Annotated in this window: 53 protein-coding genes, 2 tRNA genes and 2 pseudogenes (1 of these 57 only partly in view); 33 read left to right on the top strand and 24 right to left on the bottom strand. The window is 71.6% G+C overall.

All coding sequences use genetic code 11. The features are described from left to right. The 4 genes and pseudogenes from E4P43_RS00280 to nrfD all read left to right on the top strand — a co-directional run. On the top strand, positions 1-893 hold the 3' portion of the coding sequence (locus E4P43_RS00280) for a hypothetical protein (protein WP_135143417.1). Its footprint begins 457 nt before the window's first position; only the last 893 of its 1,350 coding nucleotides appear in the window; its start codon lies off the left edge, out of view; the stop codon is at positions 891-893. Positions 894-966: 73 nt separating this feature from the next. After that, positions 967-4,269, top strand: a pseudogene (gene fdh / locus E4P43_RS00270) (formate dehydrogenase). A 25-nt stretch (positions 4,270-4,294) separates the two neighbouring features. Beyond that, positions 4,295-5,362, top strand: coding sequence for a 4Fe-4S dicluster domain-containing protein (locus tag E4P43_RS00265; RefSeq protein ID WP_135143414.1), 1,068 nt, complete (start codon positions 4,295-4,297; stop codon positions 5,360-5,362). Position 5,363: 1 nt separating this feature from the next. After that, positions 5,364-6,407, top strand: coding sequence for an NrfD/PsrC family molybdoenzyme membrane anchor subunit (nrfD, locus tag E4P43_RS00260; protein ID WP_135143413.1), 1,044 nt, complete (start codon positions 5,364-5,366; stop codon positions 6,405-6,407). A gap of 38 nt (positions 6,408-6,445) precedes the next feature. On the opposite strand, the gene E4P43_RS00255 is transcribed toward nrfD, so the two are convergent. Both E4P43_RS00255 and E4P43_RS00250 read right to left on the bottom strand, forming a co-directional pair. Then, complete coding sequence (locus tag E4P43_RS00255) at positions 6,446-7,240, bottom strand: hypothetical protein (protein WP_135143412.1); 795 nt, start codon at positions 7,238-7,240, stop codon at positions 6,446-6,448. A gap of 579 nt (positions 7,241-7,819) precedes the next feature. Next, positions 7,820-9,121, bottom strand: a complete 1,302-nt coding sequence (locus E4P43_RS00250; RefSeq protein ID WP_167759005.1) for an O-antigen polysaccharide polymerase Wzy — start codon at positions 9,119-9,121, stop codon at positions 7,820-7,822. Between the two features lie 212 nt (positions 9,122-9,333). On the opposite strand from E4P43_RS00250, the gene E4P43_RS00245 reads away from it, so the two are divergent. Together E4P43_RS00245 and E4P43_RS19705 are read left to right on the top strand one after the other, a co-directional pair. Then, the gene (locus E4P43_RS00245) at positions 9,334-10,428 is read left to right on the top strand and encodes a glycosyltransferase (protein ID WP_135143410.1); all 1,095 of its coding nucleotides are present in this window, start codon (positions 9,334-9,336) and stop codon (positions 10,426-10,428) included. A gap of 428 nt (positions 10,429-10,856) precedes the next feature. Further along, positions 10,857-11,612, top strand: coding sequence for a glycosyltransferase family 4 protein (locus tag E4P43_RS19705; protein WP_167759004.1), 756 nt, complete (start codon positions 10,857-10,859; stop codon positions 11,610-11,612). Here E4P43_RS19705 and E4P43_RS00235 read toward each other — a convergent pair. Further along, on the bottom strand, positions 11,557-12,645 hold the full coding sequence (locus E4P43_RS00235; RefSeq protein ID WP_245158836.1) for a hypothetical protein: 1,089 nt from the start codon (positions 12,643-12,645) through the stop codon (positions 11,557-11,559). The two genes, E4P43_RS19705 and E4P43_RS00235, sit on opposite strands and share 56 nt — an antisense overlap. 200 nt (positions 12,646-12,845) lie before the next feature. Continuing rightward, positions 12,846-13,598, bottom strand: coding sequence for a glycosyltransferase family 4 protein (locus E4P43_RS19700; protein WP_167759002.1), 753 nt, complete (start codon positions 13,596-13,598; stop codon positions 12,846-12,848). A 626-nt stretch (positions 13,599-14,224) separates the two neighbouring features. On the opposite strand from E4P43_RS19700, the gene E4P43_RS00225 reads away from it, so the two are divergent. Continuing rightward, a complete protein-coding gene (locus E4P43_RS00225) occupies positions 14,225-15,349 on the top strand; it encodes a glycosyltransferase (protein ID WP_348522038.1) in 1,125 nt (374 codons plus the stop codon). A gap of 113 nt (positions 15,350-15,462) precedes the next feature. On the opposite strand, the gene gmd is transcribed toward E4P43_RS00225, so the two are convergent. Beyond that, entirely contained in the window at positions 15,463-16,476 is a 1,014-nt protein-coding gene (gene gmd / locus E4P43_RS00220; protein WP_135143405.1) for a GDP-mannose 4,6-dehydratase, read from the bottom strand. Positions 16,477-16,565: 89 nt separating this feature from the next. On the opposite strand from gmd, the gene E4P43_RS00215 reads away from it, so the two are divergent. After that, a complete protein-coding gene (locus E4P43_RS00215; RefSeq protein ID WP_209313659.1) occupies positions 16,566-17,525 on the top strand; it encodes a GDP-L-fucose synthase in 960 nt (319 codons plus the stop codon). Positions 17,526-17,528: 3 nt separating this feature from the next. Here E4P43_RS00215 and E4P43_RS00210 read toward each other — a convergent pair whose 3' ends face one another. Next, positions 17,529-18,773 (bottom strand): glycosyltransferase family 4 protein, encoded by a 1,245-nt coding sequence (locus E4P43_RS00210; RefSeq protein ID WP_135143403.1) that lies wholly within the window; start codon positions 18,771-18,773, stop codon positions 17,529-17,531. Between the two features lie 59 nt (positions 18,774-18,832). Between E4P43_RS00210 and E4P43_RS00205 the strand changes: the two genes are divergently transcribed. The 8 genes from E4P43_RS00205 (at position 18,833) to E4P43_RS00170 (ending at position 27,003) form a co-directional block, all read left to right on the top strand. After that, positions 18,833-19,387 (top strand): acetyltransferase, encoded by a 555-nt coding sequence (locus tag E4P43_RS00205; protein ID WP_135143402.1) that lies wholly within the window; start codon positions 18,833-18,835, stop codon positions 19,385-19,387. 122 nt (positions 19,388-19,509) lie between these two features. Further along, entirely contained in the window at positions 19,510-20,886 is a 1,377-nt protein-coding gene (locus tag E4P43_RS00200; RefSeq protein ID WP_135143401.1) for a polysaccharide biosynthesis tyrosine autokinase, read from the top strand. A gap of 136 nt (positions 20,887-21,022) precedes the next feature. Next, positions 21,023-22,606: a sugar transferase gene (locus E4P43_RS00195; protein WP_245158835.1), complete on the top strand. Its 1,584-nt coding sequence runs from the start codon at positions 21,023-21,025 to the stop codon at positions 22,604-22,606. Between the two features lie 15 nt (positions 22,607-22,621). Further along, positions 22,622-23,245, top strand: coding sequence for a hypothetical protein (locus E4P43_RS00190; protein WP_135143400.1), 624 nt, complete (start codon positions 22,622-22,624; stop codon positions 23,243-23,245). A 171-nt stretch (positions 23,246-23,416) separates the two neighbouring features. Then, entirely contained in the window at positions 23,417-24,736 is a 1,320-nt protein-coding gene (locus E4P43_RS00185; protein WP_135143399.1) for a UDP-glucose/GDP-mannose dehydrogenase family protein, read from the top strand. A 60-nt stretch (positions 24,737-24,796) separates the two neighbouring features. Beyond that, positions 24,797-25,018 carry a hypothetical protein gene (locus E4P43_RS00180; RefSeq protein ID WP_135143398.1) on the top strand — a complete coding sequence of 74 codons (222 nt, stop codon included), beginning with the start codon at positions 24,797-24,799 and terminating at the stop codon, positions 25,016-25,018. A gap of 147 nt (positions 25,019-25,165) precedes the next feature. Then, complete coding sequence (rfbB, locus tag E4P43_RS00175; RefSeq protein ID WP_135143397.1) at positions 25,166-26,161, top strand: dTDP-glucose 4,6-dehydratase; 996 nt, start codon at positions 25,166-25,168, stop codon at positions 26,159-26,161. Further along, a complete protein-coding gene (locus E4P43_RS00170; RefSeq protein WP_209313658.1) occupies positions 26,158-27,003 on the top strand; it encodes an NAD(P)-dependent oxidoreductase in 846 nt (281 codons plus the stop codon). The genes rfbB and E4P43_RS00170 overlap by 4 nt, the downstream gene beginning before the upstream one ends. A 367-nt stretch (positions 27,004-27,370) precedes the next feature. Here E4P43_RS00170 and E4P43_RS00165 read toward each other — a convergent pair whose 3' ends face one another. Then, complete coding sequence (locus E4P43_RS00165) at positions 27,371-28,447, bottom strand: LCP family protein (protein ID WP_245158834.1); 1,077 nt, start codon at positions 28,445-28,447, stop codon at positions 27,371-27,373. Between the two features lie 191 nt (positions 28,448-28,638). Further along, the gene (locus tag E4P43_RS00160) at positions 28,639-28,839 is read right to left on the bottom strand and encodes a hypothetical protein (protein ID WP_135143395.1); all 201 of its coding nucleotides are present in this window, start codon (positions 28,837-28,839) and stop codon (positions 28,639-28,641) included. Between the two features lie 193 nt (positions 28,840-29,032). Here E4P43_RS00160 and E4P43_RS00155 point away from each other — a divergent pair, with 193 nt between their 5' ends. After that, a complete protein-coding gene (locus tag E4P43_RS00155; protein WP_135143394.1) occupies positions 29,033-29,917 on the top strand; it encodes a hypothetical protein in 885 nt (294 codons plus the stop codon). Between the two features lie 116 nt (positions 29,918-30,033). After that, a complete protein-coding gene (locus tag E4P43_RS00150) occupies positions 30,034-30,405 on the top strand; it encodes a hypothetical protein (protein WP_135143393.1) in 372 nt (123 codons plus the stop codon). A 107-nt stretch (positions 30,406-30,512) separates the two neighbouring features. Here the strand turns inward: E4P43_RS00150 and E4P43_RS00145 are convergent, their stop codons facing one another. Beyond that, complete coding sequence (locus E4P43_RS00145) at positions 30,513-32,078, bottom strand: sugar transferase (RefSeq protein WP_135143392.1); 1,566 nt, start codon at positions 32,076-32,078, stop codon at positions 30,513-30,515. Positions 32,079-32,227: 149 nt separating this feature from the next. After that, positions 32,228-33,160, bottom strand: coding sequence for a hypothetical protein (locus E4P43_RS00140; protein WP_135143391.1), 933 nt, complete (start codon positions 33,158-33,160; stop codon positions 32,228-32,230). A 184-nt stretch (positions 33,161-33,344) separates the two neighbouring features. On the opposite strand from E4P43_RS00140, the gene E4P43_RS00135 reads away from it, so the two are divergent. The 3 genes from E4P43_RS00135 (at position 33,345) to E4P43_RS00125 (ending at position 36,350) form a co-directional block, all read left to right on the top strand. After that, a complete protein-coding gene (locus E4P43_RS00135) occupies positions 33,345-34,418 on the top strand; it encodes a glycosyltransferase family 4 protein (protein ID WP_167759001.1) in 1,074 nt (357 codons plus the stop codon). A gap of 103 nt (positions 34,419-34,521) precedes the next feature. After that, positions 34,522-35,271 carry a polysaccharide deacetylase family protein gene (locus tag E4P43_RS00130; protein ID WP_209313657.1) on the top strand — a complete coding sequence of 250 codons (750 nt, stop codon included), beginning with the start codon at positions 34,522-34,524 and terminating at the stop codon, positions 35,269-35,271. Then, positions 35,268-36,350, top strand: coding sequence for a glycosyltransferase (locus E4P43_RS00125; RefSeq protein WP_135143389.1), 1,083 nt, complete (start codon positions 35,268-35,270; stop codon positions 36,348-36,350). Before E4P43_RS00130 ends, E4P43_RS00125 begins: the two co-directional genes overlap by 4 nt. On the opposite strand, the gene E4P43_RS00120 is transcribed toward E4P43_RS00125, so the two are convergent. Both E4P43_RS00120 and E4P43_RS00115 read right to left on the bottom strand, forming a co-directional pair. Continuing rightward, the gene (locus tag E4P43_RS00120; protein WP_135143388.1) at positions 36,329-37,111 is read right to left on the bottom strand and encodes a hypothetical protein; all 783 of its coding nucleotides are present in this window, start codon (positions 37,109-37,111) and stop codon (positions 36,329-36,331) included. The two genes, E4P43_RS00125 and E4P43_RS00120, sit on opposite strands and share 22 nt — an antisense overlap. Before the next feature lie 64 nt (positions 37,112-37,175). Beyond that, on the bottom strand, positions 37,176-38,270 hold the full coding sequence (locus E4P43_RS00115; RefSeq protein ID WP_135143387.1) for a hypothetical protein: 1,095 nt from the start codon (positions 38,268-38,270) through the stop codon (positions 37,176-37,178). 132 nt (positions 38,271-38,402) lie between these two features. Between E4P43_RS00115 and E4P43_RS00110 the strand changes: the two genes are divergently transcribed. The 3 genes from E4P43_RS00110 to E4P43_RS00100 are packed head-to-tail and all read left to right on the top strand — an operon-like array spanning position 38,403 to position 41,501. Next, on the top strand, positions 38,403-39,758 hold the full coding sequence (locus tag E4P43_RS00110; RefSeq protein WP_135143386.1) for an O-antigen ligase family protein: 1,356 nt from the start codon (positions 38,403-38,405) through the stop codon (positions 39,756-39,758). Next, entirely contained in the window at positions 39,748-40,374 is a 627-nt protein-coding gene (locus E4P43_RS00105; RefSeq protein ID WP_167759000.1) for a Wzz/FepE/Etk N-terminal domain-containing protein, read from the top strand. The genes E4P43_RS00110 and E4P43_RS00105 overlap by 11 nt, the downstream gene beginning before the upstream one ends. Next, entirely contained in the window at positions 40,371-41,501 is a 1,131-nt protein-coding gene (locus E4P43_RS00100; protein WP_135143384.1) for a GNAT family N-acetyltransferase, read from the top strand. Before E4P43_RS00105 ends, E4P43_RS00100 begins: the two co-directional genes overlap by 4 nt. 3 nt (positions 41,502-41,504) lie before the next feature. On the opposite strand, the gene E4P43_RS00095 is transcribed toward E4P43_RS00100, so the two are convergent. After that, entirely contained in the window at positions 41,505-42,758 is a 1,254-nt protein-coding gene (locus tag E4P43_RS00095) for a hypothetical protein (protein ID WP_135143383.1), read from the bottom strand. Positions 42,759-42,880: 122 nt separating this feature from the next. Here E4P43_RS00095 and E4P43_RS00090 point away from each other — a divergent pair, with 122 nt between their 5' ends. Continuing rightward, complete coding sequence (locus E4P43_RS00090) at positions 42,881-44,023, top strand: GNAT family N-acetyltransferase (protein ID WP_135143382.1); 1,143 nt, start codon at positions 42,881-42,883, stop codon at positions 44,021-44,023. Positions 44,024-44,029: 6 nt separating this feature from the next. On the opposite strand, the gene E4P43_RS00085 is transcribed toward E4P43_RS00090, so the two are convergent. The 3 genes from E4P43_RS00085 to E4P43_RS00075 form a co-directional block, all read right to left on the bottom strand. Continuing rightward, on the bottom strand, positions 44,030-44,230 hold the full coding sequence (locus E4P43_RS00085; RefSeq protein ID WP_135143381.1) for a hypothetical protein: 201 nt from the start codon (positions 44,228-44,230) through the stop codon (positions 44,030-44,032). 207 nt (positions 44,231-44,437) lie between these two features. Further along, positions 44,438-45,487 carry a PHP domain-containing protein gene (locus E4P43_RS00080; RefSeq protein ID WP_135143524.1) on the bottom strand — a complete coding sequence of 350 codons (1,050 nt, stop codon included), beginning with the start codon at positions 45,485-45,487 and terminating at the stop codon, positions 44,438-44,440. Then, positions 45,484-46,032, bottom strand: coding sequence for a DoxX family protein (locus E4P43_RS00075; RefSeq protein ID WP_135143380.1), 549 nt, complete (start codon positions 46,030-46,032; stop codon positions 45,484-45,486). Before E4P43_RS00075 ends, E4P43_RS00080 begins: the two co-directional genes overlap by 4 nt. 126 nt (positions 46,033-46,158) lie before the next feature. On the opposite strand from E4P43_RS00075, the gene E4P43_RS00070 reads away from it, so the two are divergent. Both E4P43_RS00070 and E4P43_RS00065 read left to right on the top strand, forming a co-directional pair. Further along, on the top strand, positions 46,159-46,491 hold the full coding sequence (locus E4P43_RS00070) for a hypothetical protein (protein ID WP_135143379.1): 333 nt from the start codon (positions 46,159-46,161) through the stop codon (positions 46,489-46,491). Next, positions 46,488-46,943: a VanZ family protein gene (locus E4P43_RS00065; protein ID WP_135143378.1), complete on the top strand. Its 456-nt coding sequence runs from the start codon at positions 46,488-46,490 to the stop codon at positions 46,941-46,943. Before E4P43_RS00070 ends, E4P43_RS00065 begins: the two co-directional genes overlap by 4 nt. Here the strand turns inward: E4P43_RS00065 and E4P43_RS00060 are convergent. The 3 genes from E4P43_RS00060 to E4P43_RS00050 all read right to left on the bottom strand — a co-directional run bounded on the left by E4P43_RS00060 (position 46,922) and on the right by E4P43_RS00050 (position 49,252). Then, positions 46,922-48,358 carry a phosphatase PAP2 family protein gene (locus E4P43_RS00060; RefSeq protein WP_135143377.1) on the bottom strand — a complete coding sequence of 479 codons (1,437 nt, stop codon included), beginning with the start codon at positions 48,356-48,358 and terminating at the stop codon, positions 46,922-46,924. The two genes, E4P43_RS00065 and E4P43_RS00060, sit on opposite strands and share 22 nt — an antisense overlap. A gap of 90 nt (positions 48,359-48,448) precedes the next feature. Further along, on the bottom strand, positions 48,449-48,655 hold the full coding sequence (locus E4P43_RS00055; protein ID WP_135143376.1) for a hypothetical protein: 207 nt from the start codon (positions 48,653-48,655) through the stop codon (positions 48,449-48,451). Positions 48,656-48,721: 66 nt separating this feature from the next. Beyond that, positions 48,722-49,252: a CGNR zinc finger domain-containing protein gene (locus E4P43_RS00050; protein ID WP_135143375.1), complete on the bottom strand. Its 531-nt coding sequence runs from the start codon at positions 49,250-49,252 to the stop codon at positions 48,722-48,724. A 102-nt stretch (positions 49,253-49,354) separates the two neighbouring features. Here E4P43_RS00050 and E4P43_RS00045 point away from each other — a divergent pair, with 102 nt between their 5' ends. The 3 genes from E4P43_RS00045 to E4P43_RS00035 all read left to right on the top strand — a co-directional run bounded on the left by E4P43_RS00045 (position 49,355) and on the right by E4P43_RS00035 (position 50,845). After that, a complete protein-coding gene (locus E4P43_RS00045; protein ID WP_135143374.1) occupies positions 49,355-50,554 on the top strand; it encodes an MFS transporter in 1,200 nt (399 codons plus the stop codon). 109 nt (positions 50,555-50,663) lie between these two features. Then, a tRNA-Ser gene (locus tag E4P43_RS00040) sits at positions 50,664-50,752 on the top strand. A gap of 20 nt (positions 50,753-50,772) precedes the next feature. Beyond that, positions 50,773-50,845: transfer RNA gene (locus E4P43_RS00035), tRNA-Arg, on the top strand. A 74-nt stretch (positions 50,846-50,919) separates the two neighbouring features. Here the strand turns inward: E4P43_RS00035 and E4P43_RS00030 are convergent. The 5 genes and pseudogenes from E4P43_RS00030 to E4P43_RS00020 form a co-directional block, all read right to left on the bottom strand. Next, entirely contained in the window at positions 50,920-51,345 is a 426-nt protein-coding gene (locus tag E4P43_RS00030; RefSeq protein ID WP_135143373.1) for a hypothetical protein, read from the bottom strand. Positions 51,346-51,568: 223 nt separating this feature from the next. Continuing rightward, a complete protein-coding gene (locus E4P43_RS20310; protein WP_245158856.1) occupies positions 51,569-51,724 on the bottom strand; it encodes a hypothetical protein in 156 nt (51 codons plus the stop codon). Between the two features lie 94 nt (positions 51,725-51,818). Then, positions 51,819-52,559 (bottom strand): annotated as a pseudogene (locus E4P43_RS00025) (amino acid permease); the annotation flags it as partial. Further along, a complete protein-coding gene (locus tag E4P43_RS20710) occupies positions 52,508-52,993 on the bottom strand; it encodes an amino acid permease (protein WP_280790914.1) in 486 nt (161 codons plus the stop codon). The gene E4P43_RS20710 and the pseudogene E4P43_RS00025, both read right to left, overlap by 52 nt. Positions 52,994-53,047: 54 nt before the next feature. After that, positions 53,048-54,328: an alpha-hydroxy-acid oxidizing protein gene (locus E4P43_RS00020; RefSeq protein WP_135143372.1), complete on the bottom strand. Its 1,281-nt coding sequence runs from the start codon at positions 54,326-54,328 to the stop codon at positions 53,048-53,050. A gap of 272 nt (positions 54,329-54,600) precedes the next feature. On the opposite strand from E4P43_RS00020, the gene E4P43_RS00015 reads away from it, so the two are divergent. The 3 genes from E4P43_RS00015 to E4P43_RS00005 all read left to right on the top strand — a co-directional run bounded on the left by E4P43_RS00015 (position 54,601) and on the right by E4P43_RS00005 (position 56,977). Further along, positions 54,601-55,596, top strand: coding sequence for a hypothetical protein (locus E4P43_RS00015; RefSeq protein ID WP_135143371.1), 996 nt, complete (start codon positions 54,601-54,603; stop codon positions 55,594-55,596). Positions 55,597-55,726: 130 nt separating this feature from the next. Next, on the top strand, positions 55,727-56,137 hold the full coding sequence (locus E4P43_RS00010) for a MarR family transcriptional regulator (RefSeq protein ID WP_245158833.1): 411 nt from the start codon (positions 55,727-55,729) through the stop codon (positions 56,135-56,137). A 93-nt stretch (positions 56,138-56,230) separates the two neighbouring features. Then, the gene (locus E4P43_RS00005) at positions 56,231-56,977 is read left to right on the top strand and encodes a glycosyltransferase (RefSeq protein ID WP_245158832.1); all 747 of its coding nucleotides are present in this window, start codon (positions 56,231-56,233) and stop codon (positions 56,975-56,977) included. Positions 56,978-57,087: the final 110 nt, after the last annotated feature.

Here is a 57,087-nt window from a genome sequence, read left to right as displayed (position 1 = left end):
CGCTGCTGGCGGTGCGGCGGCAGCGCCCGGTGCCGGCGGGCGTGCTCGTCGGCCTGGCCGTGGCGTTCCGGCCCAGCAGCGCCGCGGCCGCCACCGCTGTGCTGGTGGTCGTCCTCCTCGTCCCGTGGTGGACGCTGCGCCGGGTCCTGGCCCTGGGCGCCGCCGCCGCGGCGGTGTCGCTGGCCCTCTTCGCCGTCCCGCTCGCCACGTTCGGGCCGGGGCTTATCACGGCGGCGACCGAGCCCTTCCAGCTCGAGCGCACGGTGCGGCTGCTCGTCGCCGGCCCTGCCGGGGTGCCCGGCGCGGTCGGGCTGGCCGTCGTCGCCGGGGCCGCCGCCGTCCGCTGGGCCCGGCGCGGGCGGCCCGTGCCGGCCGGGGACGCGCGGGTGTGGGTCCTGGCCCTGGTGACGTCGGTCGTCGCGCAGCTGGCCGCCTTCCTGCTGCTGCCCGTGGACGCCGGCTACCTGATGCCCGCGGTCGCGATGACCTGGCTGCTGGGCGGGCTGCTGCTGGTGCGCGCCGAGCTGGCGGTGCTCGTGGGAGCGGCGGTGGCGGGCAGCCTCCTGCCCGGGCTGCTGGTGCCGTCGGTGGTCGAGGTGGGCGCCGACCGGCGGGCGACGCTGGTGGAGACCGCGGCCATGGTGGCGGCCATCGAGGAGCTGCCGCCGGGCGCGCTGGTCGTCACCCGCGGAAGGCTGCCCCAGCTGCTGGCGCTGGCCGGTGCCGAGGTGCCCCCGGGCATGGACCCGGCGGGCACCGCGGCACGGGTGACGCTCCCCGGCGGGCAGCAGGTGAGCTACGCCTACCGGGCCGCCGACGAGGGCCGGCGCGACGTGTACCGGCTGCCCGGTGTGGCCGGGGCGCCGGCGCACCTCCCGGTCCTGCCCCTCTGAGGGCAGGTAATTCCGGACGGTCCTGACACGCAAGGGGACCGCCAGCGCGCCACCGCGGCGAACGAGTGGCAGAGTGCCAGGGGTGAAGACCTGGCTCGATAGCTGGCCGGTGTACCGCCAGCTGACCGGCTCGGACCCGCTGGGGCGTGGCAAGGCCGCCCGCAGCAAGGGCACCGAGTCCGTCGTCTCGCGCACCGCCACCGCTGACCGCGTCGTCAAGAGCGTCTGCCCCTACTGCGCCGTGGGATGCGGCCAGAAGGTGTACGTCCAGGACGAGAAGATCACGCAGATCGAGGGCGACCCCGACTCGCCGATCAGCCGCGGGCGCCTGTGCCCCAAGGGCAGCGCCAGCAAGCAGCTGGTCACCAGCCCCACGCGCGTCACCACGGTCAAGTACCGCCGTCCCTTCGGGACGGACTGGGAGGACCTGGACCTCGACACGGCGATGGAGATGATCGCCGACCGCGTCCTGGAGGCCCGGCGCAAGGGCTGGCAGGAGGAGGACGGCGGCAAGCGGGTCAACCGCACGATGGGCCTCGCCAGCCTCGGCGGCGCGACGCTGGACAACGAGGAGAACTACCTGATGAAGAAGCTGTACAGCGCCCTGGGCGCTGTGCAGATCGAGAACCAGGCCCGCATATAGCACTCTGCGACGGTGCCCGGTCTGGGTGCCTCGTTCGGTCGTGGCGGTGCCACGAACTTCCTGGAAGACCTCGCGAACTCCGACTGCATCGTCATCGAGGGTTCGAACATGGCCGAGTGCCACCCCGTGGGCTTCCAGTGGGTCGGTGAGGCCAAGGCGCGCGGCGCCAAGATCATCCACATCGACCCGCGTTTCACGCGGACCAGCGCGATCGCCGACCTGCACGTGCCCCTGCGCATCGGCACGGACATCGCGTTCCTCGGTGGGCTGATCAACTACGTGCTGAGCAACGAGCTGTACTTCAAGGAGTACGTCGCGGCCTACACGAACGCCGCCGCGCTCGTCAGCGAGGAGTACGTCGACTCCGAGGACCTCGACGGCCTGTTCTCCGGCTTCGACGCCGAGAACCGGCAGTACGACGAGGCCAGCTGGCAGTACGAGCCGGAGGAGCCGCCGAACTCCGGTTCCGACCAGCCCGGCGAGGCCGCGGAGCAGAAGCGGACCGACCAGCACCCCGACGTCAAGAAGTCCGACCGTGCGCAGGCCGCCGGCAGCGGCGGGCCGCCGATAGCGGCCAAGCCCAAGCGGGACGAGACGCTGCAGCACCCGCGGTCGGTGTTCCAGATCCTCAAGCGGCACTTCGCCCGCTACACCCCGGAGATGGTGTCCGAGGTCTGCGGTGTCGAGCCGGAGGTGTTCGAGCAGGTCGCGAAGTGGGTGACCGAGAACAGCAAGCGCGACCGGACGACGGCGTGGGTCTACTCGGTGGGCTGGACGCAGCACAGCGTCGGCGCGCAGTACATCCGCACCTGCTCGATCCTGCAGACGCTGCTGGGCAACATCGGCCGCCCCGGCGGCGGGATCATGGCGCTGCGCGGGCACGCCAGCATCCAGGGCTCCACCGACGTCCCCACGCTGTTCAACCTGCTGCCCGGCTACCTGCCGATGCCGCACGCGATGCAGCACACGACGCTGGAGGAGTACGTCGCCGACGCCGAGGGCAAGGCCGGCTTCTGGGGCAACAAGAAGTCGTACATGGTCAGCCTGCTCAAGGCCTGGTGGGGCGAGAAGGCGACGGCGGAGAACGACTTCTGCTTCGACTACCTGCCCAAGATCAACGGCGACCACAGCTCGTACCGGACGATCGCCGACATGATCAAGGGGAAGGTCTCCGGCTACTTCCTGGTCGGCGAGAACCCCACGGTCGGCCACCCGAACAGCCGGATGAACCGGTTCGGCCTGGCCAACCTCGACTGGCTGGTCGTGCGCGACCTGCAGATGATCGAGTCGGCGACCTTCTGGAAGGAGGGCCCGGAGATCGAGACGGGGGAGATGTCCCCCGACACGATCGGCACCGAGGTCTTCTTCATGCCGGCCGCCACGCACGTGGAGAAGGAAGGCACCTTCACGCAGACCCAGCGGGTGCTGCAGTGGCGGCACAAGGCGGTCGAGCCGCCGAACGACGCCCGCAGCGACCTGTGGTTCTACTTCCACCTGGGCCGCATCCTGCGCGAGCGCCTGGCCGGCTCCACCGACCCGCGGGACCGCCCGCTGCTCGACCTCACCTGGGACTACCCGGTGGAGGGCGAGACGGCCGACCCGAGCGCCGACGCCGTGCTGCGCGAGATCAACGGCTTCGGCCCCGACGGCGCGCTGCTGAACTCCTACATGCAGATGAAGGAGGACGGCTCGACCAGCGGTGGCTGCTGGATCTACTGCGGCGTCTACGCCGACGGTGTGAACCAGGCCGACCGGCGCAAGCCCGGCAAGGAGCAGGGCCCGGTGGCCTCCGAGTGGGGCTGGGCGTGGCCGCTCAACCGCCGGATGCTCTACAACCGCGCCTCGGCCGACCCCGACGGCAAGCCGTGGAGCGAGCGCAAGAAGTACGTGTACTGGGACGAGGAAGCCGGCGAGTGGACCGGTCTCGACGTGCCCGACTTCGAGAAGAAGAAGCGCCCGGACTACGTGCCGCCGGAGGGGGCGAAGGCGCAGGACGCGCTGGCCGGCAACGACCCGTTCGTCATGCAGGGCGACGGCAAGGCGTGGCTGTTCGCGCCGGCCGGCGTCGTCGACGGTCCGCTGCCGACGCACTACGAGCCGGCGGAGTCCGTCGTCGAGAACGGTCTGTACAAGCAGCAGGCCAACCCGACGCTGGAGATGATCGAGGGCCCGTGGAACCGGGCGAACCCCGCGCGCAGCGAGGTCTACCCGTTCCAGGTGACCACCTACCGGCTCACCGAGCACCACACCGCGGGCGGCATGAGCCGCACGCTGCCCTACCTCGCCGAGCTCCAGCCGGAGTTCTTCGTGGAGGTCAGCCCGGAGCTCGCCCAGCTGCGGGGCCTGTCCAACGGCGAGTACGCGACGCTGGTCAGCGCGCGCACCGCCGTCGAGGCGAAGGTGCTGGTCACCGAGCGGGTCCGGCCGATCAAGCTGCGCGACGGCACCGTCGTGCACCAGATCGGCATGCCCTACCACTGGTCCTACAGCGGCATCTCGACCGGCGACGCCGCCAACGACCTGCTGGGCATCGTCATGGACCCCAACACCCACATCCAGGAGTCGAAGGTCAGCTCCTGCGACATCCTGCCGGGACGCCGTCCGCGCGGGTCGGAGCTGCTCGAGTTCGTCGAGGGCTTCCGCCGCCGGGCCGGTGTCCAGTCCGGGAAGGTCGGCACCAACGGCCGCGACCCCGTCGCCGCCGAGGCCGGAGAGGGCTCGACCATCTCATGACGCACCAGAAGAGGAGGGCCGCCGCGTGACCTCGGTCAGCTCGGCCAGTCCGGGCCTCAGCGGCATCCGAGACGTCAAGAACCGGCTGTTCGGGCCGCTGCCCGACGTCGCCGAGGAGGCCGGGTATGAGCCCGACCACCCGAAGCGGGTCGGCTTCTTCACCGACACCTCGGTCTGCATCGGCTGCAAGGCCTGCGAGGTGGCGTGCAAGGAGTGGAACACGCTCCCGATGGACGACTCGCACGGCAAGCGGGACGCCCTCGGCCTGTCCGGCATGTCCTACGACAACACCGGGCAGCTCGGCGCGAACTCGTGGCGGCACGTGGCCTTCATCGAGCAGTCCCGTGCGGTCGACCTGCCGATGCCGACCTTCGGCCGGCCCGGCGACGACCGGCACGACCACGGGCCGTCCCCCGCGACGGCGGGCGACGACGTCAGCCTGGCCAACGCGCAGCAGAGCGTGCTCAACGCCGAGGCGCTGAGCGAGTTCGACCCGCAGACCGGCCAGACCGGCGCGGACAAGCAGATCCGCTGGCTGATGAGCTCCGACGTGTGCAAGCACTGCACGCACGCCGGCTGCCTCGACGTCTGCCCGACCGGTGCGCTGTTCCGCACCGAGTTCGGCACCGTCGTCGTGCAGGGCGACATCTGCAACGGCTGCGGCTACTGCGTGGCGGCCTGCCCCTACGGCGTCATCGACCAGCGCAAGGACGACGGCCGGGTCTTCAAGTGCACGATGTGCTACGACCGGCTGACCGACGGGCTGATGCCGGCGTGCGCCACGGCGTGCCCGACGCAGTCGATCCAGTTCGGTGACCTCGACGAGCTGCAGGAGCGCGCCGACGCACGGCTGGCGACGCTCAAGGCGCAGGGCGTGGAGACCGCGCGGCTCTACGGGCGCGACGAGAACGACGGCGTCGGCGGCGACGGCGCCTTCTTCCTGCTGCTCGACGAGCCGGAGGTCTACGGCCTGCCGCCGGACCCGATCGTCACCACCCGCGACCTGCCGGCCATGTGGAAGGCGGCCGGCAAGGCCGCGGTGATGATGGTCGGGGTCGCGGTCACCGCCGTGCTCGGCTCGCGGAGGCGCTGACATGACCGGCGGCATCACCAGCCCGGGCGCCGGCTGGCGCCAGGCCGACCGCGGCCCGGCGACGCAGCACACCACCAAGAAGCGGCGGAAGCGCGGCGGTGGCCGCAGCCGCGGCGAGATCGCCATGGTCGACGACGTCGAGTTCACCTCGTACTACGGCCGACAGATCGTCAAGACGCCGGTGTGGAAGTCGCCGGACGTGCCGCTCTACCTGTTCCTCGGCGGGGCGGCGGGGTCCTCGTCGATCCTCGCCGCCATCGCCGACCTGACCGACCGGCCGAACCTGACCAGGGTCGGCCGGTACACCGCCGGCGCCGGCTCGATCCTCTCGGTCGTCGCGCTGGTGCACGACCTGGGCCGCCCCGAGCGGTTCCTGCACATGCTGCGGGTGCTCAAGCCGACGTCGCCGCTGTCGGTCGGCACCTACATCCTCTCGCCGTTCAGCGCGGCGGCCGGGGCGACCGCGGCCGTCGAGCTCCTCGGCTGGTTCCCGCGGCTCAAGCGGTTCGGCGGCGTGGTCTCGGCGATCTTCGGTGGCCCGCTGGCGACCTACACCGGCGTGCTGCTGGCCAACACCGCCGTGCCGTCGTGGCACGCGGCGCACACCCAGCTGCCCTACGTCTTCGGTGGCTCGGCGATGGCTGCCGGCGGCGGGATCTCGATGGTCTTCGTGCCGGTCGACGAGGGAGGGCCGGCCCGCAAGATGGCGGTCGCCGGGGCCGCGATCGAGCTGGCCGCGATGCACAAGGTCGAGACCGACCACGGCATCGTCAGCGAGCCGTTCCACGAGGGGCGACCGGGCAAGCTCATCCAGGCGGCCAAGACGGCGACCGCCGTGGGCGCCGGGCTGACCGTGGTCGCTGGGCGCACCCGGCTGGGCGCCATTGCGTCAGGGACGCTTCTCGCGGCCGGGTCGCTGCTCACCCGGTTCGGCGTCTTCGAGGCCGGCATCGCCAGCACGAAGGACCCGAAGTACGTCGTCGTCCCGCAGCGCGAGCGGCTCGAGGCCGGCACGAACGAGCACGCCTCCACGGTCACCCGCTGACCGGTCCGGCGCCTGCGGGCGCCGGACCGGCGGGTCGGTCAGATGAGTGCGCTGTCGACTCTCTGCTGCCAGGCGAGCTCGTCGATGACAGCGCGCTTCTCGACGTCGTCGAAGCGCACCTTCTTCCAGCGGCCCTCCGAGGCTGATGCACCGTAGGCGCCGCTGCGGTGCCACTCGCCCTTGCGGGTCAGGAACCAGGACCGGCCGTGGTAGTCCGCGCCCTCGAAGGCCCAGCCGGAGAGGCGAGTGACGCCGGTGCGGCGCTTCTCGGGGTCGCGCGCGTAGGGCAGGAGGTAGAGGCAGACATCGGTGAACTCGGCGGCGTTCAGGCCGCGGAGGACATGGACGGCGGAGCGGATCTCCTGCTCCGTGCGCTTCTCGTCGCGGGCGTAGAGGACCCAGACGGCGTCCTCGTCGGCGAGCTCGAGCAGCTCGGTGCGCTGCCGCTGGCGCTCGGCCTCGGCTGCGGCCTTCTCCTCTTCCCGGCGGCGCTCCTCGGCGAGGGCTGCCGCGCGGGAGCGCATGCGGGCGTTGGCCAGGTCGCGGTCGCAGACGCGCCAGCCCTGCCAGAGGGCCGAGTGGTCAGCGCAGACGGCGCGGGTGCACTCGGTGCACTCGCCGATGGCGGGGTCGCCGCAGCGGCAGAGCGCCGCCTCGTCGTCCGCGCGCGTCTGGATGTAGATGGTGCTGCAGCGCTTGGTCTCCGCCGGCTCCGCCGCCGGAACGGCCGGGCCGCCGACGAGTTCGCCGACACGGACGACGGCGTCGCAGCGCCAGTAACCGGGAAGGATCTGCGTGCGCTCGCCCGTCGCCCCACAGGTGGGACAAGGCATGGCCGAAGGGTAGGAGTGGCCGGGGGCGCGCCAACCCCGCGTCCGGCACGTGTCGCTCACGATCCGGCTCGTCCGTCACAGCCGTCCCGGGAGTGCCAGCCGAGTTGCGAGCCAGCCGAAGGACGGCTGCGTGACGGGCGGGCGGAACCGGCCCGGGGCGGCTGGGACGATGAGCCGGTGAAGCCGGCTCGACGCAAGCGGACCAGCGCCGTCCTAGGTGAGGGCCGGTGCACTCTCTGCGGCAGCAAGCTGATGCTGACGACGAGCCGAAAGGTCAGGACCTGGTCGGCCTGGGTGAATCCGCTGTGGAGCCCCGACGTGCAGGTGCACGAGGTGTGCTCGACCTGCGGCGCCCGCCGGGAGATTCACGCGGACGCCACCCGCTAGCGCACGTCAGACGACGCAGGGCGCCTCTCCCGAAGGAGAGGCTAGGCGCCCTGGGTCGTAATGGCGCGGCGGCGGATCGCCGTTGGTCACGCCTGCCGAACCGGCTCCGGCTCGGGCTGACGTTGAGGCCGATGTCTAGGTGGTGCTCCCCGCTCGGCTGGTGCGCCAGGACCTCGGGGTTCTCGAAGGCGTTCACCGAAGCGAGACGACCGCTCGCGCGTTCTGGCCTTCATCCACCAACCCCGGACTGCCCCGCAGCAGCAGTAGAACCCAACCGAGGACTACCGGTAGAAGCACCGCAAGAAAGATGGCGAGACTGTATGCCACGACGCCACGAATGATGATGGGTAGCCCAGCCAAAAGGACGGCATAAACTACTTTGGTGCGCCACTCCGACGAGGCCTTCTGGTGACGCCAGAGGCGCGTGAAGACATACCCTAACCCTAAGCCTGCTGCGCCGACTCCCGGCCACCCCGAGTCAAAGTATGCCTCTCCGACCAAAGAGTACGCAGGACCAGCGGAGTTTGACCCAAGCCCGAGCAGGTACCCGTTAAGAACAACATCGACGGTCTCAGGCTTGTCGGGCCAAACTAAGCGCGGTACTGGGGCGCCCAACGTGCTAGTTACCGTTGATAGCGGCCGGTGAGGTATGACCTCGGGAACAATCGACAGCTCTACGGCAAGGGCGTCGACCATCTCGGTATCGTTACCGGTGACCGTCCGCACGAAGATGCTGCCGGGCTCCCGCACGCCGTAGCTAACCGACGACCAGAACGTCTCTCCCGGCGCGTTCGCATCTCGGATCAGCCCGAAAGCGGCGGCAAGTGCGCAACCGCCGACGAGGAGTGTGATTCGGGGCGCCCGCCGCCGGGACATCAGGGCCGACGTCACGACGGGTGCCAGTAGCGCCAAGAGCAGCGAACTCCTCTGTCCGCTGACAAGTAGAATGACGGAGTAGACCGCCCCGATTGCCCACCCCGTACGACTGAGCCACACCCTGCTCGCAGACTGACCTAAAGCGATTAGCGTACAAGCGGACCCGATGAGCATCAGCGGAAGCAAGTACACATACGCCGTTCGACCGGCTCCGGCTGAGCCGCTGCTTGCGCCCTCGCCAGTCAGAGTGCCTGGTAGGACGATGAACGCAACAACGCTAGCAATGCCAGCGGCCCATATGAACGAAGAGGTCTGCTTGCTCGTGCGCGCTGCGCGGTTAGCGGCTCGACCGAGCTTCCTGCGTCGACCAATCACCGCGCCGAAATTTGCGGCCAGTGTAAACAGCCAGCCTAATGTCAGTGCCTCGGTGTACGTTCCAGCGATATCAAATCGATCGTAGAATGCGTAGCCAACGCTGTCCGTGTATATGAGAGCCCATGGGTGTGCCACGAAAAGGATGAATGCAGCGCCATTGATCCACCAGATCGGTTCCGTCAAGTCAGCTTCGGCGGTGAGAGTATGCATGCCGGAGAAACCAGAGATAGTTGCGAAGATCAAGAGCACCATCGTCGCATTTGCGGACCAACCAACGGCGGCCAATGCTAAGCAAGCCGCGCTTGTCGCGAGGAGAGTGCAACCTGACAAACGCACGCGCCGCGGCGGCCGGGCGCCAGGAGAGTCGTTTCGGCCGCCGAGTTCCATACGCTCCTCCAACGCTCTCCGCTAGGCTGGGCAGGACAGTTTAGCAGGATCATATCGAGGGGGTTGCATTGCGGCTGGTCTGGTTCACGAACCTCGCCGCTCCATACCGCTTCCCGCTATGGCAAGCGCTCGGCGAGCGGCTAGATCTTACCATTGCGCTTCTGGCCCAGAACGAACACAACCGACATTGGGCGGAGAGTTCGAAGGAGCTCCAGGGCGTACGATTGGACTTCCTGCACACCCTCGGCTTGCGCCGTGGTGAGGCTACGCACTACTTCCCGGTTTCGAGTATGGCGCCACACCTTCGAGGGGCCGATGCTGTCATTCTGCCCAGCTGGGAGCATCCGATCTCCTGGGCACTGATGCGCGCAGCCAAGCGAAACGGTGCGCGCGTCTATGGCTTCAATGAGTCTACATTGATGACGCAAAAGTATAACGCCAGGCCGGTGTCGGCCGCTCGCGCCCGCTTCTTCAGGGCGCTTGATGGAGTCTTCACCGTAGGCCAGCGTTCGACTGAGGCGATGCGCTTTCAGGGTATCGAGGACGACCGGATCCACGAGGTGAAGAACTGCATTGATAACGCGGCTTGGCGGGAGTCCGTGGAACAGGAGCGAATGAAGCTCGCGCACCCGGCCAGTGCAGCGGGTCATGTGTTCCTGTTCTGTGGACAACTCGTCGACCGGAAAAGGCCGCAGTCAGTACTGCGCGCTTTTCGCGAAGTCGCCTCCACCGACGACAAACTTGTAATTGCGGGCGACGGGCCATTGTCTGGCAGTTTACAAGCAGCTATCGAAGCGCTCAGTCTGAAAGGGCGCGTGGAGATGCTGGGACACGTCCCTCAGCATCGTCTTGCCTCCCTATACGCATTGGGTCAGACGCTGGTCTTGCCCTCTAGGGAGGAAGTATGGGGCTTTGTGGCGACGGAGGCCCTCGCGGCCGGACTGCACGCAGTGATTGATGAACGCGTGGGCTGCTATTCGGAGTACGCGAACATGGCTGGTGTGTATGGCGTCGGGAAGCACATGCTCACCCTTCAAACTGCGATGCAGAAGAGTCGGGATTCCTGGGCGGGACCGATCGCCTTCCCGGAAATCTTTGCTTGGGGTCCAAACGACGCCGCCGCCGCGATTCATCGAGCTCTTGCTAGGGGTAACGTCCAATGACCGGGTCGGCGGAGATTTCTATGTCGAGCCCCTACCCAGAGGGCGCATTCCTGGCGCTCGCGAACCAATGGCATGCTAAAGGACATCTAAGTCGCATGATCTTGCAGGCGCGCCCGCAACAGCGCTTGGCATCGGCGGCGGGGCCGTTGCGTCGGCTGAGCGCTATTGATCGGCTTGCCCGCGGATGGCCAATACTGGAAGCCGCTCACCTCATCGCACCAGAGCTTGAGATTGGCCGACTGATCGTGGGACGGGTTCCGAGCGCCCATCTTCGTGCGCGGTACATGTACGTATCGGCAGCACGATTCGATCGCAAAGCCCGAGTGCATATCCCGGAGCGGGCCAAGTGGCACCTGGGAATGCCCGCTGCTTCCGTAGAGACGTTCCGCGAGGCGCGATCGCGCGGAATAAGAACAATCCTTCATGCTGTGAACGCTCATCCCCTCGCGCAGAATGACCTGCTGTTGCGGTTCTATGAGAGGCGCGAGGTTGAGCAAGAGCTTGTCCCGACCCGAGTGGTCGATCGCATCCTGGAGGAGGTTGAGTACAGCTCAGTCGTACTCGCACCATCCCGCCTAGTAGCTGCCCAATTCAGTCTCCACCACAAGGCTGCGATAGCGATCGAGCACTACGGTGTCGCGCTTCATACTATGAGGCCCGATGCTCTTAGCAAGCCAGACGGGCCTCTAACTGCACTGTATGTTGGCCAGATCAGCCGTCGAAAGGGGTTGCCCTTCCTTCTGGAGGCTGTGAGGGGATTGAAGCTCGAACTGAAACTAGCCGGCCCTCTTGTGGCGCCAGATCTCATCAAGAAGTTGCCTGACAACGTTCGTTACCTTGGCACTGTCCCGCAAGGTCAAGTGCGCAGCCTCATGTCAAGCGCGGACGTGTTCGTCCTTCCGACAATCGAGGACGCTTGTGCACTGGTGACCTTTGAGGCAGCTGCGGCCGGTGTGCCAGTCATCACCACTCAAAACAACGGTGCCGTCGAAATTATGCCGATCGGGTCGTTCACGAGCGTGGAAGCGGGCAACGTCCTCGCATTACGAGCAGCTATCGGCGAAGTCAGGCGTGAGGACATTGCCCTCCGCCAAGCCCGAGGGAGGGCCATACGCCAGGAGTCCCAGGTCAGGGACTGGCCCGCTTACGCGGACGCTGTCCTTCGTCGCCTGACCGGACACTGACGGGATCTCGGAGCACGTGACGCCTAGTCGCCTCTGAAGCAAGGAAGAGCAGCATGGCTGTTGTCAGGTAGCCACAGGCGGCACCCCACACGCCGACTGTCGCTGCCCCTCCTGCCGTGATCGCGAGTCCAAGCAGGATGGCGGCTAGCGACGCATAGATCAATCGCTGCGGCACGACGCTCACGATAACGAGGGAGTTATTCAACTGCGTCAAGCCGGACACCCCAGCTACGAGCATTACCGCGGCGAGGGCTGGCCATGAGGCTTGGTAAGCCTCGCCGAGGAGAAGAACTACCAACCAAGGGGAGGCGAAGGCTCCGACGGCTAGCAAGGCCAAGTATGCGTACATCCCCAACCGTGCGCGGTTCCAAAGCTGCAATTGATCCTCAAGAGCGCGTGCTGCGAGCCGCGGTGTTATGAGTTGCAAGGCGACATTAGTCACGAGCTGTAGGGGAGACGCGTACCGAGTCGGAGCGCTATATAAGCCAGCCACTTGGACGCCGCCAGCCAGGCTCACAAGCAGCGCATCAGCAGCTTGAAGGTTGGCAACGCCAGCTAGGCCCCACAATCGCATGCCGCCCCTCCAGAAGGTGCGCCACGAATGCAAACGCATGTCAACGTAGCGAACCGAGAACATGAATCCCAGGCCGTAGCCAAGAAAGCCTGCTAGGGCGAGAACGGACATAGCTTCATCCGGCCCAAAGCCAAGCGTGACAAAGGCGAGCACGGTACCCGCGCGGCGTGCCAATATTGATACCGCAGCGCCGTACACGCCTCCTCGTCCGAGGATCAGCCCTGCCGTTAGGTCGCCAAAATTCTCCCCGGCCAAGTACAGTCCGATGGCAATTCCGTACCAAGACGGTAGGTCGATGATAAGTGACCAGATGATCCACCCCAGCAGGCAGGTGGTCATGCTCGTTGCGAGGCGTATCGCGACAATCCATCCCGCAGCCCGTGCGGCCTCAGCTTCGGCTTGTAATCTCATAGCCCGAACACCGAAACCGAAGTCGGTGAGGTTCAGGGACAGCAACAAGACGCTTGAATACGCTGCGTACGAACCGTAGAGGGCCGGTTCCAGGCTACGGGCCAGCATGCCGAGAACTAGCAGCTGACAAAGTCCCGCGAGTGCACGGCTGCCTAGCAGAGCAATAAACTGTGCGCGCCCCCTCCTCCACACGCTAACGCCACTCTGGCCAGGGGCGCGACTACGTAGGGACAACAAACGTCGAGCCACTAGCGCGTGCCATGGCTCGTGCTGCGTCGTTTGGCGAGAACCGTTAACACATCTCGCCGAACCTTCCCCGCAAAGCGTTCCCAGGTGAACTCGCGCGCCCGGGAGGCGGCAGCCGCACCCATGCCCTGTCGCGTCGCCTCGTCGGCCAACAACTGAACAATCTTTGCTGCGACTCCGCCAACATCGCGAGCGTCAAGTACAAAGCCCTCCACGCCGTCTCTGACCGGGCCGTCTGGCCCGTATGCCTGTCGCGACATGACTACGGGCAGTCCGCACGCCATGGCCTCTAGGGGCGTCTGAGCGAACCCTTCAGCGAGTGACAAAAAGGCGAAAACGTCCGCCTGATGATAGTGCGCGGCGAGATGTTCGCGCGCGACCGCGTCATGCCAGACAACGTAGGGGGGCAACTGGCTGAGGATGTCGCCGTGAGCGCTCCCTACTAGCTTCAAGATCACATCCGGTTGAGCTTGCCGAACGAGGTCCATCGCGTTGATGAGGTAGGCGAGGCCTTTGCGTTGCGTAATCTGTCCAACGAACAGGACCTGCGGTGGGTGCTCGGCTACCCGACTAGGTCTAGGGCGGAAGGCGAAGAGCTCCGTATCAACGCCGAGCGGAGCGAGTAGTAGTCGAGTGCTATCGACTCCGTTTTCCACGAAGCTGTGAGCATGGGCATTGGACAGCGCGATAATGATATCGGCCTGGTCGAGTTCGCGATCCAAGGATTCGGCGACGGCCTCAGCCTTGAGGTCCACCAAGGAGTCGCTGAGGCTAGGGAAAGCCGCGGCCTCGCGGGCTAAGAGGTCACTGAGGGACCGCTGGTGCATGATCGGGGCATCAAGGACTGTCAACACTCCTAGGGCTCTGGCCCTGCGCAAGGAGCGGATGCAAGCGGTGCTTCGCACGACAAGCGCATCAACGTCTTGATTGAGGCATCGCGAGACAGCTCTGTCGAATGCCACGTTCCGCCTCGACAGCAGGACCTCCCGCAGAGAGGTGAGTCCTAGCCTGCGTGCCAGCAGGTAACCAAGCTCCAGCGCGGTGGCGCGTCTGCGGACTCGTTGCCCCGGCCGAGTGAGGGCTGGCGTCCGTCGCCTCAATCCTTCGCGTATTCCTTTGCCCAGCATGCGGGCCCCTGGGCCTTGTTCACCGGCGCGTGCCGTCCACCCGAGCGGCGTGATGTACGTGACTCGGTCGCCAGATGAGTCCAAGTGCTCTGCGAGGCGCAGGAGTTCCGGTATGGAACCGGGATTGGCGATCACCCAGTGCATCTTTCGACCCCATTCCTATCGTCACCAGTCTCGATGCCAGACCGTGCGTTGCCCCGGCCCGGTTTCGCTATAGGTTCCGGGACTAGGCAAGAGGAGGTTAGCCTGAGCGAGTGCGAGTACTACATGTGGTCACCTTCGTTGGCCGAGGCAATCCTTTCGGCGGACCCGTTGCGGTCATGGAGGAGCAAGTCGCGAAACTCTCCGATCGCGGCTTCACCCTAACGGTGGCAGCCATGTCGGATGGGCTTGTGTCGGCGCCTGCAGTGGCGCGGGGGGCGGAAGCAGTCATCATGGGGCGCCCAGTCCCTGGATCGGCTGGCTGGTTCAGTGGGATGCTGGCGCCTCGTACCCTTATGAGAACTATCCGTTCGTTGCCGGCGCAAGACGTTGTCCACGTTCATCTGGCGCGGGACCTATTCAGCATGCTCGTGGCGCTTGCGTGTCGCGCACGTCGGGTTCCGTATGTGGTCCAGCCCCACGGGATGCTTGTTCCGAAGAGTGGATTGCTGGCCCGCATCTACGACGCGCTCCTTACAGGTCCGGTTCTGCGCGGTGCTCGGCGAGTGTTCTACCTAACGGAAAGAGAGCGAACGGAGCTAGCGCCGATAAAGTGGGAGCTGTCGGACCGTAATCTGGTGCCGCTTAGTAATGGTGTGGTGCAGCATTCGCCACCCCTTTCCAGTCGTCGCCCGTATGCGACGTTCGCTTCTCGTCTCAATGCCCGTAAGCGACCGCTCCTGTTCCTCAAGGCTTCCCAGGTAGCGGAGCGACCGCGGGGCGTTCGATTTCTTATCTGCGGGCCCGATGGTGGCGAACTGGCGGCGTTGCGGCGTGAACTCGAGAACGTGCCGCGGGAGCGTCGTCCTCTGCTGGTCGGTGGTCAGGAGCGGCCGCGAGTCTTGAATTTGCTCGCGCTGAGCAAAGTGCTGGTCCTCCCGTCCCTCAATGAGCCCTTTCCGATGATCGCCCTGGAGGCGCTGAGCGTCGGTACGCCGGTTGTGCTGTGCGAATCTTGTGGTATAGCGGATGACGTTGCCGCGTACGGTGCGGGTCTTATTCTTGCGGATGAGGCGTCCGCGGGTGACGTCGCTGCTGCAGTCGCTGCCATCTGCGGTGACGAGAATACTTGGATGCGCATGCATCGAGCCGCGGCTCAACTGGTTCGCGAAAAGTATGGCATCGATACGGTGGTGAGCACCTTGGCGGGCACTTATCGGACAGTTGTAGACGAGTAGCTCGTTGTTAGACTGTTGGACTGGCCACTGCGGGAGCGGAACGGGTGAGCAGCTAGACGTGCGTGAATCTCCGCAGTAGGTAGGAAGGTGGCTCGGGCACCCGAGGCGATCGACTATTTGTCGATGCGCACGTGACGGCCCGATCGTTCGTCTTCCAGAAGCTGAATGTCGGCGTCGACCATAATGCGAACGAGGTCGGGCGTCCGCACCTTGGGCTCCCAGCCCAGTTCTTGCTTGGCCTTGGTGTAGTCACCAATGAGAGCGTCGACCTCGGTGGGGCGTTCGTAGCGCGCGTCGTAGTCGACGTACTTCTCCCACTCGAGACCGGCATGCTCGAAGGCCATGCGGACGAAATCCTTGACGGAATACGCCGTGTTCGTGGCGAGTACGTAGTCGGCGGGCTCTGGCGCCTGCAGCATGCGCCACATGCCGTCCACGTACTCCGGGGCGTAGCCCCAGTCGCGCACGGCGTCGAGGTTGCCCATGTACAGCTTGTCCTGAAGGCCGGCCTGGATTCGAGCCACGGCGCGGGTCACCTTGCGAGTGACGAAGGTGTTGCCGCGGCGGGGCGACTCGTGGTTGAAGAGGATTCCATTGACGGCGAAGAGGTCGTACGCCTCCCGGTAGTTGCGCGTCACCCAGTACGCGTAGACCTTCGCGGCGCCGTAAGGGCTGCGCGGATAGAAGGGGGTGTCCTCGTTCTGTGGCGGGGGAGTAGCACCGAACATTTCTGAGGAGGAAGCCTGGTAAATCTTCGTGCGCACGCGGGCGGCTCGTACCGCCTCCAGCAGGCGCATCGCGGCGAGGCCCGTAACGTCGCCGGTGAAGACGGGCTGGTCGAACGACACGCGCACGTGCGACTGCGCGCCGAGGTTGTAGACCTCGTCCGGGTTGACGTCGCGGAGCAGGTTGATCAGGGTGACACCGTCGTTCAGATCGCCGAAGTGCAGGAACAGGCGTCGGTCGACTACGTGCGGATCCTGATAGATCGCGTCGAGGCGCTCGGTATTGAAGGACGAGGAGCGGCGCACGATCCCGTGGACCTCGTAGCCCTTGCTCAGCAGGAGCTCGGCAAGGTATGAGCCGTCCTGGCCGGTGATACCCGTGATGAGTGCTGACTTCGCCATAACCGGTTCCCCGTTCGATGTGGTCCGTACGCTGCAGAAGCTCCGCGTAGCCTAGGGCCCAATCAACACGGGGAGGATCGACTGTGACTGTGACGACCCTCGACAGGGGTGCACGTACCTACGTGGCCGGCCACGGCGGTCTCGTCGGTGGAGCGATCCTCCGGCATCTTCAGGACCTCGGGTTCACCGACTTGGTCACGCGGACGTCGCGGGAGCTAGACCTCCGTGACGCGGTCGCAGTGGAGACGTTCTTCGCCGAGCAGAAGCCGGCCACCGTTGTCGTTGCGGCCGCGAAGGTGGGCGGGATCCTCGCCAACAGCACCTACCCGGCAGACTTCCTCTCGCACAACCTGCGCATTCAGGTCAACGTGCTCGACGCCGCGGCCCACCACGGCGCCACCAAACTGCTCTTCCTCGGCTCAAGCTGCATCTACCCGAAGTTCGCCCCGCAGCCGATCCGTGAGGACTCGCTGCTGACCGGGCTGCTGGAGCCGACGAACGACGCCTATGCGATCGCCAAGATCGCCGGCGTCCTCCACGTGCAGGCCCTCCGGCGCCAGCACGGCGTCCACTACATCTCCGCAATGCCGACCAACCTCTACGGCCCGGGTGACAACTTTCACGCGACCGGATCGCACGTCCTCCCCGCACTCATCCGCAGGTTTGACGAAGCAGCGCGGTCGGGGGCTCCGTCGGTGACGGTGTGGGGGACAGGCACCCCGCGTCGGGAGTTCCTGCATGTCGATGACCTGGCCCGGGCGTGCGTGCACCTGCTGGAGCACTACGACCAGCCGGAGCCGATCAACATCGGCGTCGGGGAGGACCTTTCGATCCGGGAGATCGCCGAACTGGTCGCTGAGACCGTCGGCTTCCAAGGTGACCTCGAGTTCGACACCACCAAGCCCGATGGCACGCCGCGGAAGCTGCTCGACGTCAGCAAGATCAAGGGCTTGGGGTGGCAACCGCAGATCGGTCTGCGGGAGGGGCTCGCCGACACCTACCAGTGGTACCGCTCGCAGATGGATGCAGGATCCCTGCAGCGCACCTGAGGCTCAGCGAGCGGTAACGCGGACCCAGGCCTCGTAGCTCGTCAATGACGCCGTCCCGGTGAGGTGCTCGGCTGCGTATGCCTGGCCGTTCGCCGACATCGCCTCGGCGGTCGCCGGGTCGGCGGCGAGCTTCTCGATCGCGTCGAGGATTCCCGCGGCGTCGCCCGCCGTGACGCGCACGCCGGCCTGCGACGCGGCGATGAGCGCCGCGGCGCCGCTGCGCTCATGGGTGGCGGCCACCACGGGGCGGCCGGCGGTGAAGTAGGTCGTCAGCTTGCTCGGAACCGACATCTCCACGACGCCCGGCTTCTCGTGCAGCAGCAGGCAGTCGGCGGCGGCGAGCGCGGCTTCGAAGTCGCCCTCGGGTAGGGAATCCATCATCGAGATTCGGGAGGCACCGGCGGACCGGGTCTGTAGTGCGTCCCGCTGCGATCCGTTGCCCATCAAGACGACTCGAACGTTGCTACCGCGCTTCTCCGCTAGGCGCCCGACGTCCACGAGCCCTTCGAGACCTTGCTTGGCGCCCATGTTCCCGGCGTGCAGCGCGACAAAGTCATTGGGCTCCCAGCCCAGCTTGCGGCGCCGCTGATCACGATCCGCGCCGCCAGCGACCGTCACGTGAGCCCAGTTCGGGATGACGCGGATCCGGTCCTCGGCCACGCCGCTGGCGATCAACCGCTGGCGAAACACCTGGTGGATGACCGCGACGCCGTTCATCCGGCGCAGCAGAAGGCGCTCCAGCCAGCCGGTAACCAGGGCGAGTCTTCCCCCGCTCAGGCCTATCTCCGCCAGCGCAGCCCCGTAGAGGTCCTGCACCACTGCGCCCGTCCGGAAACCACGGAAAGGACGCAGGAGGAGCGCCGGCAGCAAGCTGAGGAGCGCCGGGCTGACGACGACCACGACGTCCGATCGCCGGCGGACGAGCCTCGCTGCCGCGCGCATGGCGAACACGATCTCCATCCACACCCGGGACAGGCCGCCCGGGTTGCGCGGCACTGGGTGAGGCACACGGATTAGCCGCACGCCGTGGTCATCGGTCGGCGGCTGGGGCCGCTCGTAGCCGGGGTGCAGGCGCCACTCCGGATAGTGCGGGTGACCGGTGATCACCGTCACGTCGTGCCCGGAGATGGCCAGGTGTCGGGCGAGGCCGGTCGTGTACGGCGCGATACCGGTCGTCTCTGGTGCGTAGTTCAGCCCGATAATCGAGACCCGCAAAGGGACACCGGTCGATTCGGCCGACGTGGCCATACATACTCCTCAGGCTGTACGGCTCCGGGTGGAGGGCGCGTAGACCGTATCCTCAGCCGGTGTCACAACCCACCGTGATCGACCTCTCAGTCGCGCCCGGTGCGGGGGAGAGCTGGGACGCCCCGGCCTGGAAGGTTTATGTCTGGGGCTTGGCGGAGCTGCTGTTCGTCAGCAGCTCGTGGCAGGTAAGTTCCCGGCTCCGCCGCGCTGTCCTGGTCGCGTTCGGTGCGCGCATCGGCCAAGGTGTCATTCTGCGGCCCCGCCTGCGCGTGCGCTTCCCGTGGAAACTCACCATCGGGGATCGCAGCTGGATCGGGGAGGACGTCTGGCTGCACAACCAGGACCAGGTGCGCATCGGATCGGACGCCGTCGTCTCGCAGGGCACCTTCGTCACGACCGGCTCCCACGCGCATCGACGCGACATGGCCCTCATCACCAAGCCGGTGGTCATCGAGGACGGCGCCTGGGTGACTGCGCGCTGCATCGTGCTCGGCGGTAGCCGCATCGGGGTGTCCGCACTGGTGACGCCAGGAACCGTCGTCAGCGGGGACGTGCCCGCTGCAATGGTCTTCGGCACGCCAGAGGGGGCCGTACTGCGCCCCCGGTTCCCGTGACCCGATCGAGGCACGGTGGCTATCCGCCGCGTCACGACGGTGAACTTCTCCTCTAAGGTCTCGCGGAGTCGAGGGCATCGGGGTCGGGCCTCTGCGCAACCCTCGACGGAAACGGGGACGGCGTGGAACTGAGAGAGGTCCTGGCCGCACTGCGCGCCGGGTGGTGGCTGCCCCTGGTCGGGTTAGTCGTCGGCGGTGCGGCGGCGCTCGGCGTCAGCCTTCTGCAGACGCCGCTCTATACGTCGTCCACGCAACTCTTCGTCTCGACCCGGGACACCGCCTCGACGTCCGAGGCGTTCCAAGGTAGTCAGTTCTCCCAGCAGCGCGTCACCTCCTACGCGCGGCTGATCACCGGGGAGGAGCTGGCCCAGCGGGTCATCGACCGGCTCGGTCTTGAGGATTCAGCCGAGCATCTGCGCGACCGCATTAGCGCTACCGCGGTCACCGGCACCGTGCTCATCGACGTGACAGTCACGGATGAGTCGCCCGAGCGGGCGCAGCGCATCGCCGATGCGGTCGGTGCGGAGTTTACCGAGTTCGCGGCGGAACTCGAGACGCCGGACGGTGCGGAGATCTCCCCCATCAAGGTCACCGTCACCGACGGGGCCGAAGCCGCGAGTGCGCCCGGTTCCCCGCAGACGACGCGCAACGTCGCGCTGGGACTGCTCGTCGGACTGTTGGTGGGAGCGGGCCTGGCCGTCCTGCGCGCGAGGCTCGACCGCACGGTCAAGGATCCGGATGAGGTCGTGCAGCTGACGGGTGTGCCGGTCATCGGCACCGTGCTGCGCGACGATGCCTTGGAGAAGCGGCACGTCGTCGACCGGAACAGCAACACCCGAACGGCCGAGGATTACCGACAGCTGCGCACGAACCTCCAGTTCCTCAACGTGGACGAGCCGCCCAAGGTCATCATGGTGACCAGCGCGCTTCCGTCTGAGGGTAAGACCACCGCCGTGGTGAATCTCGGTCTGGCTCTCGCCGACGCCGGCCGGACTGTGACCATCGTGGAAGCAGACCTCCGCAAGCCCAAGGTCACCCGGTACCTGGGTATCGTGGCCGGCGTTGGCCTCACGAACGTCCTCGCCGGCACGGCGGAGGTGGAGGAAGTCGTCCAGCAGTACGGCCCCGCCGGCTTGTCGATCATCGCCTCCGGGCCAACGCCGCCCAATCCCGGCGAGCTCCTGGCCTCCAGCAACATGTACGCCTTGCTGGAAAAGCTCCGAGACGGGAACGACTTCGTGCTCGTCGACGCGCCACCTCTCCTGCCCGTTGCTGACTCCACCGGCCTGGCGGTCTTCATGGACGGGGTGCTGCTCTCCGTCCGCTACGGCAGCACCCGCAAGGAGCAGCTCCAGCAGGCTGCAGCCTCACTGGCCCAGGTGGGCGCTAAAACTCTGGGCGTCATTCTCAACATCGTGCCGTCGCGGGCCGAACTGGCCAGCGCGTACGGCTACGGCTACGGCTACGAAGAAGGCGGCGACAAGCCCCGGGGCTCGTGAGCCCACCGGTTCGCGGCCAGCCGACGCTCGGTCGACTGCATTTCGCCATGATTTGGGCGACTATCGAGCGTTGCGACGCATCACTGCGGGGCCACGGTCTACCGATCACCGGGAATCGTCGCTACCGTCTCGGCAGTTGAACGATGAAGTTCCCGTCGCCGCCAACGCGGCAGGGATCGTTCGCGGTTTCGAGGCGCACGGGGGTGCCGCTATTTCCATGCTCGACGTCCATGACGGTCGAGACCGGGCCGACGCACGCACTATCGGTCGCGGCTGGTCCTCCTACGCGTCGCGGTTCCGCGGCGAGGGCACGGAGGCGCGCCGGGCATGGCGCGGCGCCTACGTCCGCCGCATCGTCGTCGGCGACGTGGCCTGCGCGGCGGTGGCCGGTGCGGCGGGGTACCTCGTGCGGTTCGGCCATCAGGAAGCCGCCGCCGCTTCCCTGTGGGCGGCTTTCCTGCTCCCCGTCATCTGGGTCGGTTCCATGCTGGTGGCCCGCAGCTACGAGGAGCGCTTCCTCTGGGTGGGTGCCGAGGAGTTCCGCCGCGTCTTCTTCGCGGCGATGATGCTGCTCGCCACGCTGGGGACCGTCTCGTGGGCCTTCAAGCTCGACGTCGCCCGCGGCTTCGTCGTCGTCGCGGTTCCCCTCGCGGCGGCGCTGACCTTGGCGCATCGCTACACGCAGCGGCAGCTGTTGCACCGGGCGCGTGGCCGCGGCGAGCACCTGCAGACCACGATCCTCGTCGGTCACCGCGGCGCCGTGGCAGCTCTCGACGAACAGTTGAACCGCGAGGCCTTCCACGGCTACCGGGTCATCGGCTGCTGCCTCCCTGCCGACCAGGTGAGTCCGAACGCCGACGCCTTCAACGGCCTGCCCGTACTGGGTGGTCTGGATGAGGTCGCCAGTGTGGTGAAGCGTTACGAGGTTGACACCGTCGCCGTTCTGCCGTGCCCCGAGCTCGACGGGCCGGCGCTGCGCCGGCTCGGCTGGGACTTGGAGAAGACCCGCTCCGAGCTCCTCCTGGCGCCGGCGATCACCGAGATCGTCGGGACGCGAGTGCGTATCCGCCCTGTCTGCGGGCTGCCGCTCATGCACATGGAGCGCCCCGAGCTGACCGGTATCCGCCGCATCACCAAGGATCTCTTCGACAAGACTGCGGCCACGCTGGGCGTGCTGTTCCTGTTGCCGGTGCTCCTTGGAATCGCCTGCTCGGTCAAGGTCACCAGCGCTGGGCCGGTGTTCTTCCGGCAGCAGCGGGTGGGCCGCGATGGTCAGACCTTCTCGATGCTGAAGTTCCGCAGCATGGTGACCGGCGCCGACCGCATGGTCGAGGAGCTGGCCACCGCCAGCGATGGCAACGGTGTTCTGTTCAAGAAGAAGGATGACCCGCGCGTAACCAGGGTCGGGAAGTTCCTCCGTCGCTACTCGCTGGACGAGCTGCCGCAGCTGCTCAACGTCATCCGCGGCGACATGTCCCTCGTCGGGCCCCGTCCGCCGCTGCCCACCGAGGTCGAGCGGTACGGCTTCGACATGCACCGCCGGTTCCTGGTCAAGCCGGGCCTCACCGGCCTGTGGCAGGTCAGCGGCCGCTCGGACCTCTCCTGGGACGACTCGGTGCGCATCGACGTGCGGTATGTCGAGAACTGGTCACTGATGTTCGACTTCATGATCCTGTGGAAGACGGTCGGGGCAGTTCTCCGCGGCTCAGGGGCGTACTGACCGCACAATGTGCCAATGAGCAACTCCGGTGGTCCGCCTCCGGCCTTCACCGTCCTGCTGGTGTGCACCGGGAACATCTGCCGCTCCGCGCTGGCCGAGCGGCTGGGCAGCGCCTATCTCCACGAGCGCCTCGGCGACCTGGTCGCCGACGTCCGGCTGACGAGTGCCGGGACGCAGGCCGTCGTCGGATCCGAGATGCATCCGCTGAGCGCCCTCGTCCTCAACGGCTTCGGCGCGGAGCCCGGCGCCTTCCGAGCGCAGCAGCTGATTGAGAGGCATCCGGCGGAGGCGGACCTAATCTTGACGATGACGCGGACGCATCGTCGGGACGTGCTGGCGATGGCTCCCCGCGGGCTGAGCCGGACCTTCACGCTACGGGAGGCGGCAGGCCTTCTCGACCTGGTGCCGCCGGACGCGGACCTTGCGGGAGACACGTTCCGCGAGCGCGCTCGACACCTGGTCGCCGCACTCGCGACGGCCCGGTCACGGCGTGGGGCCGGCGCGGAGGACGACGTCCGGGACCCGATCGGCAAGTCGGCAGAGGTGCACGAGGAGGTCGGGGAGCTGATCGCCGGAGCCCTCCTCCCGCTGCTCGGCCGGCTGGCGGACCTGCACGAGCACCACACCTCACCGGAGTAGCCGGTCGACCGGCCGGCATGGCCCGTGGGCTCAAGAGTTTGAACTCTCCCGATGGGGTTGGTCCGACCTCGCCGGGGTGGCAACGGAGGATGCTGACGCCTTACCGTCCGGAGTGATCAGCGGGGCGGTCGAGCGCGCCGTCCTGCTGTCTTCTTCGAACAGGAGCAAGGCATGCGAATCTCGGTCATCGGCTGTGGTTACCTCGGGGCGGTCCACGCTGCCTCGATGGCCGAGCTCGGCCACGACGTCGTGGGCATCGACGTCGACGTGCCCAAGATCGAGGCCCTCGCGATGGCGAAGGCCCCGTTCTACGAGCCGGGCTTCGAGGAGTTGCTGGCCCGCACGCTCGCCACCGGGCGCCTCCGCTTCACCACCGACTTCGCCCAGGCCGCAGGCTCATCCGTGCACTTCGTCTGCGTGGGGACCCCGCAGAAGCGCGGTGAGTACGCCGCCGACATGCGCTACGTGCAGGGCGCCGTCGAGTCGCTGATCGACGTGCTGGCCCCGGGCGAGCTGGTCGTGGGGAAGTCCACCGTGCCCGTCGGCACCGCAGCCGCGCTGGCCGACCTCGTCGCCTCGAAGGTGCCCGGCGCCCTGCTGGCCTGGAACCCCGAGTTCCTGCGCGAGGGGTTCGCCGTCCAGGACACCCTGCACCCCGACCGGCTGGTCTACGGGCTGCCGGCCGGACCGGACGCCGTCACCGCCCGGGCTTTGCTCGACGAGGTCTACGCGACGATCGTCGAGCGAGGCACGCCCAAGGTGGAGAGCGACTACGCCACCGCGGAGATGGTGAAGACCGCGGCGAACTCCTTCCTCGCCACCAAGATCAGCTTCATCAATGCGATGGCGGAGCTCTGCGAAGCGACAGGCGCGGACGTGAAGCTGCTGGCCGACGCCATCGGGTACGACGACCGGATCGGGCGCAAGTTCCTCAACGCCGGGCTCGGCTTCGGCGGCGGATGCCTGCCCAAGGACATCCGCGCCTTCATGGCCCGCGCCGGGGAGCTGGGGGCCGACCAGGCGCTGACCTTCCTGCGCGAGGTCGACAACATCAACATGCGCCGCCGCATCCGCATGGTCGAGCTGGCCCGCGAGGTGCTGGACGGATCGCTGCTCGGCAAGCGCGTGGCGGTGCTGGGCGCGGCGTTCAAGCCCGACAGCGACGACATCCGCGACTCGCCTGCCCTCAACGTCGCCCAGCAGCTGCAGCTCCAGGGTGCCGTCGTCCGCGTGACCGACCCGGCCGCGATCGAGAACAGCCGTCGCGAGTGGCCGCACCTCGACTACGCCGCCACCCCGGAGGAGGCGGCCGAGCGGGCCGACGCGGTGCTCGTGCTGACGGAATGGAAGCAGTACCGGGAGCTGGACCCGGTCGCCTTCGGTGAGGTCGTCCGCCAGAAGCGAGTGCTCGACGGTCGTAACGCCCTGAGCCGGACCGCCTGGACCGAGGCCGGTTGGTCTTACCGCGCCCTGGGGCGACGGGCAGGCTGACGCCTCGGTTACGAGGCCGGCACGGCGAAGGAGGCTGGCGCTGTGGCGAGGTACCGGGTGGTGGCTGAGAACGGCCAGGTGGTGAGGCAGTTCCAGGCTCCCGATGACGACCTGGCCGCTTTCGAGGCGGGCATCCCGATGCAGGGCGAGCACCGGAAGCAGGTCCGTGCCGAGGGCGCCGTGCCAGGGGAGTACCGGCTGGAGAAGTGGGTGGCAGGGGCCTGGGACTTCGCCGGCCGCTACGGAGCGCTCACGGCAGACCCACCGGCCCGCGGTGGCTGACGGACGCGGCTCACCCCGCCGAGGGGCGGTGTCGCGTCATGGGGTCCCTCGCCGACTACCGTCGTCCCTTGCACGACGATCCGCCGAGCGGCGGTTGCCGGGCGGGGCTCCGCTCCGGCGGGGACACGGCTTAGGAGTCAGCAGACGATGCGCATGCTCGTCACCGGGGGCGCCGGTTTCATCGGTGCCAACTTCGTGCACCAGACCCTGCGCGACCACCCCGAGTTCGAGGTCACCGTCCTCGACGCGCTCACCTACGCCGGCAACGAGGCCTCGCTGGCCTCGGTCCGCGACGACATCGAGTTCGTGCACGGCTCGGTTGCCGACGCCGACGTCGTCGACCGGCTGGTGGGCCGCAGCGACGTCGTCGTGCACTTCGCCGCCGAGAGCCACAACGACAACTCGCTGCGCGACCCCTCGCCGTTCCTGCAGACCAACATCGTCGGCACGTTCACGCTGCTCGAGGCGGTGCGCAAGCACGGAGTCCGCTACCACCACATCTCCACCGACGAGGTCTACGGCGACCTCGAGCTCGACGACCCGGCCAAGTTCACGCCGGAGACGCCGTACAACCCGAGCAGCCCCTACTCCTCGACCAAGGCCGGCTCCGACCTGCTGGTCCGCGCGTGGGTGCGCTCCTTCGGCATCCACGCCACCATCTCGAACTGCTCGAACAACTACGGGCCCTACCAGCACGTGGAGAAGTTCATCCCGCGGCAGATCACCAACGTGCTCTCCGGGCTGCGCCCCAAGCTCTACGGCGCAGGGGAGAACGTGCGCGACTGGATCCACGTCGAGGACCACAACTCCGCGGTGCACGCGATCCTCGACCGCGGCCGCTCGGGCGAGACCTACCTGATCGGCGCCGACGGCGAGAAGAACAACCGCGAGGTGCTCGGCCTGATCCTCGAGCTCACCGGCCAGCCCGCCGACGCCTTCGACTCCGTCGCCGACCGGGTCGGCCACGACCTCCGCTACGCCATCGACGCCACCAAGCTGCGCACCGAGCTCAACTGGACGCCGAAGTATACCGAGTTCCGCGACGGCCTGGCCGCCACGATCGACTGGTACCGGGAGAACACCGCCTGGTGGCGCCCGCTCAAGGACGGCGTCGAGGCCCAGTACGCGGCCCAGGGGCAGTGAACGCAGTCATCGTCGGCGCGGGCGGCCAGCTCGGCCGGGCGCTGCGGCGCGAGTTCCCGCAGGCCGTCGCCCTCGACCGCGCCGCCCTCGACGTCACCGACGCGGCCGCCGTGCGCGCCTACGTCTGGGCCGGCGTCGATGTCGTCCTCAACGCCGCCGCCTGGACGGCCGTCGACGCCGCCGAGGACCCGGCCAACCACGCCGCCGTCCGCGCCGCCAACGTCGACGCCGTCGGCCACCTGGCCGAGGCCGCTGACGAGCACGGCGCGGCCCTGGTCCACCTCTCCAGCGAGTACGTCTTCGACGGCACGCATGCGGGTCCCATCCCCGAGGACCTGCCGCCCTCGCCGCTGAGCGTCTACGGCCGAAGCAAGGCCGACGGCGACGCCCGCGCCACTGCGGTCGAGCGCCACTGGCTGGTGCGCACCACCTGGGTTGTGGGGGAGGGCGGCAACTTCGTCCGCACCATGGCGGGCCTCGCCGACCGCGGCATCTCGCCCACGGTGGTCGACGACCAGATCGGCCGGCTCACCTCCGCCGCAGACCTCGCCGCCGGCATCCGCCACCTCGTCGAGAGCCGGGCGCCCTACGGCACCTACAACCTCACCGGCGACGGCGAGCCGGCGAGCTGGGCCGACGTCGCCGCCGCCGTCTTCACCGCCCGCGGCCGCTCGGCCGACGACGTGACGCGCGTCAGCACCGCCGACTACTTCGCCGGAAAGACCGGGATGGCGCCCAGGCCGTTGAACAGCCTGCTGAGGCTGACCAAGATCCAGAATGCGGGCTTCCGTCCCCGTGAGTGGCGGGCGGGGCTGTGCGACTACCTGGCAACCGACGCCTGACTGTTCGAACGCCGCAGGTTCGACGAGGCAGGCCGCTACGGGTGCGGGAGGCGCTGAGCGGCGCACTCGGGCCATGTCGCCGGAAGGCGGAATTCACCCACAGCGGCAGGTGGCTGTGCCAGGGTGCGGGGCCATGGAGAAGCGGCGCAGACGCTCGATTGGGCCGGGTCAGCCCTGCGGGATCTGCGGCGGTCCCACCACGGTGGTCGAGTCGCGGGCCGTTCGCCGCGGCACAGCTTGGCTCAACCCTGCGTGGCGCGCTGACCGGCGCACCTACGAACTGTGCGACGGTTGCGGCGCTCGCCAGGTGTTGACGCAGTGACCGCGTGCGGAGTGGTGACTGGGCTCTAGGGGGCGGAACGAGCGGCTAGCGGGGCACCTCGGGCAGGGCTTCGTTCGCGAACTCCGCGGCGTTCTTGCCCAACGTGTCGTTGCGCAGGTAGCCCCACATCCGCTCGCCGGCCGTGGAGTCGAGGTAGACGACGCTGGCCGGCCCCTCCATGCCCGTGCCGAGCACCGGCGCGGTGAAGAAGTCGATGCTCTCCGGCGTCACGCCGCGCAGTGACAGAGCCAGCGACACCATGTCGGCGTTGCCCAGGCCGTCATCGACCGCGACCGCGCTGGTGACCGCGCGCAGCGCGCCGTCCAGGCGGCTGGGGCTGCTGAAGGTGTCGGAGCTGAACAGCTTTCCGAACATCGACTGCAGGTACTGCTGCTGCCGCCGCACCCGGTCGAAGTCCCCGCCCGGCAGGGTCTTGCGCTCGGCGAGGTACCAGCGAGCCTGCTCGCCGTTCAGGTGGTTCGTGCCGGCCTGGAACGTGTACGGGCCGTTGCTGGTCGTCTCCGCCACGACCACGTCCACGCCCCCCAGGTCGTCGGTCACCTGGATCAGGCCCTCGAAGTCGATCGCCACGTAGTGGTCGATGCGCAGCTGGGTGAGCTCCTCGACCGTCTGGATGAGCAGGCTCGGCCCGCCGAACGCGTACGAGGCATTGATCTTGTTCATGCCGCGTCCGGGGATGTTGACCCAGCTGTCGCGGGGGATGGAGATGAGCTGGGCGTTCTGCCGGTCCGCGGTGAACCGCACCAGCATGATCGCGTCCGAGCGCCCGCCGGGCAGCTCGCCGTCCTCCGGTGAGATGCGGTCGTCGGAGCCGACCAGCAGGAAGGTGAGCGGCTCGGCACCGGCCGCCTCGGCGGGGGTGGCCGGCGCGGGCCGGGTCTCCTCCTCGAGGCCGGCGAACACGTCGCCTACCCGGTCTACGTTGCCGGCGTAACGGTCGACCAGGAACAGCCCGATGCCGCCCACGACCAGCACAAGCACCAGCACCAGCGAGCCGACGACGATCAGCGTCCGGCGCACCCGGTGCCGCGGTGCGGGAGCCGCCTCCTCGTCGTCGGCGAGGTCGTCGAGACCCAGGGGCGCGCGCTCGTCCGCGTCCACGGCCGCAGGGGAGCCCCCGGCAGCATCGGTGCGCGGCGGCCTGCCCGGATCGTCGGTGCTCATGGGTCCCCCGTCTGCTGTCGCTGCGCAGAAGGGTAGGCGCAGGAGGACGGCGCGAGGGAGGCCTGTGACCCCTAGGGGTCAGACGTGTGGGACCGGTGTGCGGGAACTTCAGGGAGTGAGCCGAGGGGTCAGCGGAACGTGCCCGGCCGGCCCGCGGCGGCGAATACGGCCTCGGGGAGCGGGGCCTCGAGCGGGTTGCCGTCGACGACGAAGTTCAGCTCGGTGTGACCTTCGGTGGCGTCGGCCAGCCGGATCCCGCGGCCGATGACCGTCGCCAGCAGCAGCGCGAGCATCATCCACCCCGCTGCGACCATCCACACTGCGCTCATGAGTTCTTCCTACGGGAGGACCAGGCCCGGGAAGAGCCGTTCGGTCAGGCGTGGCTTGCCAAACCGGACGACCGCTTCGGTAGGTGCGCGTCATACCCGTGTCAGGTGGTGTTCAGTCATCGTTGTGTGACACGTGGGAAACAGCGGCTGACAACCTGTGACGGAGCGGTCAGGTTCTTCCTCGCTTCTGCCGATGACCCAGTTTGTGTGGTGGCTCTGGATCGCGGGTGTGCTGGCCGTCTGGCTGGTCGTGGCAACGCTGGCTGCTGTGGTCATCGGCCGTGGCATCCGCCTGGCCGACGAGCGCTCCCCGGCCTCGGCCGGGCTGCTGAGCACCGCCGAGCTGACCCCGGCCCCGGCCCCCGCACGCACCCGCCGCCGCGCCGTGCCGCTCCCGCCCGTCGGCGTCGCGCTCGCCGCCGCCGCCGTCGCCCTCATGGGCACCGGCTTCGTCCTGCGGCTGAACGGCACGACCGGCCCCGTCGCACAGCTGCTGTCGATGGATGCCGAGCTCTCCCTGCCCCGCATGTTCGTCGCCCTGCTCTTCGCCGTCGCCGCCCTGGCCGCCCTCGCCGGCGCGTCGCGCATGTCCGGTCGCCGGACCTGGTGGACGGCGGTCGCCGTCGTCGCCGCGGGCATCGCCACCGTGAAGGCCGGCGGCAGCATCCACGTCGACGGCATGACCAGCCTCGCCGACGCCGTCGGCTCGGCCGCGGCCGTCGCGGTCAGCGGCGCCCTCGCCCTCGCCGTCGTCGCCGCGCTCTGGGTCCTGAGCCGGCACGAGCGCCGCGACCGCCGCCGCGTGCTCGGCAGCCTCGGTGGCTACGCCGTCGCCGCCGTCGGCCTCTCCGCGCTGACCTACGTCGTCCCGGCCAACCTCGCCACGACCACCACGTTCATCGAGGAGTCCGGCGAGGCGCTCGCCGGCGTCTCGTTCCTCATGGCCGTGCTCATCGGTGTCGCGCCGCGCCTGGTGCTGCCTGCCGACTGGGCGATGCGCCGCTCCGCCGACGCCGAGACCCTCGACATCGCCGAGGTGCTGCCCGGCCGTCCGGCCGAGGGCCTCACCCGCTCCTGAGTTCGGCAGCAAGGGGTGAAATGGGTGGGAGAAGTCCCGCCTGCGTCGCGCGCCGGCCGCTTCGCCCTCTGAGCCATCGGGTCCAGCCCGGGCGGTCGCCGAGCTAGCGTCACGCCGTGCCTGACCTCCCCGCCCCGGAGCCGCCCGCCGAACAGGTCGCCCTACGGGCGACCGTGGAGGCAGTCCTCCGCGACTACGAAGGCACCGCGTCGTACAGCCACAACGACCGGTTCGGGGAGTCCGACAACCGCCGGGAGGCCGTCTACGGCTGGGGCACAACGATCGTGCCCCAGGCAGCAGGCGACCCCATCGAGGTGTGGTTCGACGGGCTCGATGAGGACATCGCGGTGTGGCAGGACAGCGGCGGCCCGTGGTGGCGCCGGCGCCGCCGTTCCAACTGGCACGAGTGGCGTGACCTCACCGACCTCGACAGCGTCCTGGCCGACGTCACCCGTGTGGTGCGCACGCTGTTGAGCGACTACCGCTAGGTCGCCCGCCTCACGCAGGTGACCCCGGTGTCATGGACGGGCTGCGACTCTCCCGACCACAATCAGCCCTTGCTGCCGAACTCACCCGCTCCTGAGCGCCGTACGGGTCAGCGGCCCGCGGCCCGCAGCACCGAGCTGAACGTCCGCAGCACGATCTTCACGTCGAGCCACAGCGACCAGTTCTCGATGTAGTAGTTGTCGAACCGCGCCCGGTCGGCGATCGAGGTGTCGCCGCGCAGCCCGTGCACCTGGGCCCAGCCGGTGAGGCCGGACGGCACGCGGTGCCGCGCCTCGTAGCTGGGGTACAGGCTGCGGAACTGGTCGACGAAGTGCGGCCGCTCCGGCCGCGGCCCGACCAGGCTCATGTCGCCGCGCAGGATGTTGTAGAGCTGCGGCAGCTCGTCCAGCGACGTCGCCCGCAGGAACCGGCCCACCCGGGTCAGCCGCGGGTCGTCGCCGATGTTCCAGGTGGTGGCCGACTCGGCCTCCGTCGCGGGGCGCAGCGAGCGGAACTTGAGCACCTCGAAGTGGTGGCCGTCCACGCCCACCCGCTTCTGGCCGAAGAGGATCCCCGGGCCGCTGTCCAGGCGGACGGCGACCGCGATGAGCGCCAGCACCGGCGCCAGCAGGAGCAGCGCCAGACCGGCGACGAGCACGTCGGCGAGCCGCTTGGCCCGCCAGGCGCGGCTGCGGTACGTCGCGCGGCGCAGCCGGACCAGCGGGAAGCCCCAGACGGTGTCCATCGACGACTCGACCTGGTGCAGCTCGAACAGCCGGGGGACGACGAACAGCTCGCAGCTGTACCGGTCGCAGGTGCGGATCAGGCTGACCATCTCCGACTCCTTCATGGAGGAGAAGGCCACCACCACCGTGCGCACACCACCGGTCTCCAGCATCCGGCGCAGCCGCTCCGGGCCGCCGAGCACGGGCAGCGTGCGGGGCACGTCCAGCTCGGACGGGTCCGGGTCGAGGAAGCCGACCGGCCGCAGCCCGTACTCCGGGTGCTCCTGCAGCACGTCGGCCACCTGCACGCCGACCCGCCCGGCGCCCAGGATCAGCGTCCGGTAGGCCACCCGGCCGCGCGCCCGCAGGCGCCGCACCACCGCGTAGCCGACGGCGCGCAGCACGACCAGCACCACGCCCGTCGCGGCAGCGCCCCACAGGAACCGCCACTCGATGACGACGCCCTGCGAGCTGGTCGTGTCGCGCAGCGTCTCCGCCACGACGGTGAAGCCCGCCGCGGTCAGGCACCGCCCGGACAGCACCGGGAAGTCGTCGAGCACCGACAGGGACAGCCGGGAGCGGTACATCCCGGCCAGCAGCAGCAGGCCGACCAGGAGGGCGCCGAAGGTGAGGATCTCCCGCGTGGGCGCGGCGATCCCCAGCCGGTCGCTGGCCCAGGACATGCCGGCGAGGACGACCAGCAGGGAGAGCACGTCGAGGCCGAGCAGCAGCGGCCGGACGCCGAAGCGGGTCAGCCGCCGCCAGCCGGCGCCCACGAGGCTCGGCGTGGGGAGCGCGACCAGCCGGCGCCGGCGGGGCGGCGTCCCGTGGTCGGGCTCGACGTCGTCGAAACGGATCGGACCGTGCGGCTGCCTCGGTATCGAGGGGCCGGTGTCGGTCCGCGGCAGCACCCCCCGGTCACCGGGGTCGAGTCGGAGGTCTTGCGTCATCGGAAGAGGCCCTTCGAGAGCGCGCCGTGCACGGAGTGACGAGGGCGGGACGCAGAGTCCCGGGAGAAGAGCACGGCGGTGCCGTGCGGTCGGACGCAGAGGCGACGGCGCGGTGGCGGGCGAGCGGCCACGGCGCCTGAGGCCTGGCGTCAGTCGGGGCGGTCTCCCGGTTCCCCGGCGCTTCCGGAGACGTGCGGGCTGTCGGCTGTCGCGGCCAGTGCGCTGGCCGCGGCGACCGAGGCGCTGTCGGCTTCACCGAGAACGGCGGGCTGGAGCTGGTGGCCGTCGCCGTGGCCACCGCCGGTGCACGAGGAGCTCGCGGCGACCGGTGCGGACGGGCAGGACGGGGGCGCCGACGGGGGGACCGGCTCGGGGCGCGGCGCCGGCGGCGGACCGCCGATCGGGTGGGCCAGCGGCTGGACGGTGATTTCGGCCGTGGCCGGTGCCGGGACGGGGGAGGCGGCCGCCGGTTCCGCCACCGGCGGCGCCGACGGCGCCGGGGTGCTCACCGGCTCCGGCTCCGGCTCCGGTGCGGGAGCCAGCGGCGCGGCGGGCGCGGCGGGCGCAGCGGGCGCGGCGGCGACCGGCGCCGGGGTCGCGTCCGGGACGGCCGGGACGTCGGGTGCGCTCGGCGTGGTCACCGGGGGCGCGGAGGCCTGGGGTGGCGTGACGGGCAGGTCGACCGGGGCGGGAGCGCCGCGGTCGGGAGCCGCGGCCCGGTCGGGCAGCTCCGGCAGCGAGGGCAGCGAGGGCAGGGAGGAGGGCGGCGCGGCCGGCGCGGCGGCAGGCGGGGCGGCCGGAGGAGCGGCGGGCGGCCCGGGCTCGCCCGGACCACCCGAAGGCGGTGCAGCGGGGACCGACGGCGGGGGGCCGTGGCCCGCGGCGGGCTCGGCGGCAGCGGCGCGGGGCGCGTCAGCGGCGTCGGCCCGGGCGGTGCCGGCCAGCACGGTCAGCAGGGCGCAGGAGGCGAGCAGGAGGACGGCGCCCAGCAGCAGGCGCACGGGCCAGGGCAGAGCGCCGGCGGTCGGCAGGGGGCGCGAGGGGACGGCACGCGGCGTCGTGACCGCAGCACAAGTGCTCACGCTTTCCCCCTTCCAGGCTGCGCTGCCTGTTCCGGCGAGGCCGTCGGATCTGCACTGCCGGAGCCAAGATCATCGATGCGGATGGTCACGGAGTGCAAGCCCGGTCTGCTCCGACTGGGCAGATTCCACCCTTAAGTGACAGACCGTGTTCGTCGGTGCGAGCTGAGCGATGCATCATGCGGTCGTGACGACTCCGGCACCGACCTCGGCCGGCGCCGGTGGGCCCGAGCCCACGGTGCTGCGCGTGCTCCACGTGGTGGAGAAGTTCAGCAGCGGGGTGGGGTCGGCGATCGCGCAGTACACCCGGTCGCTGCCGCACGCCGACCACTACCTCCTCTCCACCACGGCCGTCGACGCCGAGGGCGACCTCGCCGACCAGGCTTCGTTCGCCGGCGTCTTCCGGATGGGTGGGTCCGTGCCGGCGAAGGTGCGCCGCGTCCGGCAGGTGGTCGCCGAGGTGCACCCGGACGTCGTGCACGCCCACTCCAGCCACGGCGGTGCCTTCGCCCGCCTCGCCGTGCGCTCGGGCCGGCACCACCTCGTCTACACCCCGCACTGCTACGGCTTCGAGCGTCGCGACGTCGGCCGGCCGGCGCGGGCCGCGTTCTGGCTCGCCGAGGCCCTGCTCGCGCCCAACACCTCCGTCCTCGCCGCCTGCTCCGACCGCGAGGAGGAGCTGTCGCGCTGGCGCTGGAGCCGGGCCCGCCGGGTCGTGGTGCCCAACGTGGCGCCGGTCGCCGCGGGCCCCGCCGGCCGCGTGCGAGGCACGCCGCCGCTGCTCGCCGGTGGTGGCCGCATCTCCCCGCAGAAGGACCCGGGCTTCTTCGCCGACGTCGTCACCGCGGTGCGCCGGGAGGAGCCGGACCTGCGGGCCGTGTGGCTGGGGGACGGGACCGGCGACGGCCGAGCGGCCCTGGAGGACGCCGGGGTCGAGGTGACCGGCTGGCTGCCGCGCTCGCTGGTGCTCGAGCGGCTCGCCGACGCCGACCTGTACCTGCACTCGGCCCGCTGGGAGGGCTTCCCGCTCATGGTCGCCGAGGCGACCGCGCTGGGGGTGCCCACGCTCGTGCGGCCGGTCTCCTCCTTCGCCACCGTCCCGGCCCGGGTGCGCCCCGCCGACGCGGTGGCCGAGGCCCTCGCCTGCCTGCGCGACCCGGTCCGCGCAGACGAGAACCTGGCGCTGTGGGCAGGGGTGCTGGCGGAGAACACGGTCGAGGTGCAGGCTCGCCGGCTGGCCGAGGCCTACGCGCGGCGCTGAGGGCATGACCCCGAGGGGTCAGCCCGGCCCGGGGAGCGCGACGCCGACCGCCGCCATCTCCTACGGTCAGGTAAGGACCAGCACGCGAGCGGACGGGGGGACCATGACCACGGCATCGGCCGGCTCACTGGCGGTCGTGCGCACCCCGCCGGTCCTGATGTACCACTCGGTCAGCCCGTCGACGGCGCCGGACCCGCACCTGCTGCGCGTCCACCCCGACCGGCTCGACCAGCAGCTGCGCACCCTGCGCCGGCTGGGCCTGCGCGGTGTCTCCCTCGCCGAGCTCGTCGACGCCGTGGACCGCGGGGACGCGCGCGGCCTGGTCGGGCTCACCTTCGACGACGGCTACGCCGACTTCCTCCACCACGCCGTGCCCGTGCTGGCCCGGCACCGGATGACCGCAACCGTCTACATGGTCGCCGACCGCCTCGCCGGCACCAACGACTGGGACGAGGCGCCCCAGCTCCCGCTCATGGACGCCGACGAGCTGCGCGCCGTCGCCGCGGCCGGGCACGAGGTGGGCAGCCACACCATGACCCACGCCGCGCTGGCCGGGCTGGACCCCGCCTCGCTCGAGGTGGAGCTGCGCGGGAGCCGCGAGGTCCTCGAGCAGCTCCTGGGCGCCCCGGTGCGCGGCTTCTGCTACCCGTACGGCAGCTTCGACCGTGCAGCGGCCGACGCCGCCCGCGCGGCCGGCTACGACCACGCCTGCGTCACCCGCGACTACTCGGTCAGCGACCGGTTCACCCTGCCCCGCTTCTACGTCGGCCAGGAGGACAGCGGGCTGCGCCTGGTGGCCAAGCTCGTCCGGCACCACCTCGTCCAGCGGCGGACCGGCGGCAGCGCGGCATGAGGGTCCTGCACGTCATCACCGGGCTCGCGGCCGGTGGCGCGGAGACCCAGCTGCGGCTGCTCCTGCAGCACAGCGGCCACGACGCGGAGGTGGTGGCGCTCTACAACGCCGCCTCGGTCGCCGACCAGCTCCGCGCCGACGGCGTCCCGGTGACCGACCTCGGCATGCGCAGCAACACCCAGCTCGGTGCGGTGCTCCGGCTGGCCCGCCTGGTGCGCGTCGGCCGCTACGACGTCGTCCACGTGCACCTCTTCCGCGCCTTCCTCTACGGGCGGCTGGCCGCCCGGCTCGGCGGCGTGCGGTGCGTCGTCGCCACCGAGCACTCCCTGCTCGACGACCAGCTCGAGGGCCGGCCGGCCACCCGCGGTGTCCGTGCGCTCTACCTGGGCGCCGAGCGGCTCGGCCGGGTCACCCTGGCCGTCTCCGACGCCGTGCGGGACAACCTCCTGGCCTGGGGCATCGCGCCCGAGCGGGTCCGCGTCGTGCCCAACGGCCTGGACCTCGACGCCCTGGCCTTCGACCCCTTCGCCCGCGCCGAGGTGCGCCGCGCCCACGGCATCCCCGACGACGCGCAGGTGGTCGGCGCGATCGGCCGGCTGCACCCCGGCAAGCGCTTCGACGTGCTGGTGGAGACGCTGGCGCCCACCCTCGGGCCCGGCCGGCGGCTGCTGGTCGTGGGGGAGGGGACCGAGCGCGAGCACCTCACCGCCCTCGCCGGGCGGCTGGGCGTCGGCGCCTGGGTGCACCTCGCCGGCGAGCAGGCGGTCGCCCCGTACCTGTCGGCGATGGACGTGCTCGTGTCCCTCTCGCGCTACGAGACCTTCGGCCTGGTCGTCCCCGAGGCGCTGGCCAGCGGCCTGCCCGTCCTCTACCGCCGGTGCCCGGCGCTGGAGGAGCTCGGGGTGCCCGTGCCCGGCGCGGTCCGCCTCCCCGACGACGAGACCGGGCTGCCGGCGGCCGTCGACGAGGCCCTCGCCCGCCCGGCCGGTGACCGGAGGTGCCCGGACGAGCTGCGGAGCATGGACATCCGCGCCGTCGCGACGGCCGTGGACGAGGTCTACAGCTCCTGCGCCCGCTGACGGCGGCGGGCGCGGGCGGCGAGCAGCTGCGCGGCGGCCGCCCCGACCAGCGCGCCCAGCACGGCCGCGCCACCCACCAGCGGGACCGTGGCCTTGGGGTCGGAGGTCTGCGCCGGCCGGGCCTCGGTGACCTGCTCCAGCGACCAGCCGGGCACGCGCTCGTCGGCGGCCTGGTCCAGCAGCTGGTCCGCGGCCGTGTTCGCCCACTCCGCCGAGCGCTGCGCGTCGCCGGTGCGGGTGCGGATCGAGATGAGGGGCGCGTCGGCCGACTCCGACACGGTCAGCGCGTCGTCGAGGTCGGACCGCTCGACGTCGAGCTCGCGGGTCACGCCGTCGAGGACGGCGTCGGAGTTGGCGATCTGCACCCAGATCGAGGTGAGCGGCGAGGACACCGAGACCGCGGGGTCGTCGGGCAGCACCGCGACCAGCGCCTCCGAGGTGTACGTCGGGGCGCGGGTCGTGCCGTAGAGCAGCGCGGCGTTGACCAGCAGCGCGGCACCCAGCAGCGGCAGGAGCACCGCCGGCCACCGGGACCGGCGCCGGGCCGGCGCCGCGGGGGCGGACGTCGTGGCGGCGCCCTCGGCAGGGGTCGAGGAGGCGACGGCGATGGCGGCAGCGCCCTTCGCCGCGGACGAGGCCGTCGCGGCCGCGCCGTCCGACGGGGCGTCCTGCGGGCGCTCGCCACCGGCTCGGGCGGTGCTGCCCGCCACGTTGCGCGCCCGGTTCTGCGGCCGCTGTCCTGTCGCCACCCGCTTCGTCACGCCGACGACAGTAGGGTCCACCGGCCCTGGCGGCTGCCGGCTGCGCCCCGAAGGGGTGAGGCCCTCAGTCGCGCAGGTCGGCGGCCACCCGCCGCAGGGCCGCCTCGGACTCCGTGCCCGGGATGCCGAAGCCGTCGCCGTCGGCCGGGGTGGAGGTGTACGGGGTGAACGCGCGCACCCAGTCCCAGCCCGCCGCGCGGCGCAGCGCCGCGGCCATGTACTCCGCCCGCCGGGGCTCCGGCACGTGGTACCAGCTGCCCGGGGTCGTGTCGTAGCCGAACTCGCCGATGACGACGTCGCGCTCGATGCCCTCGTCGCGCGCCACCTGGTCCCGCAGCCGCTCCAGGCCGAGGAACGTCATGTCCTTGACCCCGGTCGGCACCTGCTGGTCGGCCGACCCGGCGGGCGCGTCGGGGGCGAACCCCTCGTCCTCGTCGCCGCTGTAGGGGTGCACGCCGAGGTCGTCGTAGAAGAACCCGTTCCCCGCGTCGCCGCCGCGCGCGGCCAGGGCGGCGCTCAGCTCGGCCATGTAGCCGAGGTCGTTGTTGCTCAGCACGCCGCCGACCAGCCGCACGTCGGGGTCGCGGCGCTGGGTCTCCTCCCAGACGGCCTTGAGCAGGTCGGCGTACCGGCCGGCGTCGGGCCCCTGCCGCCAGAAGGCGGGGTTGTTCGGCTCGTTCCACACCTCGTAGCCGGCGACGTCGGTGCCGAACCGGTCGACCAGCTGGCCGAACAGCGCGGCCCAGCGCTGCGCGTCGGCCCCCTCCGGGGCGTACCAGCGGCCCCGGCCGTCCATCCACTCCGGCGTGCTGTTCACGTGCAGGTAGACGCGCAGCCCCAGCTCGCCGGCGCGCGCGACCACCGGGTCCAGCGGCGCGGTGTCGCAGGTCTCGGTGGGGCACAGCCAGCGGACGTCGGCGGTGACCTGGATGCCGCCGGCGCCGTAGCGGACGGCGTCGGACAGGTCGTCCATCGCCGTCTCCAGGGTCTGCCTCCGCTCTCCCTGGTCCGCGCCCACCGGCAGCACCGGGAGCACCAGCACGCCGCCGGGCGGCGCCGTCGCGAGGTCAGGGCCGGTCGTCCGGCCGACCGCGTAGGCCCCGGCGGCCACGACGAGCGCCAGCGGGACCACGACCCACGACAGGCGCCGCCACCTCACCCTTTGCAGGGAGCGGGGCCCCTCGGGAGACAGACGACCCGGGTCACCGGCTGCCATCATGCGAGGGCACCGGACGGACGGGTGGCCGGCAGGCCGACGCCCGCGCGAGGACGGACGGACGAGGGGAGCGGGGTGCTGAGGCTGCGCGAGACCGCTCTGCGGCCCAGCACGTGGGTGGCCCTGACCGTCCTCATGCTCCCCCTCTCGTCGAGCTCGGCCGATGAGGGGACGGCGGTCACCCTCAGCGATGCGGTCGTCGTCGTCCTGGTGGCCGTGGCCGCCCGCGACTTCGTGCAGGGGAGGAACGCTGCCGCCGCCCGGTCGGTTCCGGCCCTGCTCTTCTGGGTCCTGGGCACGGCCAGCCTCGTGCTGGCGCTCGCCGCCCGGAACTTCCCCGAGAACGTCATCGGCGGCGTCCGCTTCGTGCAGCTGTTCTGCCTGCTCCCCATCGCCGTCATGATCGCGCTGCGGTCCCGGCGCGACGCCCAGGTGGTGCTGGGCAGCGTCGTCGGCCTCGCCCTGGTGCAGGGCGCGATCGGCTGCTTCCAGGCGCTGACCGGCACGGGCGCGGAGATCGGCGGGGAGAGCGTGCGCGCCGTCGGCACCTTCGGCGCCTACAACATCGGCGCGCTCGCCGCGCTCTGCGGCGTGGGGCTGCTCGTCGCCCTGGCCCTGGCGGTGGGGCTGCCCGGCACCGGTCGCTGGTGGGCCCTCGCCGCGGCCGGCGCGCTCGCGCTGCCGCTGGCCTTCGCGCTCAGCCGCGGCGCCTGGGTGGCCACCGCCGCCGCCGCGCTGGTGGTGGTCAGCCGCGGCCGCCCCGTGCGGCTGCTGGCCCTCGTCGGGGGCGCCGGGGCGCTCGGGGCCGTGGCGCTGCCGGTCCTGACCGCGTCCGGCGGCGAGCTCGGCGAGCGGCTGACCAGCCTGCTCGACGTGGGCAGCGACCCCGACCAGTCCTTCGTCGACCGGCTGGCGCTGTGGCGCGCCGCGGGCCAGATGGCCCTCGACCACCCGTGGACCGGCGTCGGGCCCCACGCCTTCCTCGACCACCGCGACGCCTACGCCGGCCTGCGGCTGCTGGGGTCCAGCGACATCAGCCAGGGCTCGGACTTCCAGCAGGTCGCCCTGGAGTCGCCGCACAACTTCTACCTGCTGGTCGCCAGCGAGCTCGGGCTGGTCGCCGCCGCGCTGTTCGTCGTCGCCTTCCTGGTGCTGCTGTCCCGGGGGCTGGTCCGCGCCGCGCGACCGCGCTCGGACGCCTCCACGGCCGTCGCGCTGGCCGGCACCGGCACCCTCGCCTTCGCCGTGGTCACGCTGCTGACCGGCGACCTGGGCGGCCCGTGGTCGGTGCTGCTCGGCGTCTGCCTGGGCCTCGCCGGCTGGGCGGCCGCCGACCAGGAACTCGTCGACGACGACGCCGTCGTCCCGGACCGGCCGCTCCCCGCGGAGCCGGGGTCCGCTGAACTCGTGGGGAGTGGTCGTGTCCGCTGACCGCACCGAGGCGCCCGGCCTGCCGGGCGTCCGACTGCTGCTGCGCCGGGCGCGCTGGGTGGTGCTCGCCGCCGTCCTGGGCCTGGCCGCCGGCGCGACGCTCGACCTCGTGCGCACGCCGGTGTACGAGTCCACCGCCTACCTCGCCGTCACCACCGAGCGGAGCCAGGACACCGGCGCCATGGCGCGCAGCGCCCAGGCCCTCGCCCGTCTGGCGACCTCCCCCGGCATCGTCAGCGCGCCGCTGCGCGTCGCCGGCCTGCCCGACGCGGCCGCCGACCCGCGCGGTTTCATCACCGTCCAGGCCGCACCGGACGCCCCCGTCATCAGCGTGACCGGGCGGTCCTCCGACGCCGAGGCCGCGCAGCGGATCGCCGAGAGCGTCAGCTTCACCCTGGTCGGGCTGGACGCGGTGGAGCCCTTCGACGCCGTCGTCGTCGGCGAGCCGGCGGTGCCGGACGACCCGACGATGCCGTGGTGGGTGGTCCCCTTCGGCGGGGCCGCCGGTGCCGCGGGGCTGGGCCTGGTCCTGGCCGCGACGCTGCCGCACGACGGCGGGACCCGGGACCGTCCGCGCCCGCGCCTCCGCCTCGGCCGCCGGCGGGGAGCCGCGTGACCGCCGTCCAGGACTGGCAGACCGAGGTCGTCAGCGACGCCGACGCCTTCGACGCCCTCGCCGAGGAGTGGGCGCTGCTGCACGCCGCGTCGCCCCACGCGACCCCCTTCCAGTCGCACGCCTGGCTGCGCTCCTGGTGGCGCGGGTACGGCCGCCCGGGGGCGCTGCGGGTGGTGCTGGTGCGCTCCGGCGGCCGGCTGCGCGCCGCGGCCCCGCTGCACCTCGTGCGGCGGGCCGGCATCGGTGTGCTCGCCCCGGTCGGCGCCGGCATCAGCGACGTCTCCGACGTCCTCGTCGCCGACGGCGACCCCGAAGCCGCAGCGCAGCTGGTGCAGGGCCTGCTCGGCCTCCGCGGCTGGCAGGCCCTCGACCTCCCGGAGGTCCGGCCCGGCACCGGCGCGCCGCTGCTCGCCGCCGCGTGGCCCGGACCGGTCCGCACCACGGCCGCCTCGGTGATGCTGCAGGTGCCCGGCCGGCCGGTCGACGAGCTGCTGGGCGCGCTGAAGTCGTCCTCGGCCAAGGCGGTGCGCAAGAAGCTGCGCAAGGCCGACGAGCTGGGGCTGACCTGCCGGCAGCTGACCGCCGGCGAGGCCGACGACGCCGTGCGCCGGCTGCTCGACCTGCACGCCCGCCAGTGGGCCGGGCGCGGCATGACCGCCGAGCACGGGCGCGACCGCTTCGGACAGCACCTGGCGGACGCCGTGCCGGCCATGGTCGCGTCCGGCCACGCCGCGCTGCTCGAGTACGCGCTGGACGGCGAGCACGTGGCCAGCCAGCTCCACCTGGTCGGCACCGAGTTCGTCGGCTCCTACCTCGCCGGCATCTCCCCGGAGGCGCGGGCGCAGTTCGACGTCGCCGTCGTGATGATGCGCCACGACCTGGAGCTCACCACCGCGCTGGAGCGCCCGGTGCTCACCATGTTCCGCGGCGAGGAGAGCTACAAGCTGCGCTGGCACCCGGAGCCGGTGGCCAACACCCGCCGGCTGCTCGTGCGACCGCGCAGCGCCGGCGGCGCCGCGGTGGCCGGGGCGGTGCTGGCCCGCGCCGGTGCGGTGCGGTGGGCCAAGCAGCGCGCCCCCTGGGTCCGCGAGGTGCGCGACCGGGCCCGGCGGCTCACCCGGCGCTGAGCGTCAGGCGCGGGTCGGCCAGCGGGTCAGCGGCACCAGGGCCACGGCCGACACCGCGAGGACGACGCCCATGGCGATCAGCCGGTCCGTGCCCTCGGTGGCCAGGAACGCCACGCTGAGCAGCGCGGCGCGGACGACGTCCCACACCAGGCGGGCGGAGTCCCGCCGGAGGAAGTTCGGCAGCCGGTTGAGCGACGTCGTCGCCAGCAGCGAGCCCCAGAACAGCACGGTGGCGACCGCGACCGGCAGCAGCCACTCGTCCACCTCACCGGAGGTGGCGTGGGCGGCCAGCTCCAGGGAGAGGAAGACGCCCAGCGCAGCCATCACCAGCCCGAGCAGGACGGCGGCGCGACGGGCGGCGGTGAAGCCGGCCCGGTCACGCTCCCGGACCGCCCGGCTCAGCCGCGCGTCCAGCGGCGGGGACAGGACGGCCATCATCACCGTGGCGAACCCGCCGCAGATCCGGGTGACGACCGACCACGGCTCGGCGGCGGCCCCCAGGCCCGGCAGTGCGAGGCCGGGCAGCAGCGTCGTCCAGCCGTTGGCCAGCCGCGCCGCTGCCGGGCGCACGGTGCGGCGGAGGTAGGCGCGACGCAGGCGGCGCCGGCTGGCGGCGCTGAGGGGTGCGGGGCGGGGCGTCCAGTGCGACCGGCGCAGCGCGAGGGCCGCCCCGGCCAGCACGTACGCCAGCGCCGTGGCGAGGGTGAGCCCGAGCGGCCCGACGTCGACGAGCACCACGACGAGCACCGTGAGGAGCACGGCCACGCCGTAGAAGACCCGGCTGAGCCCGAGTCCTGCGGTGTCCCCGGCACGCACCAGCCGGGTGACCACGATCGAGTAGCTGCCCCACGTGGCGGTGAGCAGCCCGGCCGCGGCGAACGTGCCCGCCGGCATGCCCAGCCGGTCCTCCAGCGGCGTGCCCAGCGCGACGGCGCTGGAGACGACGGCGAGGGACACGAGCGAGACGGCCGTGGCCACCCGCGCCATCCGCGGGCCGCGGACCACGGGGTAGAGGTAGGGGTAGGCCAGCATCGCGGCGTCCACGACCAGCCCGGCCACGGCGGTGGCGAAGACGAGGACGAACACCATCCGGCCCTCGCGCGCCAGGATCGGGATCACCATGGCCGCCAGGGTCAGGACCTGGCCGACCAGCCCGACGCCCACGAACCGGAGGCGGCTCAGGCCGGCGAGCCGGCTCCGCCGGGTGTCCTGGCGCTCGTCCGGCGGCGTGGTGCCGGACGCCGCGACGGAGGACATGCCGCAGATCCTGACACCCGCCGGTTCCGGTGTACCCGGTCCACCGTCGAACCCGACCCCTTCGAGCAGTACGAGGTCCTCCCACGCCCCGTTCGGGCGCCTGGATCTCTAGCGTCGCCCTCGTGGCCACCGACCTGAACCCCTCGCCGTCGGAGCAGGGCCGGGCCGCGACCGACCGGCGGACCGCTCTCCTCCGACTGCCCGACCTGACCCCCGAGGTGGTCGGGGCGTGGCGTGACCTCGCCGGCCGGGCGGCCGAGGCGAACCCGTTCGCCGAGCCGGAGACGGTGCTGCCCGCGATGCGGCACCTCGCCGACCGCGGGCACGCGGGCCTGCTCACCGTGGCCCGCGGGGCGCGGCTCGAGGCGGTGCTGCCGGTGACCTGGCCGGTCCGGGTCCCGCTGGGCGAGGGCCGCAGCGTGCCGGTGCCGGTGCTGCAGACCTGGGTCGAGCCGTTCCAGCAGCTCGGCGCGCCGCTCCTCGACCGCGACGCCGCCGTCCCTGCCATGGCCGCGCTGCTCCGGCCCGGCACCGTGCCCGGGATCCCGGCGCTGCTCATGCGCTACTTCCCGGAGAACGGGCCGGTGGCCGCTGCCCTGGACGCGGCGCTCGCGCAGCGCGGCCAGCGGGCCGTCCGGCTCAAGACCTACGAGCGCGCCCTCCTCCTGCGCGAGGGCGGGCCGGCGGTCAAGTCCAACCGCCGGCGCCGCTACACCAAGCTCCGCGAGTCGATGGACGCGATGGCTGCCGACCTCGGGCCGGTGCAGCTCGTCGACCGGTCGGACGACCCCGCCGCCGTCGAGGACTTCCTGCGGCTGGAGGCCGCCGGGTGGAAGGGTGCGCGCGGCACGGCACTGGCCAGCCGCGCGGCGCACGCCGCCTGGTTCCGGGAGGTCTGCGACGGGCTGCGCGCCGCCGGGCGCCTGGAGCTGCCCGTGCTGTCGGTCGGCGACCGGGTCGCCGCCATCGCCTGCAACCTCGTCGCCGGTGACGGCCGCATCCACCTGCGGTCGGCCTACGACGAGGACCTGGGCGACTACCGTCCCGGCGCGCAGCTGGTCCGGCACTGGGCGGAGACGATGGGCGAGAGCCACGCGGCCTGGTTCGACTCGCTCACCGTGCCGGACAACGAGCTGTTCAACCAGCTGTGGCCGGCCCGGCGCACGCTCTCGACCGTCGTCGTCCCCTACGGGCCGGGCGGACGTACCGCGACGGCGCTCGCGCGGCGCGCGGCCGAGTGGCGGGCGAGGCGCGCCGGCGCCTGAGCCGGCTCAGAGGCCGGGTCGGACCTGCCCGCAGCGGCAGGTGTACAGCGACGAGCCGCTGAACGCGTCCTCACCGCTCCAGCGGAACCAGTGCACGTGCAGCGGCGAGGGCCGCCCCGGCTCCTCGGCCCGGGCCGGCACGGACCGCAGCGCCGGGCGCGGGGCACGCGGGTCGCCGGGACGCTCGGTGAACAGTGGCTGGGCCATGTCGACCACTCCCGTCCCGGTCCGCCGCCCGGCCGAGCGGGCGTGTCGATTGGTTCAGGTCCGGGTGTACCCCCTGCTCGCCGCGAGCGGATGGACGCGCCGTGAATTGCGCACGACGAGCCGGACCACCTCGGTGTGTATCACCGTTCGTGAGCGCTCGTGAGCCTGCTGTGACTCATGTGGCGGGTGTGACCCGGCCGGCTGCGGTCAGCCCTCGGTCCAGGCCAGGAGGTCGTCGGCCGAGCGGGTGTTGATGACGCGCTCCACCGGGACGCCGCACTCGATCGCCCGCTCGCAGCCGTTGTACTGCCAGTCCAGCTGCCCGGGGGCGTGCGCGTCGGTGTCGATGGAGAACTCGCAGCCGAGCTCGACGGCCAGGCTCAGCAGTCTCCGCGGCGGGTCCAGCCGCTCGGGCCGGGAGTTGATCTCGACGGCGGTGCCGTTCTCCACGCAGGCGGTGAACACGGCCTCGGCGTCGAACTCGCTCTCCGGGCGCGGCTTCTGCTCGCCGTTGCGCTGCTTGCGGCCGATCACCAGCCGCCCGGTGCAGTGGCCCAGCACGTCGGTGTGCGGGTTGGCGACGGCGGCCAGCATGCGCTCGGTCATCTGGGCCCGCGGGGCGCGCAGCTCGGAGTGCACGCTTGCGACGACGACGTCGAGCCGGCCCAGCAGCTCGTCGGTCTGGTCGAGGCTGCCGTCGGGGTTGATGTCGCACTCGATACCGGTGAGGATCCGGAAGGGCGCCAGCTCCTCGTTCAGCGCCGCCACCACGTCCAGCTGCTTCTCCAGCCGTTCCGGGCTCAGCCCGTTGGCCACGGTGAGGCGTGGGGAGTGGTCGGTGAGCGCGAGGTACTCGTGGCCCAGCGCGATCGCTGCCTCGGCCATCTCCCGGATCGGGCTGCCGCCGTCGGACCAGTCCGAGTGCGCGTGCAGGTCGCCCTTGAGCGCCGCCCGGAACGCGGCGACGTCGTCGGCCGCCGGCAGCTGCTCGGCGTAGGCCTCCTCCAGCGACGCGAGGTACTCGGGCACCTGGCCCTTGTGCGCCTGCACGATCACGGCCGCGGTCTTCGGGCCGACGCCCTTGAGGTCCTTGAGCGTGTTCGTGCGGATCTTCAGGTCGAGCTGCTCGGCACCGAGGCCGTCGACCACCGCCGCGGCGGTGCGGTAGGCACTGACGCGGTAGCTGGCCTCGCGGGCGCGCTCCAGGAGGAAGGCGATCCTCCGGAGCGCGGCCGCGGGCGGGAGCGGAGCGCTCAGCGGGAGGCCTTCTTCAGGCGCTTCTCCGCCTGCTTCTGGGCCTTGGCGGCGCGCTTCTGCGCCTTCTCGAAGTTCTTCTCCGTGGCGTCGGCGGCCCTCTTCGCCGCGCGGCGCGTGCGGTAGCCCACCGACGGCTTGCCCTCGGTGTCGACGGCGGCCAGCAGCAGACCGCCCAGCAGGCCGCTGTTCTTCAGGAAGTTCGAGATCTGGCCGAAGCGCTCGGTCGGGTCGTCGTGCTCCCAGAAGCGGTGACCGGCCAGCGTCGTCGGCACGATCGACGCCGAGAGCACCAGCGCGGTCAGCCGCGGGAACTTGTTCAGCGCGAACAGCGAGCCGGCGGCCACCCTCACGGCGGCGTCGATCTTCACCCACTGCTCGACGTCCTGGGGCACCTGGACCGGCAGCTGCTTGTCGGCGGTCTCGGCGATCTTCTCCACCACGGGGCGGGCGCCCGGCACGCGGTCCTGCGGCTTGCGCAGGGTGCTGATGCCTCCGTACACGAACGGAGCGGCGAGCAGGGGCCGGGCGATCCGGCGAACCAGCATGGTGACCTCTTTCCTCGATGTCACTGGGGGAGTCCGGGGTGCACTGCCCGGAAGATCCATCTCGCAATCCCCGGGCCTGGGTGCGAGGTCGTTCCGGAACGCCGGCCCGTTCTCTAGCGTGGCGCCGTGCACATCGTCCAGGGGCTCCGGCAGGCAGCCGTGATGATCGCCGTCGGCGCGCTGCTGGCGGCGGCCGCCGCGGGGGTGTGGGCCGCGGCGAGCGGTGACGCCTTCCGGTCGCGGTTCGGGCTGAGCATGCTCGTCGTCGCGGGGCTGCTCGCCCTCGGCGGCGGGACCCTGCTCTCGCGCGGGGCGATGATGGAGACGCGGGCATTCCTGGGCGACGGCCCCGGCATGGACGAGCCGGGGGAGGACGAGGCGCTCACGTCCATCGGCGTCTTCCTCTTCGTGTCGCTGCCCCTGTTCGCCGCCGGCGCCGTCGTCTACGGCTCGGGGTGACGGCGCAGCCCGGGTCGCCGCTGGTCATGGGCCGTCGGGGGGCCGCCGTCGCCCTGGTCGCCTACCTGGCGCTCCTCGCCTCGCTCACCCTCGGTGCCTCGCCGGGAGCCGTCTTCGCGGTCGGCGCCCGGGAGGTGGGGCGCATCGACGGCCTGCAGTGGGTGGACAGCGGCGACGTCGAGCGGGCGGCCAACGTGCTGGTCTTCGTGCCGGTCGGCCTGCTGCTGTGCTTCGCGCTGCCGCGGGTACCCCGGCTGCTGGTCTGGCTGCTGTGCGTCGCGGTGTCGGCCGCTGTGGAGGCGGCCCAGGTGTTCCTGCCCGGGCGTCAGCCCACGCCCGTCGACGTCGTCACCAACTCCACCGGCGCGGCGGTCGGGGTGGTCGCTGCCGTCGTCCTGACATGGGCCGCCCGCTGGTGGGCCCGCCGCCGTCAGCGGGTGCGGCAGCAGTAGACGGTGAGCGGCTCGCGCTTGCGGAACAGGAACTCCGTCGCCGGCTCGCCCATCTCGCCGTCGTAGGCGACCCGCTCCGGGCCGGTGCGCGCGACCACCCGCACCTCCGCGGCGGCGAAGTGCCCGTAGCTGCGGGCGTGCTCGCTCACCCCGAGCAGGGTCGCGAGGACCGCACGGGTGCGGCCGAAGCGCAGGTCGGCCCGCAGGTACTGGACGTCGAGCAGCCCGTCCTCCAGCCGCGGCCGGTACGCCGGGGCGAGCCCGCGCGGGGTGTAGGTGCAGTTGCCGATGAACAGGATCCAGGTGCGCAGCCGGTCCCCGTTGACCTCCAGCTCGACCGGCGTCCCGGTGCGCAGCACCTGCGCGGCGGCGACGCTCAGCGCCAGCCACTTGCCGAGCCTGGCGGCCATGCGGTCCCGCCGCCGCACCATCTCCGGGTACGCGCCGATGCTCGAGGTGTTGAGGAACGGCGTCCCGTTCACCTCGGCGACGTCCACCTTCACCGCCTGGCCGGCGAGCACCGCGTCGACGGCGTCCTGCGGGGTGTGCAGGCCGACGTCGCGGGCGAAGTGGTTGAGCGTGCCGGCGGGGATGACGGCCAGCGGCAGGCCGTGCTCCAGCGCCACGGCGGCGGCCGCGGCGACGCTGCCGTCCCCGCCGGCCACGCCCAGCGCCGACGCCCGGCCGGAGGCGGCGGCCTCGCCGAGCAGCTCCGCGACGCCCCGCTCCTCGCTCATCTCCAGCACCTCGGCGCGGGGGAGGAGCCGGCGGATGTCCTCGGCCGGGTCGTACTCGTCGGGGCCCGAGCGCGGGTTGACCGCCACCACGAGCCCTTCGCCGCCGGGCAGCGCGGGGGCGGCGGAGGTGGGGCGGACGCGGGCCGGCTGCATCGGCCGGCGCGCCCACCAGTGCTGGCTGGCCGCGGCCACCGCGCCGCCGACCGCGAGGCCCGCGAGCACGTCGCCGGGGTAGTGGACCCCCACGTGCACCCGGGAGTAGCCGACGCCCAGCGCCAGCGGGGCCAGCGCGGCGCCGGCGGCCGGGCTCTCCATCGCCAGCCCGGTGACGAACGCCGCCGCCGAGCTCGAGTGGCCGCTCGGGAAGGACAGGCTGCCCGGCTCGCGCCGCAGCCGGCGGTGGGTCTGCAGGTTCTCCAGGTCCGGGCGCACCCGGCCGAACACCCGCTTCAGGACGACGTTGACCACCGCGCTGGAGAAGAGCATGGAGCCGACGCCCCGGATGGCGCCGCGGCGCAGCGGCCCGCGGCGGCTGCCCACCACGAGCGCGACCAGGAACCAGAGCTTGCCGCGGTCGGCGAAGGCGGAGAGGCGGCGTAGCCAGCGGTCGGCCGGCGTCGTGGGCAGGGACCCGACGTAGGAGTGGAGCCGCGCATCGAGGTCCCGGGGTGAGCGCACGGGCCGACGCTAGTGGAGCCGGGTCGGGGCGCCGATCCCCTGGAACCCGTTCGGGGCATGCGCGCCGGCCATGGCCAAGGGGTGGCGTCGTCAGGACCCGGCCGACATGGCTCTCGCCCTGTCGCGCACCCGCCGGCCGACGACGACCGTGTTGACGACCAGGAGCAGGCCGAACGCCACGGCCCACGTCGACTCCTCGCGCAGCGGCCCGGCGATGGCGGCGACGAGCAGCGCGGTCGAGAGGACCAGCCAGGCGATCTCCCCGACCAGTCCCAGGCGTGCGCGTGCGTCCGACATGGCGCGGATCATGCCGCTCCCTGCCGGGGCGCGGTCGCTCCTCGATCGCGTGTCGCCCCGGTGCCGTCAGGACTTCTGGCGGGCCCGGTAGGCGGCGACGGTCGAGCGGCTGGCGCAGGTGTTGGAGCAGTAGCGGCGGCTGGCGTTGCGCGAGGTGTCGACGTAGACGTCGTCGCAGCCCTCGGCCGAGCACACCCCGAGCCGCTGCCAGCCGTGCTGGACCACGACCTGCGACAGGCCCATCGCCACCGTGGTCGTCAGCTGCTCCAGCGCCGGCGCGTCCGGGCGCGCGTAGTGCAGGTGCAGCTCGCCGTCGTGGTCGGTGGCGTACGGGCGCGGCCGGGCCAGCGCCAGCAGCTGGTTCAGCCGGGTGAGCACCTCGGGCTGCGACTCCGCCAGGGCGACGGCGCGCACCAGCAGGGCCGTGGCCAGGGTCCGCTCCGCCTCGGCCGGCGTCAGGTCCAGCGACGTCCCGGGCGTGAACCACTCGTCGTGCGACGCCAGGAAGCGCGACACGCCGTCGTCCGGCTCAAGGTCGGCGTTGGCCAGGTCGATGGCCAGTTCGACGGCACTTGACCCGTAGGTGTCGTAGTCCAATTGACTCCCTACCGTCCTGTCCCTACTGTGGGACTCCGTAGGCGGTCAACGTCATTTGACCCCCTACCGTTCCCTTCCCTGCAGTGCGAAACGAGTTCCAGCGTGCGTGCCTACCTCACCGTCTGGCGGCTTCCCTCCGCCCCGGTGCTCCTGCTCGCCGGCTTCGCCGGCCGTCTCCCGTCGTCCATGGTGCCGCTCGCGTTGCTGCTCATGGTGCAGCAGCAGACCGGTTCCTACGCCGTCGCGGGTCTCGCGGCGGCGACGCTGGGCGTCGCGTCGGCCGTGATGGCGCCGGTCCTCGGCCGTCTCGCCGACCGCCGCGGGCCGCGCCGCCTGCTGCTCACCCAGGCCGCGCTCTACCCGCTGCTGCTCGCCGCGCTGCTCGTCGTCGTCCTCGGTGGGGCGCCCGACGCCGCCGTCATCGCCGCCTCCGGCATGGCCGGCGCCGCGACGCCGCTGGTCTCCGGGACCGTCCGCGCCCTGTGGTCGCGCACGGACCCGCGCGTCCGCGGGACCGCCTACGCCCTCGACGCCACGGCCACCGAGCTCGTCTTCGTCGTCGGCCCCGCCCTCGTGGCCGCCCTCGCCGTCCTCGCCGCGCCCGCCTGGGCCGTCGGTGTGGCCGGCACCCTGGGCGCGATCGGGGCCTTCGGTGTCGCCGGCGCCGCCCGCTCATGGGTGCCGCAGGTGGCTCCCTCGGCGGGGCTGTTCTCGACCGTCCGCTCGCCCGGGATGCCGCGGGTCCTGGTCAGCGGCGCCGCCCTCATGCTCGGCTTCGGTGCGCTCGAGGTGGCCATCCCGGCCTTCGCCGACTCCGCGGGCCGGCCCGGCATCTCCGGGCTGCTCCTCGCGGTGTGGGCGCTGGGCTCGGTCGCCGGCGGCCTGTGGTTCGGCGCCCGGGTGCTGAGCGCCTCGCTGCCGCGCCAGTACCGCTGGCTGCTCTTCGGCGTGACCATCGGTCTGGCGCCCCTGGCCTGGATCTCCAGCCCGTGGGCGCTGGGAGTGCTGCTCTTCCTCGGCGGGACGGCGATCGCGCCGACCCTCACCGTGCAGAACTCGCTGGTCGGCTCGATCGCCCCGGTGCACGCCACCACCGAGGCCTTCACCTGGCTGTCGACCATCACCGTCGGGGCCTCGGCCATCGGGGCCGCGCTGGGCGGCGCGCTCATCGAGGGCTCGGCAGGCGTGCCCGGCTCGCTGGTCCTCGCCTGCGTCGGCGCTGCCGCGGCCGTCGTCGTCACGCTCGTCCCGGGGCGGCGCACGGCCGCCCCGGCGCAGCGGCGGGAGTCGGTGCCGGCCTGAGCTCCCTGGCCCCGCCGGCCCGACGCGGGCCGGCGGGACCCCCGCTGGGAGGCGTCCGGAGGCGCTGGTAGTCTCTCTTCTCGGCGGTTACGAGGTGACTCGGACCCCGGGAGGCTTCGCCTAGTCCGGTCTATGGCGCCGCACTGCTAATGCGGTTTGGGTTAATCCCCATCCCGGGTTCAAATCCCGGAGCCTCCGCGCACGACAACTGAACACACGCACCCGTAGCTCAACGGATAGAGCATCTGACTACGGATCAGAAGGTTAGGGGTTCGAATCCCTTCGGGTGCACGTCTGGTTGAGACACCGAGCGGCCCCGCACTTCGACGGAAGTGCGGGGCCGCTTCGTCGTCCGGGCCGTCCCGTCAGCCCGGCAGGTAGCCCGGCCACCACGTGGGCCGGCCCCCGGGGCAGGCGCTGCCCGGGGTGGGGTAGCCCGGCGGCACCTCGGTGACCAGGAGGAAGGCTGCCGCCGTCAGCGCGAGCGCCACCACCGCCAGCACGACCGCTGCGGCGACGCCGGCCCAGCCCTGCCGCCGGAACCCCGCCCACAGCCCGATGGCCACGGCGACGTTGACGGCCAGGAGGACGGCCGCCGCCAGCATCAGCCCGACGGCGCCCCCGCGCTCCAGCACGTCGCAGGCCGCGGCCGCGGCCCCGCGGGCCCGGACCGGCGCCAGGGTGGCTGCCAGGGCGGCCACGGCCATGGTCGCGCCGAGCACGAGCGAGGGCGACCCTCGCCGGAGGGCCGGAGCACCGTGCGACGCCGTCTGCCCGATGCCGCTGGTCATGGTGCTCCTCGCCGTCGTCCGTCCGGTCGTGCCGGATGATCACACGGCGGGACCCCGGTGCGGCCGGCTCCGAGCGCGCGAGAACGCCGGCGGCGAGGGATGTGGGGCGGGGGGCCGGCTCTGACGGTCTGGCCGCGTTGGTCGGTCTACCCAGCAGTGGGTAGCCACTCGTTCCCGGCTACCCCCGCCCGGGTCCTACTGTGACCTACGCCACAGAGGTTCGTCAAGAGCCGGCCGAGGTGTCCTGCCGCAGCCTCGAGTACTTGCGCGCGTAGGTCACGTAGAGCACCGCCGCGAGCGCCAGCCAGCCGGCGAACAGGGCGAAGGTCACGCCGGACAGCCCGGAAACCAGGTACGCGCAGAAGGCGATCGACAGCACCGGCACGACGGGGTAGCCCGGCACCCGGAACCCCCCGCGGCAGGTCGGGGGCGATGCGCCGCAGCACGATCACGCCGACGGACACCACGGTGAAGGCCACGAGCGTGCCCATGCTGGTCAGGTCGATGAGGAAGTCCAGCGGCACGAGCCCGGCCAGGGCGCCCACGAAGACGGCGACGGCCACCGTGCCCCGCACCGGCGTCCGGCGGCGGGCGTCGACCCGGCTGAAGAACTGCGGCACCATGCCGTCCCGGCTCATCGAGTACAGGATCCGCGTCTGGCCGTACATTGTCACGAGCGTGACGGAGAAGATCGACACCACGGCTCCGGCGGCGAGCACGATGGCCGGCCAGCTCGACCCGGTCACGTCCTCCAGGATCACGGCGAGCCCGGCCTCCTGGCCCTCGAAGCCCTCCGCGGGCTGGGCGCCGACCGCGGAGAACGCCACCAGCAGGTAGACGACGGTGACGACGACGAGCGCCCCGATGATCGCCAGCGGCAGGTTCCGGCGCGCGTCCCGCACCTCCTCGCCCGCGGTGGAGACGGCGTCCAGGCCGATGAAGGAGAAGAAGATCGACGACGCCGCCATGCTCACGCCGGCCACGCCCATCGGGGCGAAGGGGGTGAAGTTGCCCGAGTCGAAGGCGGTGAAGGCGACGACGGCGAAGAACAGCAGCACGGCGATCTTCACGACCACCATCACCACGTTCGCCGTCGCGGACTCCCGCACCCCGCGCACCAGGAGCAGGGCGCACAGCAGCACGAGCACCACCGCCGGCAGGTTCACCCAGCCGCCGGCGCCCGGCGCCGCGGACAGGGCCTCCGGAACCTGCAGGCCGACGGTGTCCGACAGCAGCTGGTTGACGTACTCGCTCCAGCCGACCGCGCCGCCGAGGAGCTGACGCCGTACTCCAGCACCAGGCACCACCCCACGCCGTAGGCGACGACCTCGCCGAGCGTCGCGTACGCGTAGGAGTACGAGGAGCCCGACGCCGGGATGGACGACGCCAGCTCCGCGTAGCAGAGCGCGGTCAGGGCCGCGGTGACCGCGGCGAGCACGAAGGAGACGACGACGGCGGGCCCGGCCTCGGGCACCGCGGTGCTCAGCACGAAGAAGATGCCGGTGCCGATGGTCGACCCGATGCCCAGGCACATGAGCGGGACCAGGCCCATGCGGCGGGCCAGGCCGCTGTCCTGCTCGCTCTCCGCGACGAGCGCCGCCACGGGCTTGCGGCGGAACAGCTGGGTGCGCAGGGACGGCTCGGTCACCGGGTCATCATCCGCTCCGGCCCCGTGTGAGCCGGACCGCGGTGCGGGACGGGGTCAGCCGACGCGGCGGAGGACGTCCGGGGAGAGCTGGTCGACGGCGGTGTGGCCGGTGAGGCCGAGGGTCAGGTCGAACTCGCCGACGGCGTCCTCGACGACCTGCCGGACGCCCTGCTCGCCCGCCAGGGCCAGCCCCCACGCGAAGGGCCGGCCGAGCAGGACGGCGGTCGCGCCGAGGGCCACGGCGGTGAAGACGTCGGCGCCGCTGCGGATGCCGCTGTCGAGCAGGACCGGCGCCCGGCCGGCGACCGCGCCCAGGACCTCGGGCAGCGCGTCGAGCGCGGAGATCGAGCGGTCGACCTGCCGGCCGCCGTGCGTGCTCACCACCAGGCCGTCCATGCCCTCGTCCAGGGCGCGGCGGGCGTCGTCGGGGTGCAGCACGCCCTTGAGCAGGATCGGCAGCTTCGTCCGCGAGCGCAGCCAGGCCAGGTCGTCCCAGCTGATCGACGGGCGCGAGTAGATGGCCAGGAAGGTCTCGACGGCGGCCCGCGGCAGGGGGGAGCGCAGGTTGTCGCGGAACGAGCCGGGCCAGGCCTTCGCCATGGTGACCAGCGCCTTGACGGCCGCGGGCGTGGGGCGCGGCTGCGGCGCGCGCGGGCCGGGGGCGGCCGCGCGCTCCTCGACCAGGCGGCGGAAGACCGGGTCGGAGGTGTACTGCGCGATCCCCTTGCCCAGGGCGAAGGGCAGGTGGCCGAGGTCCAGGTCGCGCGGGCGCCAGCCGAGCATCGTGGTGTCGAGGGTGACCACGAGGGCCTCGCACCCGGCGGCCTCGGCGCGGCCGATCAGGCTCTCGACCAGCTCGTCGGAGGTCGACCAGTACAGCTGGAACCAGCGGGGGGAGTCGCCCATGGCCGCGGCGCACTCCTCCATCGAGCGCGAGCCCTGGTTGGAGAAGACCATCGGGACGCCGGTGGCCGCAGCCGCCCGGGCGACGGCGAGGTCGGCCTCGGCGTGCACCAGCTCGAGGGCGCCGACCGGGCCGAGCAGGAGGGGTGCCGGCAGCCGGCGCCCGAAGAGCTCGACGGAGGTGTCGCGGACGCTCGCGTCGCGCAGCACCCGGGGGACGACGGCCCACCGGTCGAAGGCCGAGCGGTTGGCGCGCTGGGTCGTCTCGTCGCCGGCGCCACCGGCCACGTAGGCGTACGCGCGGGCGTCCAGCACGCGCTTGGCCCGCTCCTGCAGCCGGCGGATGCCGACCGGCACCGCGGGGGAGTGGCCGAACACCCCGGCCCGGTACACCTCGTTCTGCCGCCGCCGCCCTGCGCCCGCTTCGTCCACGCGGCCACCGTAGTGACCGCGATCTCATCGCGACCGGCGGGTGGCCGGCGGGTGGTTCGGCGGCGACGTGCCGGGGAACGAAATCGCGACACACCGCGCGACACGCGCGACACGCGCGTAACGGCGTAGCAACGAAGCGTCACTTCCGGCATCATCTGAAACTCCAGCGCACTGAAACGGAGGACGGGCTGAGCACGACGTTCCAGCGAGCTGCCGGACCGACGCGGACGACGTCGGCCCGGACGGTGCGCCCCGCCCTCTCCGCCGGTGTCGTGACCGGTGTGCTCGCGGTCCTGCTGTCCGTCACGACCCCCGCCGCGGCGGTCGACGACCCCTCCCGTCCCGGCGTGCAGGTCACCCGCGGACCGAGCTGCCAGCCCGGCGGCATCGTGGTGGAGCTGGCCGGCGGCACGGTCCCCTACACCGTCCGTCTCGCCACGACCCGCACGCCCGCCGGTGAGGACGAGGTCACCCTCGTCGCCCAGGGCACCGCGGTCCTGCAGACCCGCGACGTCGCCCCCGGCGAGACCATCGACCCCCGGCTGGAGTTCGCCGCCGCCGACGGCTCCGGCGTCACCTACGTCGACGAGCTCGAGGACTACACGCTCACCCGCCCGACGACGGAGGACTGCGAGGCGGCGCTGAACCCGCCGGTGACCCCGCCGTCGACGCCCACCGCCACGGTCGAGCCGTCGAGCCCGGCCCCCTCCGCGCCCGGCACGGGGTCCACCGGCACCGGCTCGCGGTCGAACACCCCCACCAGCTCCTCGCGCCCGGCGCCCAGCCCGACCACGGACGCCCCCTCCCGCACCCCCGACCCGACGGGCGCGACGACGCCGGGACGCCCCGACGGCGGGAGCGGCACCGGGGGCGGCCAGGTCACCCCGGGCGGGACCGTCACGCTGCGCGGAGCCGGCTTCCAGCCCGGTGAGCGGGTGGACATCCTGCTGCGGGGCACCGAGGCCGTGATCGCCACGGCCACGGCGGGCCCCGACGGCGAGGTGCGCGTCGACGTGCGCATCCCGGACGCCGCCGAGGCAGGCCCCGCCACCCTCGACCTGGTGGGGGCCGACTCCGCCGTCACGACCGGGGTGGACCTGCAGGTCGCCGCCGCCGAGGGGGCGGTGAGCACCTCCGGGGGTGCGCTCTCGCTGGCCTCGCTCGTCGCCGCCGCGGTCGCGCTCGTCGGTGCCGCAGCCGGTCTGGTCTCGGTCGCCGGACGGCAACGCGCCGAGCGGCGCGGCCGACACGCGGTGCCCACCGGCTGAGTGCGGTTTCGGGGTCCCCCGATCAGGGGACCCCCGCCTCGTGCCACGGTCCGAGGACGCGCTCGCGCGTGGTGTCCCCCGGGACACCGCCACTCTTCCCGGAGTCGCTCCCCGCCCCGCCGAGACGTGGTTGCGCATCGTCCAGGTGCACGACCGGATCACCCGGCGGGTCGACTCCGCGCTCCACCGCCACCACGACCTCTCGCTCACCGGTTTCGAGGCGTTGCGGCGCATCGCCGAGTCGCCGGGCGAGCGAGCGTCCATGGGGGACGTCGCCGAGGCCGTCGGGCTCTCCAGACCGGGGATGACCAGCACGATCGACCGGCTGGTCGCCCAGGGGCTGGTCGTCCGCGAGCGCGGGGAGGGCGACCGGCGGCTGCTGCACGCACGGCTGACGCCCGCCGGCCGGCAGCGGGTCGAGGCGGCGACCGCCACGCACGACGCGATGGTGACCCACCTGCTCGGGCTGCTCGGTGACGACGCGGGCGTCGTGACCGACGCCCTGGCCCGGGTCTCGGTCGCCACCCGCGACCACCGCTGACGCCCCCGGGACCGGCCCCGGCGGTCGACGCCGCCCGGGGAACACTTCAAGCCCGTAGTGTTTCGCCGCCCGGGGATCGGGCAGGACGTGATCATGCTCGAGCAGGTGACCGTCGTCGTGCCGACGATCGGGCGTCCCTCGCTCGACGTGCTGCTCGACGCGCTCGCCGCGGCTCCGGGGCCGCGCCCGGCCGAGCTGGTCCTGGTCGACGACCGCCCGGTGGGGGAGCCGCTGCGGCCCGAGCGGCCCGGCCTCCCACCGGTCCGGGTCGTCCGCACCGGCGGTGGCGGGCCGGCCCGCGCGCGCAACCTCGGCTGGCGCACGGCGCGGACCGGCTGGATCGCCTTCCTCGACGACGACGTGGTGACCGACCCCGACTGGTACGAGCGGCTCGCGGCCGACCTCGCCGCGCTGCCGGCGGACGTCGCGGGCAGCCAGGGGCGCGTCCGCGTGCCGCTGCCCGCCGACCGCCGCCCCACGGACTGGGAGCGCGGCACCGCCGGCCTGGCCACGTCCAGCTGGATCACCGCCGACCTGGCCTACCGGCGGGCGGCCCTCGCCGCGGTCGGCGGCTTCGACGAGCGCTTCCCGCGCGCCTTCCGCGAGGACTCCGACCTCGCGCTGCGCGTCATGGACACCGGCTCCCGCCTGGTCCGCGGCGAGCGCTGGATCACCCACCCGGTGCGTCCGGCCGACCGCTGGGTCAGCGTGCGGGTGCAGGCCGGCAACGCCGACGACGTCCTGATGCGACGGCTGCACGGCCCGGGCTGGCGCGACCGCGCCGACGCCGCGCTCGGCCGCCGTCCGCAGCACACGGCGGTCACGGGGGTGCGGTCGTGAGGTTCGGCGTCACCACCCCGAGCCGCGAGGAGTTCGCGGCCCTCGACGCGCCCGTCCTCCCGGTGACCCGGCGGCTGCTCGCCGACGGCCAGACCGCGGTCGGCATCTAC

The sequence above is a fragment of the Blastococcus sp. TF02A-35 genome, from assembly GCF_004571075.1.
GTDB lineage: Bacteria > Actinomycetota > Actinomycetes > Mycobacteriales > Geodermatophilaceae > Blastococcus.
This window is presented reverse-complemented; position numbering and strand designations above follow the sequence as displayed.

Coding starts and splice junctions, on each gene's coding strand:
- E4P43_RS00055 (WP_135143376.1), bottom strand. CDS start 48,655: ATGTCGGACGCACGCGCACGCCTGGGACTGGTCGGGGAGATCGCCTGG.
- E4P43_RS00085 (WP_135143381.1), bottom strand. CDS start 44,230: ATGGCCCAGCCACTGTTCACCGAGCGTCCCGGCGACCCGCGTGCCCCG.
- E4P43_RS00185 (WP_135143399.1), top strand. CDS start 23,417: ATGCGAATCTCGGTCATCGGCTGTGGTTACCTCGGGGCGGTCCACGCT.
- gmd (WP_135143405.1), bottom strand. CDS start 16,476: ATGGCGAAGTCAGCACTCATCACGGGTATCACCGGCCAGGACGGCTCA.
- rfbB (WP_135143397.1), top strand. CDS start 25,166: ATGCGCATGCTCGTCACCGGGGGCGCCGGTTTCATCGGTGCCAACTTC.
- E4P43_RS00095 (WP_135143383.1), bottom strand. CDS start 42,758: ATGTCCTCCGTCGCGGCGTCCGGCACCACGCCGCCGGACGAGCGCCAG.
- E4P43_RS00030 (WP_135143373.1), bottom strand. CDS start 51,345: ATGACCAGCGGCATCGGGCAGACGGCGTCGCACGGTGCTCCGGCCCTC.
- E4P43_RS00005 (WP_245158832.1), top strand. CDS start 56,231: ATGCTCGAGCAGGTGACCGTCGTCGTGCCGACGATCGGGCGTCCCTCG.
- E4P43_RS00190 (WP_135143400.1), top strand. CDS start 22,622: ATGAGCAACTCCGGTGGTCCGCCTCCGGCCTTCACCGTCCTGCTGGTG.
- E4P43_RS00155 (WP_135143394.1), top strand. CDS start 29,033: ATGACCCAGTTTGTGTGGTGGCTCTGGATCGCGGGTGTGCTGGCCGTC.
- E4P43_RS00210 (WP_135143403.1), bottom strand. CDS start 18,773: ATGGCCACGTCGGCCGAATCGACCGGTGTCCCTTTGCGGGTCTCGATT.
- E4P43_RS00255 (WP_135143412.1), bottom strand. CDS start 7,240: ATGCCTTGTCCCACCTGTGGGGCGACGGGCGAGCGCACGCAGATCCTT.
- E4P43_RS00145 (WP_135143392.1), bottom strand. CDS start 32,078: ATGACGCAAGACCTCCGACTCGACCCCGGTGACCGGGGGGTGCTGCCG.
- nrfD (WP_135143413.1), top strand. CDS start 5,364: ATGACCGGCGGCATCACCAGCCCGGGCGCCGGCTGGCGCCAGGCCGAC.
- E4P43_RS00125 (WP_135143389.1), top strand. CDS start 35,268: ATGAGGGTCCTGCACGTCATCACCGGGCTCGCGGCCGGTGGCGCGGAG.
- E4P43_RS00160 (WP_135143395.1), bottom strand. CDS start 28,839: ATGAGCGCAGTGTGGATGGTCGCAGCGGGGTGGATGATGCTCGCGCTG.
- E4P43_RS00130 (WP_209313657.1), top strand. CDS start 34,522: ATGACCACGGCATCGGCCGGCTCACTGGCGGTCGTGCGCACCCCGCCG.
- E4P43_RS00075 (WP_135143380.1), bottom strand. CDS start 46,032: ATGCTGGTTCGCCGGATCGCCCGGCCCCTGCTCGCCGCTCCGTTCGTG.